The organism is Candidatus Alcyoniella australis (genome assembly GCA_030765605.1).
Classification (GTDB): Bacteria; Lernaellota; Lernaellaia; order JAVCCG01; family Alcyoniellaceae; genus Alcyoniella; species Alcyoniella australis.
In genome coordinates this window covers 1-56,828 of the sequence record JAVCCG010000019.1, presented here as the reverse complement: position 1 = coordinate 56,828, position 56,828 = coordinate 1, and the positions used below count along the sequence as shown (strand labels likewise).

At 64.2% G+C, this 56,828-nt stretch carries 52 protein-coding genes and 1 tRNA gene (1 of these 53 running past the window's edge); 19 read left to right on the top strand and 34 right to left on the bottom strand.

Annotated elements, in window-relative coordinates; genetic code table 11:
* On the bottom strand, positions 1-87 hold the 5' end (the start) of the coding sequence (locus P9M14_02285; protein ID MDP8254555.1) for a hypothetical protein. It extends 1,470 nt beyond the left edge of the window; only the first 87 of its 1,557 coding nucleotides appear in the window; it begins with the start codon at positions 85-87; its stop codon lies off the left edge, out of view.
* A complete protein-coding gene (locus P9M14_02280; protein MDP8254554.1) occupies positions 84-1,583 on the bottom strand; it encodes a HEAT repeat domain-containing protein in 1,500 nt (499 codons plus the stop codon). The genes P9M14_02285 and P9M14_02280 overlap by 4 nt, the downstream gene beginning before the upstream one ends.
* Before the next feature lie 312 nt (positions 1,584-1,895).
* On the opposite strand from P9M14_02280, the gene P9M14_02275 reads away from it, so the two are divergent.
* The 9 genes from P9M14_02275 (at position 1,896) to P9M14_02235 (ending at position 14,118) form a co-directional block, all read left to right on the top strand.
* The gene (locus P9M14_02275) at positions 1,896-3,944 is read left to right on the top strand and encodes a glycosyltransferase family 39 protein (GenBank protein ID MDP8254553.1); all 2,049 of its coding nucleotides are present in this window, start codon (positions 1,896-1,898) and stop codon (positions 3,942-3,944) included.
* A gap of 33 nt (positions 3,945-3,977) precedes the next feature.
* Entirely contained in the window at positions 3,978-5,579 is a 1,602-nt protein-coding gene (locus tag P9M14_02270; GenBank protein MDP8254552.1) for a glycosyltransferase family 39 protein, read from the top strand.
* On the top strand, positions 5,557-7,044 hold the full coding sequence (locus P9M14_02265; protein ID MDP8254551.1) for a glycosyltransferase family 39 protein: 1,488 nt from the start codon (positions 5,557-5,559) through the stop codon (positions 7,042-7,044). Before P9M14_02270 ends, P9M14_02265 begins: the two co-directional genes overlap by 23 nt.
* Entirely contained in the window at positions 7,041-8,039 is a 999-nt protein-coding gene (locus P9M14_02260; protein MDP8254550.1) for an SGNH/GDSL hydrolase family protein, read from the top strand. Before P9M14_02265 ends, P9M14_02260 begins: the two co-directional genes overlap by 4 nt.
* Complete coding sequence (locus P9M14_02255; protein MDP8254549.1) at positions 8,036-9,061, top strand: GDSL-type esterase/lipase family protein; 1,026 nt, start codon at positions 8,036-8,038, stop codon at positions 9,059-9,061. The genes P9M14_02260 and P9M14_02255 overlap by 4 nt, the downstream gene beginning before the upstream one ends.
* Entirely contained in the window at positions 9,058-11,133 is a 2,076-nt protein-coding gene (locus P9M14_02250; GenBank protein ID MDP8254548.1) for a glycosyltransferase family 39 protein, read from the top strand. Before P9M14_02255 ends, P9M14_02250 begins: the two co-directional genes overlap by 4 nt.
* Positions 11,134-11,163: 30 nt before the next feature.
* Positions 11,164-11,739 (top strand): flavodoxin family protein, encoded by a 576-nt coding sequence (locus P9M14_02245; protein MDP8254547.1) that lies wholly within the window; start codon positions 11,164-11,166, stop codon positions 11,737-11,739.
* Between the two features lie 30 nt (positions 11,740-11,769).
* Positions 11,770-13,134: a hypothetical protein gene (locus P9M14_02240; GenBank protein ID MDP8254546.1), complete on the top strand. Its 1,365-nt coding sequence runs from the start codon at positions 11,770-11,772 to the stop codon at positions 13,132-13,134.
* Positions 13,135-13,197: 63 nt separating this feature from the next.
* Entirely contained in the window at positions 13,198-14,118 is a 921-nt protein-coding gene (locus P9M14_02235; protein MDP8254545.1) for a PIG-L family deacetylase, read from the top strand.
* Here the strand turns inward: P9M14_02235 and P9M14_02230 are convergent.
* The 14 genes from P9M14_02230 to P9M14_02165 all read right to left on the bottom strand — a co-directional run bounded on the left by P9M14_02230 (position 14,115) and on the right by P9M14_02165 (position 26,946).
* A complete protein-coding gene (locus P9M14_02230) occupies positions 14,115-15,095 on the bottom strand; it encodes a Gfo/Idh/MocA family oxidoreductase (GenBank protein ID MDP8254544.1) in 981 nt (326 codons plus the stop codon). The genes P9M14_02235 and P9M14_02230 overlap by 4 nt on opposite strands.
* Before the next feature lie 300 nt (positions 15,096-15,395).
* Positions 15,396-15,492 (bottom strand) — tRNA-Sec (locus P9M14_02225).
* 147 nt (positions 15,493-15,639) lie between these two features.
* A complete protein-coding gene (locus P9M14_02220) occupies positions 15,640-16,350 on the bottom strand; it encodes a tetratricopeptide repeat protein (GenBank protein MDP8254543.1) in 711 nt (236 codons plus the stop codon).
* Positions 16,347-16,790 carry a hypothetical protein gene (locus tag P9M14_02215; GenBank protein MDP8254542.1) on the bottom strand — a complete coding sequence of 148 codons (444 nt, stop codon included), beginning with the start codon at positions 16,788-16,790 and terminating at the stop codon, positions 16,347-16,349. The genes P9M14_02220 and P9M14_02215 overlap by 4 nt, the downstream gene beginning before the upstream one ends.
* Positions 16,791-16,796: 6 nt before the next feature.
* Entirely contained in the window at positions 16,797-17,600 is an 804-nt protein-coding gene (gene bamD / locus P9M14_02210) for an outer membrane protein assembly factor BamD (protein ID MDP8254541.1), read from the bottom strand.
* 7 nt (positions 17,601-17,607) lie between these two features.
* The gene (locus tag P9M14_02205; GenBank protein ID MDP8254540.1) at positions 17,608-18,393 is read right to left on the bottom strand and encodes a tetratricopeptide repeat protein; all 786 of its coding nucleotides are present in this window, start codon (positions 18,391-18,393) and stop codon (positions 17,608-17,610) included.
* Positions 18,393-20,198 (bottom strand): BatD family protein, encoded by a 1,806-nt coding sequence (locus tag P9M14_02200; protein ID MDP8254539.1) that lies wholly within the window; start codon positions 20,196-20,198, stop codon positions 18,393-18,395. Before P9M14_02200 ends, P9M14_02205 begins: the two co-directional genes overlap by 1 nt.
* On the bottom strand, positions 20,198-21,073 hold the full coding sequence (locus P9M14_02195) for a tetratricopeptide repeat protein (protein MDP8254538.1): 876 nt from the start codon (positions 21,071-21,073) through the stop codon (positions 20,198-20,200). Before P9M14_02195 ends, P9M14_02200 begins: the two co-directional genes overlap by 1 nt.
* A complete protein-coding gene (locus P9M14_02190; protein ID MDP8254537.1) occupies positions 21,070-22,077 on the bottom strand; it encodes a VWA domain-containing protein in 1,008 nt (335 codons plus the stop codon). The genes P9M14_02195 and P9M14_02190 overlap by 4 nt, the downstream gene beginning before the upstream one ends.
* A gap of 28 nt (positions 22,078-22,105) precedes the next feature.
* Positions 22,106-23,107: a VWA domain-containing protein gene (locus P9M14_02185; GenBank protein ID MDP8254536.1), complete on the bottom strand. Its 1,002-nt coding sequence runs from the start codon at positions 23,105-23,107 to the stop codon at positions 22,106-22,108.
* On the bottom strand, positions 23,104-24,105 hold the full coding sequence (locus P9M14_02180) for a hypothetical protein (protein MDP8254535.1): 1,002 nt from the start codon (positions 24,103-24,105) through the stop codon (positions 23,104-23,106). Before P9M14_02180 ends, P9M14_02185 begins: the two co-directional genes overlap by 4 nt.
* Before the next feature lie 5 nt (positions 24,106-24,110).
* Complete coding sequence (locus tag P9M14_02175; protein ID MDP8254534.1) at positions 24,111-24,998, bottom strand: DUF58 domain-containing protein; 888 nt, start codon at positions 24,996-24,998, stop codon at positions 24,111-24,113.
* A complete protein-coding gene (locus P9M14_02170) occupies positions 24,995-25,984 on the bottom strand; it encodes a MoxR family ATPase (GenBank protein ID MDP8254533.1) in 990 nt (329 codons plus the stop codon). Before P9M14_02170 ends, P9M14_02175 begins: the two co-directional genes overlap by 4 nt.
* 23 nt (positions 25,985-26,007) lie before the next feature.
* Positions 26,008-26,946, bottom strand: a complete 939-nt coding sequence (locus P9M14_02165) for a hypothetical protein (protein ID MDP8254532.1) — start codon at positions 26,944-26,946, stop codon at positions 26,008-26,010.
* A 97-nt stretch (positions 26,947-27,043) separates the two neighbouring features.
* Here P9M14_02165 and P9M14_02160 point away from each other — a divergent pair, with 97 nt between their 5' ends.
* From P9M14_02160 to P9M14_02150, 3 genes are all read left to right on the top strand, one after another.
* Positions 27,044-27,511 carry an NYN domain-containing protein gene (locus P9M14_02160; protein ID MDP8254531.1) on the top strand — a complete coding sequence of 156 codons (468 nt, stop codon included), beginning with the start codon at positions 27,044-27,046 and terminating at the stop codon, positions 27,509-27,511.
* Positions 27,512-27,785: 274 nt separating this feature from the next.
* Positions 27,786-29,924 carry a HEAT repeat domain-containing protein gene (locus tag P9M14_02155; GenBank protein MDP8254530.1) on the top strand — a complete coding sequence of 713 codons (2,139 nt, stop codon included), beginning with the start codon at positions 27,786-27,788 and terminating at the stop codon, positions 29,922-29,924.
* 2 nt (positions 29,925-29,926) lie between these two features.
* Positions 29,927-31,297, top strand: a complete 1,371-nt coding sequence (locus tag P9M14_02150) for an HD domain-containing protein (protein ID MDP8254529.1) — start codon at positions 29,927-29,929, stop codon at positions 31,295-31,297.
* A gap of 198 nt (positions 31,298-31,495) precedes the next feature.
* Here the strand turns inward: P9M14_02150 and P9M14_02145 are convergent, their stop codons facing one another.
* From P9M14_02145 to P9M14_02130, 4 genes are read right to left on the bottom strand one after another with little or no spacing between them, the layout of a single operon-like run.
* Entirely contained in the window at positions 31,496-32,647 is a 1,152-nt protein-coding gene (locus tag P9M14_02145) for an AI-2E family transporter (GenBank protein ID MDP8254528.1), read from the bottom strand.
* A 32-nt stretch (positions 32,648-32,679) separates the two neighbouring features.
* Entirely contained in the window at positions 32,680-33,471 is a 792-nt protein-coding gene (locus P9M14_02140; GenBank protein MDP8254527.1) for an HAD hydrolase family protein, read from the bottom strand.
* A 38-nt stretch (positions 33,472-33,509) separates the two neighbouring features.
* Entirely contained in the window at positions 33,510-34,766 is a 1,257-nt protein-coding gene (locus P9M14_02135; GenBank protein MDP8254526.1) for a hypothetical protein, read from the bottom strand.
* Between the two features lie 57 nt (positions 34,767-34,823).
* Entirely contained in the window at positions 34,824-36,830 is a 2,007-nt protein-coding gene (locus P9M14_02130; protein MDP8254525.1) for a hypothetical protein, read from the bottom strand.
* 50 nt (positions 36,831-36,880) lie between these two features.
* Between P9M14_02130 and P9M14_02125 the strand changes: the two genes are divergently transcribed.
* Positions 36,881-37,282, top strand: a complete 402-nt coding sequence (locus P9M14_02125; protein MDP8254524.1) for an NUDIX hydrolase — start codon at positions 36,881-36,883, stop codon at positions 37,280-37,282.
* Positions 37,266-37,811: a hypothetical protein gene (locus P9M14_02120; protein ID MDP8254523.1), complete on the top strand. Its 546-nt coding sequence runs from the start codon at positions 37,266-37,268 to the stop codon at positions 37,809-37,811. Before P9M14_02125 ends, P9M14_02120 begins: the two co-directional genes overlap by 17 nt.
* A 210-nt stretch (positions 37,812-38,021) precedes the next feature.
* On the opposite strand, the gene P9M14_02115 is transcribed toward P9M14_02120, so the two are convergent.
* From P9M14_02115 to P9M14_02105, 3 genes are all read right to left on the bottom strand, one after another.
* Entirely contained in the window at positions 38,022-39,365 is a 1,344-nt protein-coding gene (locus P9M14_02115; protein ID MDP8254522.1) for a hypothetical protein, read from the bottom strand.
* Between the two features lie 12 nt (positions 39,366-39,377).
* Positions 39,378-40,004, bottom strand: coding sequence for a hypothetical protein (locus P9M14_02110; GenBank protein ID MDP8254521.1), 627 nt, complete (start codon positions 40,002-40,004; stop codon positions 39,378-39,380).
* A 93-nt stretch (positions 40,005-40,097) separates the two neighbouring features.
* Positions 40,098-40,505, bottom strand: coding sequence for a hypothetical protein (locus tag P9M14_02105; protein MDP8254520.1), 408 nt, complete (start codon positions 40,503-40,505; stop codon positions 40,098-40,100).
* Between the two features lie 61 nt (positions 40,506-40,566).
* On the opposite strand from P9M14_02105, the gene P9M14_02100 reads away from it, so the two are divergent.
* Complete coding sequence (locus P9M14_02100; GenBank protein ID MDP8254519.1) at positions 40,567-42,090, top strand: TIGR03663 family protein; 1,524 nt, start codon at positions 40,567-40,569, stop codon at positions 42,088-42,090.
* A gap of 5 nt (positions 42,091-42,095) precedes the next feature.
* On the opposite strand, the gene P9M14_02095 is transcribed toward P9M14_02100, so the two are convergent.
* Positions 42,096-43,265, bottom strand: a complete 1,170-nt coding sequence (locus tag P9M14_02095) for a glycosyltransferase family 4 protein (protein ID MDP8254518.1) — start codon at positions 43,263-43,265, stop codon at positions 42,096-42,098.
* A complete protein-coding gene (locus tag P9M14_02090; protein ID MDP8254517.1) occupies positions 43,262-44,644 on the bottom strand; it encodes a sigma-54 dependent transcriptional regulator in 1,383 nt (460 codons plus the stop codon). The genes P9M14_02095 and P9M14_02090 overlap by 4 nt, the downstream gene beginning before the upstream one ends.
* Positions 44,645-44,871: 227 nt before the next feature.
* Here P9M14_02090 and P9M14_02085 point away from each other — a divergent pair, with 227 nt between their 5' ends.
* Together P9M14_02085 and P9M14_02080 are read left to right on the top strand one after the other, a co-directional pair.
* Positions 44,872-45,705: a hypothetical protein gene (locus P9M14_02085; protein ID MDP8254516.1), complete on the top strand. Its 834-nt coding sequence runs from the start codon at positions 44,872-44,874 to the stop codon at positions 45,703-45,705.
* 184 nt (positions 45,706-45,889) lie between these two features.
* The gene (locus P9M14_02080; protein MDP8254515.1) at positions 45,890-46,282 is read left to right on the top strand and encodes an alpha-amylase family glycosyl hydrolase; all 393 of its coding nucleotides are present in this window, start codon (positions 45,890-45,892) and stop codon (positions 46,280-46,282) included.
* A 62-nt stretch (positions 46,283-46,344) separates the two neighbouring features.
* Here P9M14_02080 and P9M14_02075 read toward each other — a convergent pair whose 3' ends face one another.
* From P9M14_02075 to rsmD, 6 genes are all read right to left on the bottom strand, one after another.
* Positions 46,345-47,499, bottom strand: a complete 1,155-nt coding sequence (locus P9M14_02075) for a phospholipase D-like domain-containing protein (GenBank protein ID MDP8254514.1) — start codon at positions 47,497-47,499, stop codon at positions 46,345-46,347.
* A gap of 216 nt (positions 47,500-47,715) precedes the next feature.
* Positions 47,716-49,614: a hypothetical protein gene (locus P9M14_02070; protein MDP8254513.1), complete on the bottom strand. Its 1,899-nt coding sequence runs from the start codon at positions 49,612-49,614 to the stop codon at positions 47,716-47,718.
* A 113-nt stretch (positions 49,615-49,727) separates the two neighbouring features.
* Complete coding sequence (locus tag P9M14_02065; GenBank protein ID MDP8254512.1) at positions 49,728-51,077, bottom strand: C1 family peptidase; 1,350 nt, start codon at positions 51,075-51,077, stop codon at positions 49,728-49,730.
* 16 nt (positions 51,078-51,093) lie between these two features.
* A complete protein-coding gene (locus tag P9M14_02060; protein ID MDP8254511.1) occupies positions 51,094-52,275 on the bottom strand; it encodes a pyridoxal phosphate-dependent aminotransferase in 1,182 nt (393 codons plus the stop codon).
* Between the two features lie 94 nt (positions 52,276-52,369).
* Positions 52,370-52,870, bottom strand: coding sequence for a pantetheine-phosphate adenylyltransferase (coaD, locus tag P9M14_02055; GenBank protein MDP8254510.1), 501 nt, complete (start codon positions 52,868-52,870; stop codon positions 52,370-52,372).
* Positions 52,870-53,427: a 16S rRNA (guanine(966)-N(2))-methyltransferase RsmD gene (gene rsmD, locus P9M14_02050; protein ID MDP8254509.1), complete on the bottom strand. Its 558-nt coding sequence runs from the start codon at positions 53,425-53,427 to the stop codon at positions 52,870-52,872. Before rsmD ends, coaD begins: the two co-directional genes overlap by 1 nt.
* A gap of 136 nt (positions 53,428-53,563) precedes the next feature.
* On the opposite strand from rsmD, the gene P9M14_02045 reads away from it, so the two are divergent.
* On the top strand, positions 53,564-53,836 hold the full coding sequence (locus P9M14_02045) for a hypothetical protein (GenBank protein ID MDP8254508.1): 273 nt from the start codon (positions 53,564-53,566) through the stop codon (positions 53,834-53,836).
* Here P9M14_02045 and P9M14_02040 read toward each other — a convergent pair.
* Genes P9M14_02040 through P9M14_02030 form a run of 3 tightly spaced genes read right to left on the bottom strand, consistent with a single transcriptional unit; the run spans position 53,831 to position 55,782 of the window.
* Complete coding sequence (locus tag P9M14_02040; protein MDP8254507.1) at positions 53,831-54,493, bottom strand: hypothetical protein; 663 nt, start codon at positions 54,491-54,493, stop codon at positions 53,831-53,833. The genes P9M14_02045 and P9M14_02040 overlap by 6 nt on opposite strands.
* Positions 54,477-54,974, bottom strand: coding sequence for a Mut7-C RNAse domain-containing protein (locus P9M14_02035; GenBank protein MDP8254506.1), 498 nt, complete (start codon positions 54,972-54,974; stop codon positions 54,477-54,479). The genes P9M14_02040 and P9M14_02035 overlap by 17 nt, the downstream gene beginning before the upstream one ends.
* Before the next feature lie 16 nt (positions 54,975-54,990).
* A complete protein-coding gene (locus P9M14_02030; GenBank protein ID MDP8254505.1) occupies positions 54,991-55,782 on the bottom strand; it encodes a PIG-L deacetylase family protein in 792 nt (263 codons plus the stop codon).
* Positions 55,783-55,851: 69 nt separating this feature from the next.
* Here P9M14_02030 and P9M14_02025 point away from each other — a divergent pair.
* The coding region (locus tag P9M14_02025; protein ID MDP8254504.1) for a hypothetical protein at positions 55,852-56,828 on the top strand (977 nt) is incomplete at its 3' end.

The following is a 56,828-nucleotide window of genomic DNA, read 5'->3' as shown; positions in this document are numbered from 1 at the left end:
GAGAGTCGGAACGGCCAGCCGCGTGGCGAACAGCAGTAGGGCACAGGCCGCGGCAATGGCCGCGGCGCCGTGTTGTGTGCGGCTCACGGGATGACCTGGATCGATGAGCTGTCGTCGCTACGCAGCTCGGGGCCGATGTTCGGGGCCAGCACGCAATCGATCACCCTGATCCCGTTGCTCCCCTGGTCGGCCCCCACGCCCCGGATGCGATTGTCGACGATCGTGCTGCCGTAGAGCGTGCCGCGGTCCGAATCGTAGAGGAACAGCACACCGTCCACTCCGTTGCCCGACGAGCGGCTGTTGCTGATCAGCGTGTCCGGACTCGAGCGCACGCTGATCCCCTGAAATCCGCAGTCGCTGACCTGCGAATCGATCACCGTGCCCATTGGCGCATAGTAGAAAAAGATGCCGTGGCGTCCGGCCTGCTTCACGGTGCACTCGCGGCATACCCCGTTGGGCGAGCGGTCGAAGTCGATCCCGCTGTCCGCGGCCATGCGCACGGTGAAGCCGCTGACCTCGACGTACGGTGCGCGGTCCACGCGGATGCCGTCCTCGATCGTGCTGACCCACACGCCGTCGCCGACCTCGCCGCGAATCATCAGCGAGCTGCCCGTGTACCAGGCGGCGCTCTCATCCTCGGAGGACTCGTCGGTCAGCCGGATCTCGCTTTGCGCGTCCAGCCCCTGGGCCAGTATCCGCAACGGACGCTTTGCCAGCGGCAGCTCGTAGCGCGCACCTCGATCGGACTCGACGCGATGCAACTGGGGCAGCGGATAAAATTGCGCGGCTTGGATCAGCGGCGCGGGCTTACCCGGCCAGGCGCTCAGCCGCGTGGGGCAGCCCCGGTCGCCGCGGCCTGTTGGACCGATCAGCACGCTTTCATTAAATGGTGTCTGCTTTTCGCCCGCAGTGGCATAGATCGTCATCCCCTGTTGCGGCTCGAGCAGCGCGGTTGCCGCGGCCAGGGTGCGCAGGGGCGCGGCCTTGGTTCCCAGGTTGGAGTCCTTGCCCGTTGTGGCGTCGACGTAGATCGAACGGCCGCGCTCGAGGCAAGCCGCGTTGGGCCGGTCTCTGAGAAAATCAAGATCTGCTTGGCGTCCGGCCAGGGCCGGTACGTGGATCTGCGGGCCGAAGCGGGCCAGGGCCTCGAGGGCCGCCGCCCGTACTTGCGGTTCGGGATCGTCCAGGCCCGAGGCGATCAGCGGCGCGGTCTCCGGATCGTTGATCAATCCCAGGGAACGCAATGCAGCGGCGCGCACCCCCGGGTCAACGTCGGCCACCGCGTGCCTCAGCGCCTCGATCGAGCTGTACTCGCCGTAGTTGCCCAGAGCCGCGGCGCACAGCTCGCGCACCCGCGGGTCGACAGCCGAGACCGTGCGGCTCTCCACAAGCGTCAGTAGCCGCGGATCGCGTTGCAGACCGGCCAACAGCGCGGCCGCCCGGCGTTCGAAGTCCAGCTCGTCCGAGGAATCGCTGAGCACCTCGATAATCTGTTCCACGGAAACGTCGGTCAGATCGGGGTGCGGTTGCTCGATCGGCGCCAGGGGCTGATCAATGGTCTGCGGGCCGCAACCGGGAAGCACCAGGAGGCACACCAAGCATATGCATAGTGCAAGCGCGACGGTCAGAGGGCGGATCGTAATCAAATCGATAAATTCTAGCCTGGATTCTTCATGAGGTTCTACTACGGCGCACAATATATTCGCAATCACTGCGTCATCCTCGCTGATCCGTCCTCGACGTACTGCAGGGAGTACGCCTGCAGAATATCAGCTCGGCTTTCTTGTTCTTGCGGCATCTTACACGCCTCGTGAACGAACCTCATAAACACCCCAGGCTAGCACGGTCGTGGTGAGCTTTGCAGGCCGGATCGCCGATGATAGAGTTTCGGGCGTATGACCGGAAAACAAAGGCATATCGCGCTGATCCTACTACTGACGGCCGGGGCGGCCGTGCGCCTGTGGTTTATGCTGCGCGTGCCGATGCTCGACAACGACAGCGCCGGGCTGCTGCTGGCCGCGAACAACCTGGTCCAATATCGGTTGCTCACGCCGATCAGCCCGCTGCCCACGCTGATCGTGGCCGGGCTGATCGCGCTGCTGGGCGTGGACGTACTCTGGGCGCGACTGCCCGAGCTGCTGGCGTCCATCGGCTCGCTGTGGCTGGTCTACGCGCTGACCGCAAAGGTCGGCACGCGGCGCGCTGCGCTGTACGCCGTGGCCCTGCTCGCGCCGTTGCCGCTGGCCGTGTTCTACGGCGGGATCGTCAAGGTCTACTCCCTGGGATCATTTCTGTTGCTGCTGGCGCTGTGGTTGTGCTTCCGCGCCCAGCGCGACCGCGGCCTGCTCTACGGAGCGCTGGCCGGGGTCGCTGTCGTGGCCGCGTTTCTGTGCAAGACGTTTCTGGCGTTTGCGATTTTGCCCATCGGCCTGGTGGCGCTGGGGCTGCTACTGCGCGGACGCCGCAACAAGGGCGAGGGCTGGAGCGCCGGTCCGCTGATCGCCGCGTTGGCAGCGTTCGGCGTGATGATGATTCCCATTGTGCTCTGGCGCATGCCCGCCGACGCTACGGGCGGAAGCGACCTGCTGCTCTCGGTGCTCAACGACTACCAGGTCGATTGGCTGACGCACTACTCGTGGCAGGCCTGGAGCGGACGTTGGATCGGGCTGGTCAACTACCACGCGCTGAGCTTGGCACTGCTGGTGCCCGCGGCGCTGGCCGGACTGTTCCTGGCGCGCTCGGGCTCGACCGCCGGGCGGGCGCTGTTGATTCTGATGCTGCTGGCGAACCTCGGTGTGCTGCTGGTCAACCCGGTTAACCACTTCCCGCGCACGGCCCTGCCCATGGCCGGCGTGCTGGCGCTGTTCGGCGGCATTGCCCTTGATCGTGCAGGTCGTGGTCCGGTCTGCGGATTGGCCGTCGCCTCGTTGATCGCGGCGGCGCTGTTCTTTCGCCAGCGCGTGGTGGGAACGCCGCTGATTGTGGACTTCGTCGGCCTGACCCAAGCCGGATCGATCGTCAAGGCGCTGGGGTTGTTCGTGCTGCTGACGCTGTTGGTCGCGATCCCTTGCGGCCTGCTGCTGCGGCGTACGCCCAAGGGTTTAGCTACCATTGCGGCGATCGTCGCGCTGGTTGCCAACGCCGCATGGTGCGTGCCGTTCACCTTTGATTCGGCGCAACGCCAGTTGCTCGAGTTCGGCCCGCGGCTGCACGCGGCGCAGCATAGTTATGACTCGCGCTCCATCGGCGGCACCGACCTGGCGTTGCTTCAGTCTCCGACATCAATCCCCACGCTGGTCGACCTGCCGCAAGAACGTCTGGCCGACCTGGCTGCAGGCGACGTGCGCGCGGCGCTCGATCCGTTGCAGCTACGGACCTTAGTGTTGACCGATCCTCTTGATCGCCACGAGCGCACGGTGTTCGAGCTGTTCGCCGCGGATCGCGGGTTCGAGGCGATCGAGCTTAACGCGCACCTGCGGCGAACTTCGCGCGATCTGGACCGCGTGTACGATAACGGCATAGCCGCCGCGTTCGTGCTGCGCAACGGCGAGTTCGATCCGCCGCGCACCGCAGACGCCATGCGTCCGCCCTTGGCCTGGGGTGCGAAATGGCCCTGGATTAAAATCATCGGCTACGAGCAGTATCTGCATGACGCGGACCCGAGCGGACCGACCCTGCGGGCTTGCGCGCCCAGCGCTACTGGCGGCACGTTGCGCCTGGTTTTTTGGCAGGACTGCCTCTACCCGTTTGAGGAGCGTCTTACCGTGCACAGCCCCGGCGCACGCGATGTACAGCTAGCGGCCGGGCAGTGTATCGAGCTCGATCCGCCCGCCGGCTTGAGTTCACACTGCCGCGTGGGAGCGATCGCCGAGTTCAGCGGCTCGCCGCGTCCGCTCGAGGTGTTCGTCAATCCGGTCCAAGGGCCGGGAGGCGAGCTTCCTTGAAGCCCTCGGGCACGCTGACTAAGATTGGGCCCAATGGCCACAATGCCTGAGCCCCCGCGCCGACTGTCGCAAAAGCGGCGAGAGCGGCTGATGCTGCTGGGGATCGTCGCCTTTGCCGCGCTGTTGCGCGCGATCTTCCTGGCCTGGATGCCCAACGTTTTCAGCCAGGAGGGCGAGAGCTACAGCCGGATCAATCTGATGCTGACCTGGCTTGGTCAGGGCAGTTCCTATCCCGACACCAACTTCGGCCCGCTGCATACCTGGTTCGTCTACGCGATCACGCTGCCGTTTGATAACGTGGTTTGGCCGGTGCGCGCGGTCCACGCGATCTGCGGCGTGCTGACTGTGATCCCTCTTTTCTACATGGTGCGCGCGCTGTACGGCACGCAGACCGCGGCCTGGTCCGCGCTCTACCTTGGCGCGTTTCACGTGCACCTGCGCGCCTCGGTGACCGGGCTGGCCGAGGCGCCGTTCGTGCTGTGCCTGTTCGGCGGGCTGTGCTTTGCAATCTTGGCGTTGGTCCAGCGCCGTGTACCGCTGCGCTGGATCGTGCTCTCGGCCCTGCTGCTCAACTTGGCGGGAGCGTTTCGTTTCGAGGCCTGGCTCTTTTTGCCGCCGCTGTGTCTGATGCTGCTGGCGCGCAGTGCGCCTAAGGCGATCTTATTCGGCGCGCTGAATTTAATCTTTCCGCTGATCCACATGGGCATGTGCTATCGCTTCGCATCCGAGCCCAAGACCGTGCTCGACGCACTGAGCTTCATGCGCACCAGCGGCACCAGTTTTTTGCAGTACATGGTCCACCTGCCGCTGTCGTACCGGCTGTGGGCCTGGCCGCAGGCGTTCTGGATTGCGCTGACTCCGCCGGTTGCAATCCTGGCCCTGGTCGGCCTGGTCTGGAGCCTGGCGCGCGCTGTTGCCGCGATTCGACGTCGCGGTCGCAACCTGCTGCTGGGCGTACTGCCCGTGCTGTTCCTGTTCAACATCGCGGTATTCGGTATGCGCGCGATCAAGGGGACCATCGACCCGGCGATTTACCGCTACACCCTGTCGATGGACCTGCTGCTGATTCCGCTGGCCGTGTACGGCGTGCGCGAGGGGATCGCCGTGCTGCGCGCGCCCCGGGCCTGGCGCGGCACGTTGCTGGCAGTCGTAATGCTTTGCTGCACGGGCTGGACCCTGGCGGTCGCGTTGCAGCAGACGCGGGACAACGCCTACCCCGACGACGTGGTGGCGATGGTCCAATGGATCCACGACAACGGCGGCGGCCAGACGATCATCACCGACCACGACTACCACCCCTACCTGATGGTCCAGAGCGGACTGCCGCAAGGCAGCTTCGTCAACCTGATCTGGACCGGCGAGCTGCGCAACGAGCTCGACCGTGAATTCTACGAGCGGATGTGGGTCGAGTCGCGGCCCACGCTGCTGATCCTCGACCACGACTGCAACCCGGACATCGGCGGCAACTGCGTGGTGTTCGATTTACCCCGGCAGGGGTCCGACGCGATCGAATTCGAGGGTCGCCGTTTCGAGCGCGCGTTCGCCCAAGGCGACTACTCGATCTTCCGCATCAGCTATCCCGACGCGGGCAAAGACTTTGAAGAGGACCACGGTGAACAGTCGGCGGATCGCTGAGCCGTTTTACGCCCTGGGGCTGATCGTCGGCGCGCTGCTGCTGCGCCTGGCGATCATCGCGGTGAGCGACAACGCGGTCTCCAGCGAGCAGGAGGCCTACTCGCGGCTGAACCTGATGTTGCAGTGGCAACGCAACCCCGGGATCTATCCGCAGCTAGAGTTCGCGCCGCTGCACACCTACTGGCTGGCCGCCTGCTATTACGGCCTGGGGCGCAGCGTCTGGGCCGTGCGCCTGGCCACGGCCGCGCTCTCGGGCGTAGGGCTGTGGGCGCTGTGGGACGTCATGCGTCGGCTTTGCCGTGGCCGTACCGCGCTGCTGGCCCTGGCTCTGGCTGCCATCGCCTACATCCCGGCCGCGGTCTCCACGGTCAGCCTGGCCGAGGGGCCCGCGTTGGCGCTATTCTGCCTGGCGTTGAGTTGTTTTGTGCGCGCCAGTGCGGCGCGCCGAACTCCTGACTGGGGCTGGCTGGTTGCCTGCGCGTTGCTGCTCAATCTGGCCGGGGGCTTCCGTTTCGAGGCCTGGGCTTTTGTGCCGCTGCTGGCCCTGGCCCTGTGGCGTACGCCGCGCGCCGCGTTGGCCTTGGCCGCCATGGGTGCGGTCTTTCCGCTGATTCACATCGGCGTGTGCTGGTACAAGCTGGGCGATCCGCTGCACTCGCTGCTCCTGCCCTCGCAGGTGGCGCAGATCCAGGAGTTGGGCAAGCCCGCGGCCCAGCGGCTGCTGGGTTGGCCGCTGGCCCTGCGCGCCGCACTGGGCTGGGGCGTGCTGTTGCCGGCGCTGATCGGTGTTGTGGTCTGCCTGCGCGAACGTAGGATGCGGCTGCTGCCCTGGCTGGTGCTGCCGCTGCTGGCGTTGCTCGAGCTGCGCGCCTATGGCGGCAGCATGGCGCCGGACCTGCTGCGCTACTCGACGATGGTCGGCGTGCTGATCTGTTGTATTGCGGCCTGCGCCTTTGACCCGCTGCTGTCGGGCCGCAAGGCGCTACGCCTGATCGGGACGATTGTCGCGGCAGTTGTGCTCTTGGCAGCGGGGATACACACGGTGTGCGGACTGAACGAACAGCGGATCGAGACCGGATTGGGCAGCGGACCGCGTCAGGCGGCGCGGCTGTTGCGCACCCAGGCCGGGGAGCACGACATGCTGCTGACCAGCCAATCGTTCCACGGATATTTGGCCGTGGAGTCGGGCCTGCGCATCGAGCAGATCCGCTTTCCCGAGTGCACCAGTGTGCCGCACAGTGCGCCGTGGGCCCAGCAGCGCGACTGTCTGGCCGACGATCTGGCGCGCAAGCTCGTGGGGCTCGATGTGACCTACCTGGCCCTGGACTCGTCGGACGAGGTGGTGCGCGCGCTAATCGCGGCCAACGGCAATGCTATAATCCCCGCTGACAGCCTGTTGGTTTTGCACAACCTGGTGGAGCAGGGCGCCTTCGCCCTCTACCGCGTGGACAGAAGAGGCGAGTGATTAAACTCAAGCTCCCACCGTTGGTGATTCGGCCGCTGCAAGTGCTCACGGCGATCGTCTGCCTGGTCATTCTCGGCGAGCTGTCGCTGTACCTGATCGGCTACGAGGGCAACCCCGCGGCCTGGGACGTGCGGCTGCAGATCGCGGACCACAAGGTGGGCGTGCCCGACGACCTGCTGTTTTGGCGGCCGCCGATCGACCCCAGCTTTCCCGATGACAAGATCAAGGTGCTGTGCGTCGGTGACCAGGTTGGGCTGGGACCGCAAAGCGGCGGCTGGCCCGAGGTGCTGCAACAGCGGCTGCTCGATTTGCCGCTGGAGCGACAGGCCGCGATCTTCAACGGCTGCGTCGACGGCTACAGCTCGACCCAGGGCCTGCGCTACGTGGAGCGCCACCTTGGGCTGGAGCCGGACGTGATCGTCTCGTGCTTCGGCGTCAACGACTACCAGACCGCCAAGCTCGGACTGCCCGACGACCAGTTTCAGCATCCGAGCAGCAGCACGATGAGCTTCCGTTCGCGGGCTCTGCGCTCGCGCGGCTATCGCTTTTACCGCGAGGTGCTCTACGACCTGCGGCGGATCTTCAAAATCGGCCAGCGCGAGAACGTGCTGCGCGTGAGCATCGACCGTTTCGAGGGCAACATGGACCGGCTGGTGCAGCATGGCGAAGTCGACGGGATCGACGTGTTGCTGATGACCAGCCCGGCGCCGAACCTCGATCAGCAGTGGCTCGCCGAGCACCGGCGTTACAACGAGCGGCTGCGCAAGGTCGGCCGCGACACCGGTGCGCCGGTGATCGATCTTGAGCAGACCTTCGAGAGCAACCTTAAGCTGTTCATCGAATCCGAACGCCACCCCGAACGCCTCTCGCCCGAGGGGGCCCAGGTGATGGCCCTGGCCGTGCGCGACGCGTTGCTAAACAGCGGCGTGGTGCGCCTGAGCATCGACGGGTTCAAGCCCAGCGGCATCGAGGGTGCGGAAAACGCCGAACGATGAGAGCGGCCAAGCAGCGCAACAACGCCACCGGCCCGGCGCGATCGATCGTCTTTTGCCTGTTGGCTTTGCTGCTGTTCCTGGCCCTGGCCGAGGGCGCGTCGCGCCTGGCGTTCGATCCGCGGGACCTCGAACAGTGCCAGGGCGGATTCAACAATCCGCACCGCGATCAGCCCAGTTCCTTTGAGCGCGACGACTACCTGTTCTGGCGGCTCAAGGCGCCCAACCCCGGTTGGCACGTCAACGCCCAGGGGTTTCGCGGCGATTCGCTGAAGCGCGACAAGCCCGCGGACACGCTGCGCGTCCTGTGCCTGGGCGACTCGTGCACCTTCGGTCTGGGGCCCGACGGCGGCGTGCCCTGGGATCGCACCTACCCGCAATTGCTGGCGACGCTGTTGGCCGAAAAAATGTCCGGCGTGCGCGTGGAGACGATCAATGCCGGTGTGCCCGGCTACAGCTCGTTCCAGGGACTGCGCTACCTCGAGTCCGAGCTACTGGCCTACAAACCCGACGTGGTGACCGCCTACTTCGGCATCAACGACAGCTACGAGGCGCGCTGCTTCCCCGACCGCGATCAGCGTGTGCTCGATCGCGTGCCCCAGGCGGTGGGCGGAGTGCAGCGGCTGTTGCGGCATTCGCGGTTCTACCTACTGCTGGGCAGCCTGGTGCGCGGGCTGCGCGTTCGGGATAGCGAGCTGCGTCCCGGCGCCGAGTACCTCGAGCGCGTGGAGCCCGATCAGTACCGGGGCAACATCGCGGCCATGCGCGAGCTGGGCCGCCGCCACGGATTTCAGTTGTTGCCGATCCAGGCGCTGTACCTCGACGGGGACGGCGCGATCCACGGCCTTCAGGAGTGGTCCGCGCCCGGCGCGCTGAGCTGGGCCGACCAGGCGCGCGAGCTGGCCGACCGGGGCGAGGCCGTGATCTATCCCGCGCCGGACAACGTGCATCCCACCGTTGCGGGACACGCGCTGCTGGCGCGGCTGCTGGCCGAGTGTCTTGCGCCGCAGCACGATCGGCCATGAGCCGCTTTAAGCGTTGGGCTCCGCGGATCGCGCTGCTGGCGCTGCTGGTCTACCTCGGCGCGTGGAACGTCGCCTTTTTCACCATCGACACCCGACCGCCGAACAACAACGAGCTGAACCACATCCTGCACAGCGTGGATATGTGGCTGTGGTCCGACACGCGGCCGGGGCTCTACAACGCCTACATCCAATCGTTTCTGTTCTACCCGCCGATCACGATCGTGGCCAGCGCGTTGTACTACGCGGTGGGACCCTCCTACGACGCGGCGATGTACGTGCAGACGCTGTTCTTCCTGCTGTGGCTGATCGGGATCTACATGTTCTGCGGCCGGGCATTCTCGCCCTGGAGCGGGGTGCTGGCCGCCCTGGTGCTCGGCACGTTCCCCAGCGTGCTCGACGTCTCGCGCCAGTTTCTGCTCGAGATGCCGATGGCCGCGTTCTCGGTCTGGGGCGCCTGGGCGCTGCTGCGCAGCCGCGGGTTCGAGCTGCGGCGCTGGTCGCTGCTCGCCGGGCTGATGATCGGCCTCTCGATGCTCTCCAAACAGACGTTTTTCGTCTATGCGTTGGGACCGGCGCTGGCCGTACTGATCCGGGCGATCCACGGCAGGTTGCGCAATCCGCCCCGTGCCCAACGCTCGCGCGTTAAGCCCTGGAGCGTCTGGCGTTGGCTGGTGCTGCTCGTGATGTGCTGGGCGATTCCGTTGCAGCTCTACATTGGGCCCGGCGGCGTCCATCGCGAAGCGCTGGCCTTTGCCTTTCACGGCATTGATCTGCACGGCATCGATCCCGCGCCGCTGCTGGTGGCGGCCAGCGGACTGCTGGCCACGTTGCTGGTGGTGATGCTGCGCCTGCGCTCAAGCCCGGTGCGCAACGTGGCGCTCAGCGCGCTAAGCCTTACATTGACGGCCTCGGTCTGGTACTTCCCCCACGGGCTGGCGAGTCTGTTGCGCTACATCGGACAGATGCAGGCCAACGTCGAGGCGACCGAGAGCGTCAACCTGGCGGTGCTGGCCGACTTCTACGGCATCTACCTCGACCAGTACTATCTGGGCTACGTCAAGCTCTGGCTGCTGCTGGCGCTGCTGGGCACGCTGGCGATCGGATTCGGCCTAAGCCGGGTCAGGCGCTTGGATCTGCGGCTCGAGACGCCGTCCGAGGCGCAGTGGACTTGGACGATGATCGTGCTCTGGCTGCTGATTCCGGTGGCGGTGTTCCTGGTGCTGCCGATTCAAAACGAGATGAACCTGGTGCCGGCGATGGGCCCGGCCGCGGTGCTGATCGCCGGGCTGTTCTATCAGGTGCGGCTGCAATCCAGCGCCGGGGGGCGGCCTGTAGGAGCGTCGCGCAAGCTGATCGCAGGCAACCGGGTGGTTCTGCGGACATTGCTGTGTGTGCTGATCGTCGAGTCGCTGCTGTTCCCCACGTTCTTCAAGCGCGACGATAATAGTTTTCGACCGCTGCCCATCGAGTGCGGTCGCGAGCGCGACCACCTGTCGCTGATCCGCGGGCTCTCGCCCGGATCGTGGAAGGGCGAGCAGCCGCTGATCATCCGACTGCGCAGCTTTTTGGTGCGCCGCGGCTTCTACCTCAAGTTCGGCGACTTTCGCTATTTCATCCCCTTTGAGGAGGATTGGCAGCTCGAGCGGATCACCCGCGTGCTCGAACGCCACGGGCTGGCCGAACATCCGGTGCTCTCGCCCGAGCAGGGCTTCTACTTCAGCTTCAACGGGCTGATCTTTTACCTCAGCTGCGCCGGGCACCACGCCAACGTGGTCGCCTGGTTCAACTCGGAGCAGCCCGCCCAGGGCCGTACCCTCGACGATGCGGTGCATGAGCTCTCGCAGTTCGACGCGGTGATTGTGCGCGAGGGGCTGCCGGACAACGAGCACGAGGTAACCGGCAAGGGCGGCGCAGGAAGCGACCGCGACCTGACCCTACGCGCGCTACGCTCGGGACGGCCCGAGGATAGCGGCGGTTTGCAATTCGTCCAGCGCCTCAGCCTGCCCGAGGGCACGTCGGTGCTGGTCTACTTGCGCCTGCCGCAGAACAACGATAACAACCCGGATAGTTAATCTGACGATATTGAGAAAAAGGAGCGAACGATGAAAGTGATCGCATTTAACTCCAGCCCGCACAAGGACGGCAACACGGCCCAGGCGCTCAAGGTGGTCTGCGAGCAGCTCGAGCAGCACGGCGTGACCACCGAGCTGGTGCACCTGTATCCCATGGGCCTGCGCGGCTGTTGCGCGTGCATGAAGTGCAAGGAGGCGCAGGACCGTTGCTGCCACGGCCCGCAGGACGGAATCAACGGCTTGATCGAGAAGATGCTTGAGGCCGACGGCATGCTGCTGGGCTCGCCGGTCTACTTCTCGGGGATGAACCCCGAGCTCAAGGCGCTGATCGACCGCGCAGGGATGGTGACCCGGGCCAACGGCCACCTGCTCAAACGCAAGCTCGGCGCGGCCGTGGTCGCGTTGCGGCGTCAGGGCGCGCTGCCGACCTTCGATGGGATCAACCACTTCTTCCTGGTCAGCCAGATGATCGTCCCCGGTTCGAGCTACTGGAACATGGTGCTCGGCGGCGCCCCCGGCGAGATGCGCAACGACGAGGAAGGCCTCGATACGCTACGGACCCTGGGCGAGAACATGGCCTGGCTGCTGAAACGGCTTCAGGACTAGCGACCGGCGATCCGTCTCGGCGAAGATCCAATGGCGCAAAGCAAGGGCAAGCTCCGCGCGTTTATTAAGGCGGCGGTTTTCGCGTTGCTGCCCGCGCTGGCGCTGCTGCTGGGGCTGAGCCTGCTGATCGATCTGCTCGACCGCGAGCAGGTGATCGAGATCAACGGGCCGGCGGACAGCGTGTTGTACCTCAACGGCCCGGTCTACGAGATCGAGGGGGACGAGGACGCGCCCGACGCGCAGTACGTCAGCCGCTATCGGGCGATGGTGCGCGGCGGGTTCGACGCGCGCAAGCAGCCCGGCACCTTCCGGATCTTTGTGCTCGGCGGTTCGTTCGCCATGGGCACGCCCTACGTTTACCAGGGGCTGCCGGGCATGGATCGCGGCGGGATCGACTCGTGGATGCGCGAGGAGCTGCGCGCGCGCTATCCGGATCTGCGCTTCGAGGTGATCAACGCCGCGGCCGGCGGCCAGAGCTCCCATCGGGTGCGGGCGATCTGCCGCGAAGTGCTGCAATACCAGCCGGACCTGCTGTTGGCGGCCACGGGCAACAACGAGGGCTATCTGCCGCCCACGCGCCTGCATCGCCACCTGCACCGCTGGGCGCTGTACCGCGCGCTGCTGCGGTTGATCGCGCCGCCGCCGGACGATGCTCGGAATCTGCCGCTGTACATCGAGCAGCGCGCCGAGGTCGAGCAGCTGCGTTGGGCGTTCGATCGCAACCTTGAGGAAATGCGGCAACGCTGCCGCGCGGCGGGCGTGCCCCTGGCGCTGTGCTCCATGCCGGTCAACCTGCGCTACGATCCGCGCGGTGATTCGCCGCGGCCAATGCCCAGCGAATGTTACGACCAGGCGCGGCTGTTGGTGGAGCAGGGCAACTGCCGGGCTGCGGCAGAGGCGCTTGTGGGCTGCGAGGGTTACGGCGAAGCGGTGTTTCGGGCCAAGTTGTTGGAGGAGTTGGGCGATAGCCAACAGGCGCGGCAGGCCTTTCTCGATGCCGTGGAGATTTTGCCAATGGGCCGCTGTCGCCCAAGTCTGAATCGGATCATCCGCGCCCAAGCGGCCGCGCCCGGCGTGCTGTTGGTCGATCTGGAGCGCGCGGCGTGGGAAGCTGCGCCCCAGGGCATCCCGGGATACGAGACGTTTTTCGACTACTGTCACATGCGCTGGCCGGGCTACGCACAGATGGGCCGCGTCGCAACCCAGGCGATAATCGACGCCGGGCTGCTGCCGGGCGAGCCCCTGGAGCGTCCAAATACCCAAACGCTGCGAGGCGTAATCGGCCTCGACGGCAAATACATCAAACGCATGTTTTCGCTTAATCTGCTCGACGTACAAATGCCGCTTGGGGGCCCGGAGGGTGATGCGTGGATACCGCATTGTCTCGACCGCTGATTGCTGTAAAATAGCGCCTGCCCGTTACCTGCCTTTGATTTCGGCTGTTTTGGGGGGATCACAATGAGTCTACCGTACACTGAGCTTCCCGATTTTCTCGAGGCCCTGGACCAGATGGAACGTCCGCTGACCGTGGTGGCGCACCAGGACGACGAGCTGACCTTCTCCGGCGTGTTGACCCGCGCCGCGGACCGGATGCACATCGTCTGGGTCACCAACGGCGACGGCCTGTACTTCATCGAGAACGTCAGCCCCGAGGCCTACGGCAAGATCCGCATGGCCGAGGCGCTCAACAGCGCAACCGCCGTGGGCATTCCCGGCTCACACACCCAGTGCCTGGAGTACTCCGAGGTCGACCTCTACCAGCGCTTCATGTTCATCACCGAGAACCAGCGCGCGGTGGACTGGATCAAGCCCTATTATCAGCGGATCATCGACGATCTGCGCCAATACATCTTCGAGTACAAGCCCGAGGCGGTCTTCACCTGCGGCTACCAGGGGGGCAATCCCGAGCACGACATCATCCACTACTTCACGCGGCTGGTGGTCGACGAGTACGAGCGCGACAGCGGCAAGCAGGTGCCGTTCATCCACGTGCCGATGTACGAGTACACCGTGCTCGTGGCCCTGCGCTTCAACCCGTTCTACCGCGGACTGCGCTGGCGCTATCAGCTCGACGAACGCGAGCGGGCCAACAAGCGTAAACAGCTCGACGCCTATCCCTCGCAGATCGAGCTGTTCGAGAAGTTCCAGAAAGTGGCGACCTTCGCCGGCTGGCTGGGACTGTTCACCCGCGGTCGGCCGTACTCCCTTGAGGAGTATCTCTCGATCGAGGAGTGGGGGCCGGTGCCCAAGGACTGGGACTATCTACGCAACCCACATCTGCTCGATCGCGCCAACTATATCGGCGATCACTTCGGCCGGGTGCCGGTGAGCTTCGAGAAGTCGGTCAAGCCGATCATCGCCGCGTTCCCGCGACTCTAGACCTTAATCGTTCGCTGTTCGCGTGCCGACCGCAGCAGCGCGTCGATCACGTGCATGTTGGCCACGGAATCGTCGATCGGCCAGCGCGGTTGTTCTTGGCCTTGGCAGACCTCGACGAAATGTTCGACTTGCAGCTTGTATGAGTCCGCGGGCTCGATGATGATCCGTTCCGGCGCAAACCCCTCGCGACGCAGGACGATCGTCGCCGGCTCGTCTCCGGGGATCCAGGGCGATTCGAGTTCGATCGAGCCGCGGGTGCCCGCGATCTGCGCGCCGTGGCGCTCATAGTTGTCGATGCTGGTCTCGAACTGCGCCAACAGCCCGTGGGGGAACTCCAGCTGTCCGAGCATCAGCAGGTCGACCTCGTTGCGGCGCTCGAAGGCGCTGACGCGTAGAGGCTCGCAGCCCGCGATCATCCGCGAGAAGTTGACGCAGTAGCAGCCCACGTCCATCAGCGCGCCGCCCGCCAACTTGCTCGAGGCCGGGTTGGCCGTCGGGTCGTCGAGCATGAAGGTGAAGCGGCTGTACAGCGAGCTTAGCCGCCCCACGGCGTTATCCGCGATCAGCTCGCGCACGCGTTGCCATTGGGGATGCAGGCGATACATGAAGCCCTCGGCCACGTGCCGGTCGCAACGCGCGGCTGTCTGCGCGATCCGCTCGGCCTGGGCCGCGTCGATGGCCAGGGGCTTTTCGCACAGCACGTGGTGCCCGCTCTCTAGCGCCTGGATCGTCCACTGCGCGTGTAGGCTGTTGGGCAGCGGAACGTAGACCAGGTCGACCTCGCCCGAGGCGAGCAGCTCCTGATACGAGCCGAAGGCCAATGCTATCGAGTGCCTCTGGGCCCAATGCTCGGCCCGCGAGAGATCGCGGCTGGCGATGGCCCGCAGCTCGCTGCTTGTGCCGGCCTTGATCGCGCGGATTGTGGACTCGGCGATCTCCGCGGTTCCCAGAATTCCCCAACGCGGCGGTTCGTGCATCAATCACTCCGTGTGGTTCGTCAAAGCGAATAAACCATCATAGCTAAAATACGAGCGCCCGGAGAGCCCGGACGCTCGCATCGAGCGGGCTGTAGGTCACGGTGACGACCAGGATGATCAGCAGATACGAGACAACCTGCGTGAAGAACACCGAGCGGCCGGCTTTGCGCGTTGAACTCTGCATTAGCCAAGAGTTAAGCAACTTTAGTACCAAGTTGTCAGCGCGATAGCGGAGCAGATCGATCTGAGGTTCGGCGGAAATGACTCCGTATCGGCCGCCGCGGCACGGATCGGCGGGATTGGCGGAAGTGCATGGGAATCGAACCCACCCGAGACGTTTTTAGCGCCCCACACCGGGTTTGAAGCCCGGGGGCAACACCAGTCACCGTCCACTTCCACCCGGCAACCTTGTAGCATGATCCGCTCGTATTGTTCAAGAAAACTGACTCTTAGGCCGGATCGAGGCGAAAGATCAATCCCGTTTGCCGCGACGATGAAGAAGGTGGTTCTGCGCGAGCTTTGCGCTGGACAATTTGGATGCGGGTCAGCTGATCCCTTGTCCCGAGCTCAGGGTGTCCAGGTAGAGCTTGGCCGGCTCGTGATCGGGGTTGAGCTGCAGCACCTGTTCAAGCAGGTCGATGGCGCGCTTGTCGGCCCCGGCGCGGTGGCAGGTCAGGGCGAGCTGTACGCGCGCCGAGCTGTATCCGGGATTGAAGCGTAGGGATTCCTCGAGCTGGCGCATGGCCTCGCCGATGCGGCCGAGCTTACGGAACGCCACGGCCAGCTTGACTTTGATGTCGACAAACCTGGGCCGCAGCGTCAGAGCCTTCTCGTACTCGCGGCTGCCCTCCCAGTAGAGGTTGGCCTGGCAGTACAGGTCGCCGGTTTGGGCGTGCATGTTGGCCAGCCGGTTTTTGGTCAGGGAGTCGATGGCGTCGCCGTCCTCTTGGGCCAGGCTCTTGATCGTGCTGATTTGCTCTTGGGCCTTCTCGAACTCGCCCAGGTCGTTGTAGGCCACGACCAAGTTCATCCGGGCTTCGAGGTAGTTGGGGTTGATCTCCAACGCCCGCTCGAACATCTGCGACGCCTCGAAGAATCGGGTGCGTTCGTGGTAGATCGTGCCCAGCAGGCAGTAGAGGTCGGCGAATTGGGAATGGTCTTTGACTATTTCGACGCACAGCTTCTCGGCCGAGTCGTGATCGCCGCGCTCGAAGGCCTCCTTGGCGCGCTTGATCTCCTGGCGTACCTGGCTCATATGCCCTCCGCGATCTTCCATTGTTTGGACCACAGCATGCCCAAGCGACACATCACGATCCGCTCCGAGTCGCTGATCTTCACCGGCTCCCCGCCCGATTTGGGGGTCAGGCGGAAAGTGAACTGTTGTTCGACCACCGCCTGGTCGTCATGCAGCATGATCTGTCGATTCCAGGCCTGGAACTCGATTTTGGACCAGAAGGCGAAGCGCTCGTTGATGTTGCGCTCGAGGTCGGCCTTGGTCTTGCCCTGATAATTATAGTCGTCGCTGATGGTCGAAAGGTAGAGCGCCGTATCGCGATCATTCAGCGCGCGTTCGCGCAGATCGAGGGTCTGCTCGATCAATATCGAGTCCGGCGTACAGCCAATCAGCAGCAGCGTTGCGAGCAAGGCTGTTGACCCGGCCGCGAGGCCGATCAGTTGTGTGCGGCGAAAGTTCATCTTCGATCAGTTCAGGTCGTTGAGCACCGAACGGGCGCGCGAGGCGTACTTGTCGTCGGGGAACTCGGCGATCAGGGTATCGAGCAGCAAGCGGGCCGCGTCCGGGCTGTCCAGCGCCAGGTAGCAGCGGCCGGCCATGTACAGCGACTCGGCGTAGAACTCGGTGTCCTTGTACTGCTCGATGATCTCGCGGTAGCGGCCCAGGGCGGCGAAGTACTCTTTGTTGCGATAGTAGAAACGGCCGACGTACTCCTCGCGCCGGGCTAGGTCGTGGCGGCACTCGGCCGCCTTGTCCAGCGCGTCGGCGTGGTTTTCGCTGTCTGGATATTCCTTGATCACCCGTTGGAAGTATTTGAGCGCCTCGTGGGTATAGAACTGGTCGCGGTCGATGGCGAACTTCTGTTTGTAGTTGGCCAGCCCGAGCATGTACAGCGCGTGCGGCACCTCTTTGTTGGTCGGGTGGCGCGTGATGAAATCGTTGTACGCCTCCACCGACTCGGGGTACATCCGGCGATGGTAGTACGAGTCGGAGATGCGCAGCTCGGCCGGAGTGACGTACATCGAGAACGGGTAGAGCTCGATCAGCCCCTGGAACGCTCCGAGCGCCCGCGAATGGCGGCCCTTATCGAAGTCCTGCATTCCGGTTTCGTAGATTTCCCGGGCGCTCATCAGGTCCAGGTTGCGCTCGGCGCACGAGCACAACGTCAGGGCGCTGAGCAGCACGAGCAGAAGGGTCGCTTGGCGGAGCAGTCGAATCATCGGTCGATTATAGGGACGCGCCGCGGGCGCGGTCAAACTTACGCTGTGCATTGTCGCCTCAGATAGTCTCGCCGGCCTTGGCAGGGATCCAGCCGACAAAATGGTTCTTGGTTTCCACCCGCACCCACGAGCCGCTGTATTCGGCGATTTTAACCGTTTGCCCCTCGCGCAGGGTGAATAAAATCTTGCCGCTGTCCGGGGCCTCGCGCGCCTTAACCGGGTCGTCCAGGACCACCATCTGCACCAACGTGTGCTCGTTGTAGGCCTGGGCGATCACCAGCGGCGAGAGCGCCAGCAGCGCCACGACCAGCGCCGCGCACAATGTCGCGCCGATTCGGCGCAGCGCGTTTCCCGGCGCGCCGATCAAGACGATCAACAAAGCCAGGTTAAGCAGCAACCACAGTGTCGCGGCAACGGCGAAGACTTCCACCGGCCGGGTGTAGCGTACAAAGCCGGTGACGAAGCGCTCCAGCGCCGGCGGCTGGAGCGGCTTGATTGCAAAGGGGATGCGCTCGCGGGCCGCGGCCAGGTTGTTGGCGATGTCCGCGGAGCGCGGCGCGAGCTCCAGGGCGCGCCGGTAATGCAGCACGGCCGGGCCGATGCGCCCGCTGTGCAGCAGGGCGTTGGCCAGGTTGTATTCCGCTGACGCGCGCGGTCCGCCCTGGGTCAGGGCCTTTTTATAGGCCAGGGCGGCCAGCTCGAACTCTCCCTGGTCGAAGTAGGCGTTGCCGGTGTTGTAATTCTGCGCCGCGTCGCCGTCGGTCTGGGCGCAAAGCGCAATGCTGGGAAGCGCGGCGAACAGCGCGACGAGCAGCAGCAGGCAGACGGTGCGGCAACGATGCATCAGTTTCTCCGCAGTCCCGAGCGGTCGAGTCGGGCGATCAGCTCCGCCGCCTGATCCAAGGCCGCGTTGCACTCGGAGCGATCCGGCGCGTGGCCGCCGAAACGCGCGCGGTCCGCACGGTCCCAGACGCTGATCAGCTGTTCGATCAATTGCGGATCTACGCCGCGCGGCTGAAGCAGCGCGCGCACCTGTTCGCGGGTCAGTGATTTGGAGTCCAGGCCCAGGCGGTCGTTGATCAATCCCAGCAGCGCGCGCATCAGCTCGCCGTAGAATTCGGCCGGATCCTGGGCCGCGATCCGCTGGGCCCGTTTGAGCCGCCGTCGTGCCTCAAAGCCTGCTTTGCGGCGGCGCAGGCCCAGCTCGTCTCCGGCCATCCGGCGTCTGCGGCGCAGCCACAGCCCCACCATCAGGTTGAGCAGCGGCAGCGCCAGCAGGACGGCCAGCAGCCACGGGCGGGTGAGCAGGTCGCCAGGCAGCGCCTTGGCGAAATCCGCGTTCGGGCGGTTGGGACGCAGCGCCAGGCCGTTGGAGATCCGCGAGCCGGGTGCGACCTGGGATACTTCCTCGCTCGCTGTGATCTGCAGCGCGAACGGTCCGGCTGTGGCCACACGGTATTCGCCGCTCTGCGGATCGTAGTACGGCAGTTCGATCGGGCCGATCTGGTAGTTGCCCGGACGCTCGCCGATCAGCAGCACCTCGTAGGTCTTTTCCATCCGCGCCTTATCGCCCAGGCGCTGGACCTGCTCGCGGCCCTGGGCCGAGTAGATGCGGAAGTCCGGCGGCAGCTCGAACTGCGGCACGTCCAGGGTGCGGTAATTGCCCTCGCCGCCAAGCTTGAGCGTGAGGGTCACCGGCGCGTGCGCGGCCACGCTGTTCTTGGCCAGGGAACCATCGAGCACGAGGGGCCCGATGGCGCCGCCATACTGCGGCGGACGGTCAGCGGCGGGCGGCTCGCTCACCTCGATGGTCAGCGGGGTGGAGGCCAGCCGCATGGTGCGGCCCATGGGGCCGAAGAAAAAGCCTCGTCCGCGGGAGCCCTCGCCAGGCACCTGCACCAACAGCACCATGCTGTCGATGGTCAAGCTGCCGGTTTGCAGCGGATAGAGCGCTTCACGCGAGACCACGGCCTTGCGATAGCTGCGCCCCTCGATTGTGACGCGTTCCCAGTTCAGGTAGCTGGGCGAGGAGATCTCCTCGGAGAGGAAACCTGCAAGGGCCGGGTATTTCTCTGGGTCGATGTCGAGCACGTTGCGCTGTGTGTACAGCTCAAAGGTCAGCACCAGCTGTTGGCCGACCACGGCCTCGGGCGGGTCGACGCGGGCGTGCAGGAACAACGGCTGGTCGGCATTGGCCGGTGTCGCCGCGTCAACGTCGGCCGCGTCCTGCGGCGCGACAGCGCTTTGGGCCGGGGTATCGAGCACCTTGATGCGCAGGGCGTTGGAGCTGTAGGTCTTGCCGCGGATTTCGATTTGAAGCGGCCCGACGCTGAACTCGCCGGTCTGCCGCGGCGTGAGCAGGAACACGTAGTTCAGGGTGCTGCTCGCGCGGCCGTTGATGATCTCAAGCGACGTGCTGGACTGGCGGCCGACGATCTCGAAGCCGCTCAACGAGGCGAACGAGGGGGAGCCCGAGACCCGTAGGGTCGGCGCCGTGAGCTTGGCATCGAGGCGTAGCGTCTCGCCGAGCACCACCTGCGAGCGGTCGGCCTCGATCTCGAACTCGACCTGCGCCGCGGCGCTTGCGGCAAACAGCGCCAGGCACAGGGCAACGATCAGCGCGGCAAAGAGCGGACCGGCCTTGGGCATCACCAATCCTCGTCGGTCTGTACTTGTCGGCCCGTGACCCAGCGTCGCAGCATTTCGCGCCGCACGTCGACCTCTTGCTGGCCCAGGGATTTAAGCAACTGGTCGGCCTGCTCCTGGCTCAGGAAGATCGTCGGCTCCTCGGATTGAGCCTTGCCAGCCTGTTGCTGCTGCATCTGCTGTTGCTTGTCGCCGTCCTTGGGCTGATCCGTTTGCGCGCCCTGTTGTTGCTGCTCCTGCTGGCCCTGCTCGTCCTGCTGCTGTTGCTCGTCCTGTTGACCGTCCTGCTGCTCTCCCTGCTGGTCCTGCTGCTGCTCGCCGTCCTGTTGCTGATCGCCCTGGCCCTGCTGCGGGTTGGGGCACTGCTTGTTATCCTGTTGGTCCTGCTGCTCTTGCTGCTGTTGCTGATCCTGCTGTTGCTGCTGCTGGTCGAACAGTTTTTTACGCGCCAGCTCCAGGTTGTACTTGGCGTCCTGGTCCTCGGGGTCGATGGTCAGGGACGACTCGTAGGATTGGATCGCGGACTGGTAGTCGCCGAGCTGAAAGTAGGAGTTGCCGATGTTGTACAGCGCCTGTTGCTCGACCTTGCTATCGCGCGAGTAGCTGCCGCGTACGTAGGATTCGATCGCTTCTTGAAACTTGCCCTGGTTGTAAAGCGCGTTGCCCAGGTTGTATTGCAGCTCGGCGTTGTCTGGATCGTCGGCCGCGGCCGCGGAGAGCTTCTGCTCGGCCTCGGCGAAATCGCCGTGCCGCAAATCGCGCAGCCCTTGGGCCGCCTTGTCAACAAAGGGATTGCCAAAGCCCGTTAACAGCAACAGCGCAGCCCAAGCCAGCAGCAGTCCCAGGGCAATGCGCGGCAAGGGGGATCGTTGTCTCATAGCAGCCTGTCCCTGCGTTCGCTGAGCACGAATTGCAGTATTAGCAGCGCCAGCGCCGGCACCAGAAACCAGGGGAAGCGATCCTTGTACGCGACGCGTACTGTGCTGTCCAGCTCGCGCTGCTCCATCTTTTGGATGTCGTTGTAGAGCGTGTCGATCTCGTGTTCGCCGTAGGTCGCACGGCGGTATAGGCCGCCGGTGGCCTCGGCCATGCGGGTCAGACCCGCCTCGTCGAGCCTGCTTTGCACCAGTTGGCCCGAGCGATCCTTTTTAAATCCCTGCGGACGGCCCTGGTCGTCGAACTCGGGGATCGGCTCGCCGCGGGCGCCGCCCACGCCCAGGGTGTAGATCCGCACGTTGGCCTGGCGCGCGCGCTCGATGGCTTGGTCCAGGTCGCCCTCGAGACTCTCGCCGTCGGAGATCAGCACCAGCACGCGATGCTGCTTGTCCGCGGGGTCGAAAATTTCGAGCGCCTTGTCAATGGCCGCGGCCACGTTGGTGCCCGGGTAGGGGACCAGGTCGGTATCGAGCACCTCGAGGTACATCAGCGCCGCGCTGCGGTCCAGGGTCAGCGGGCACAGCGCGTGGGCCGTGCCGGCGAAGGCGATGATCGCCACCCGGTCGCCCTGGAGGCGCTGGATTAAATGCGACAGCTCGCTACGCGCCTTGTCCAGGCGGCTGGGCTCGATGTCGCGGGCGCGCATCGAGGCCGAGCAGTCCATTGCCACTACGATGTCCACGCCGCGCCGCGAGACCTCCTCGACCACACGGCCGAACTGGAACTGCGCCAGAGTCAGCACCAGCAACAGCAGCGCGATCCAGAGCATGGCCGCGCGTACGCGCTTCTTGGCAGCGCTGGCGTTGGGGCGCAGTCGTTGCAGCATCTCGGGACTGGCGAACGAATCGCGGATCGCGCGGCTGCGGCGCGCCATGTACAGCTCCAGCGCCCACAGCGCGGGCAGCGCCAGCAGCAGCCAAACCATCGGCCAGTCGGCGAAGCGCATGGCTAGCTGTGCTCCGGGCGCGGGCCGCTCACGAGAGCCTCCTGAAGCGCGTGGCCGCCAGCAGCGCCTCGGCCAGCAGCAGCAGCAACCCCAGCAGCACGAAGGGCTTGTACAGCTCGCTGTATTCGGTGAAGTCGCGGGTCTCGATCTCGGTCTTCTCCAGTTGATCGATGCGCTTGTAAATCGTCTCCAGGCCCTGGGGGTCGGCGGCGCGGAAATATTCGCCGCCGGTCATCTGCGCGATGCGCCGCAGGGTCTCCTCGTCCAGGTCCACCTGCACCTTCTGGTACTGGCGGCCCAGCACCGGGTCGTAGACCGGCATCATCGCCGAGCCGCGGCTGCCCACGCCGATGGTGTAGACCTTGATCTTGTATTGCTGGGCAAGCTTGGCCGCGGTCAACGGCTGGATCCGTCCGGCGTTGTTCTGGCCGTCGGTGAGCAGCACGATCACTTTGCTCTGCGCCTCGGACCCGCGCATGCGCTCGACTCCCAGCGCCAGGGCCTCGCCCACGGCCGTGGAATCGCCGACCATGCCGAAGTCCACGCTCTGAAGCAGGTTTTGCAGCACCGCGTAGTCCTGGGTCAACGGGCATTGGGTGAACGCTTTTTCCGCGAACACCACCAGCCCGATGCGGTCGGCGCGTCGGCCGTTGATGAACTCGCCGATCTTGGCCTTGGCCACCTCCAGCCGGTTGTGCGGCGCGAAGTCCTGGGCGCGCATCGAGCCCGAGGTGTCGACGATCAACATGATGTCGATCCCCTCGCTGCTGATCTCGGTGGTCACCAGGGTCTGCTGCGGACGGGCCAGGCCGATGAACAGCAGGGCCACGGCCGCGATGCGCAGCGCGGGCAGCGTTTGCCGCAGCCGCAGAAAGGCCGAGGGGCGAATGCGCTTGAGGTTCGACACGTCGCTGAACACGATGGTGCTCGTGCGTGAGCGCGACCAGAATAGTTGGTAGGCGATCATCAGCGCCGCAACGACCGCGCCCAGCGGCAGTACCCAGGGATGGACAAAGGTGTAGCCGATCATGGCTTAGCCTCCTGGTCCGGGCTCTCTTCCAAGTCGTCCTCGGCGGGGTCGCTATCGGGACTCGGCGCAGTGTCGCGGACGATCTCGCGCACCAGTTCGCAATCCTCGCGCAGCGTGGCCGCGCTGTCGTCGGACTTGGCGAACTTGATCAGATCCCAGCTTACGATGCGCGGCGCAACGTCATCCAGGACGCTTTGGGGCAGCACCTCGGGGAGCGCTTGCAGCAGCTCGGCCGCGGTCATCTCCAACGCGCCGAAGCCAAAGCGCCCCTGGATGTACTCGCGCAATACCTCGGAGAGCTCGAACACAAAGGTCTTGCGCTGCTGCGGCGTCTCCAGGTCACGCCCGGCCAGCGCGTCCAGCCGTTCCAGCGCTCGCAGCTCGGGATCTATCGGCTTCTCGGGCTGGTCGTCGACCGCCGAGCGATGTCGGCGTGCCAGCCACCAGGTCAGGACCGCGATCGCCAGCAGCGCCAGCAGCAGCGGCAGGGCCCAGCGCAGATACGCGGCCCAGTCCACGGGCAAATCCACCGGCGGCTTGATTTCGCGCGGTGCGGAGTCCAGAGCCGGGTTGAGGCTCTGCACGGTCACGCCGATGCGCTCGGTGCGCAGCACGCCGTTGGAGCCGTCGTCCCGGGTGTAGGCCACGCGGAACGGCGGAATCTCGAAGCTCCCCACCTGATAGATCGTCAGCTTGTAGCTTAGCTCCAGCTCGTTGCGGCCGCTAAGCTTGCGGATCTCGCCCGCCGAGTAGTCGCGCACGATGAACGGCGATAGGTCGATCGCCGCGTCGGGCGGATCGATGTGCGCCGCGTCGTTCCAGGAGATGTGCAAGGTGTAGTCGATCAGGTCGCCGATCTGGATCGTGCTGCGGTCGACCCGCGCCTCGATGCTCAGGTCGAGCTCGTCGCTTGTGGGCGGCGCGGCGTCCTGGGCCGCGGCCGTTGCACACAGCAGCAGCGCGAGCAGCACGGCCAGGGCGAGGGGACGGGGGGACATCGCGGCTACCTGTTCCTTCGTGTGCGTTTGCGGAAGAAGCCCTGCACCGGTTCGAGCAGCCGCGGGGCGTCGGTCATGATCGGGATCGAGTCGACGTTGGAGCGCCGCAGCTTGTTCTCCAGGGCGCGCCGGGCGTCGAGGTTGAGTTTGAAGAACGCCTGGCGCGAGCCCTCGTCAAAGGTGTCGATGGTCACCACCTCACCGGTCTCCGCGTCCTCCAGGTCGATCAGCCCCACGCGCGGCAACGCGATCTCGCGCGGGTCGGCCACGCTCACGGCGATCAGGTCGTGCTTGCGGTTGGCGATTTCCAGCGCGCGCTCGTAGCCCGTGCCGATAAAGTCCGAGACCAGGAACAGCACCGAGCGGCGTTTGAGCATGCGGGTGACGAAACCCAGCACCATCTGCAGGTCCGTGGCGCGGTGCGCCTCGTCCGGCTCGAATGCCAGCAGCTCGCGGATTACGCGCAGCACGTGGGTGCGGCCGGTCTTGGGCGCGACGAACTTCTCGATGCGGTCGGTGAAGATGATCAGGCCCACGCGGTCGTTGTTCTTAATCGCGGTGAACGCCAGCAGCGCGCACAGCCGCACGGCCAACTCGCCCTTGAACTTGCCCTGGGTGCCGAAGCGCTCGGAGCCCGAGGCGTCGACCATCAGCATCACGGTCAGCTCGCGCTCCTCCACGAAGCGCTTGACGTAGGGCCGTCCCATGCGCGCGGTGACGTTCCAGTCGATGGTGCGCACGTCGTCGCCGGGCATGTATTCGCGCACCTCGGTGAACTCCATGCCGCGCCCCTTGAACACCGATTGGTAGGCGCCGGCAAAGCTCTCGTCGAGCATTCGCCGCGTGAGGATTTCGACCCGGCGGATTTCCTTGATCAACTCCTGGGGGATCATGGAACCTCGACGTGGTCGAAGATCATCTCGATGATCCGCTCGGAGTCGATCTGCTCGGCCTCGGCCTCGTAGCTGACGATGATCCGGTGACGCAGGATGTCGTGGGCCACGGCCTTGACGTCCTCGGGAGTGACGTAGCCGCGGTGGCGGAGGAAGGCGTGGGCGCGCGCGGCCTGCGTCAGGTAGATCGAGGCCCGCGGGCTGGCGCCGTATTCGATCAGTTGCGCGGCGTCGGCGATGCCGTAGCCCTCGGGATCGCGCGAGGCGAAGACGATGTCGAGGATGTAGCCCGTAACTTTCTCATCGACGTAGACCTGGTTGACCACCTCGCGCGCCGCCATCAGCCGCTGGGGCGTGATCACCTGTTCGAGCTCGAACTGATGGGGTCGGGCCATGCGCTCGACGATCTGCCGCTCCTCTTCCTTGGTCGGGTAGCCGACCTTGATCTTGAGCATGAAGCGGTCGACCTGCGCCTCGGGCAGCGGGTAGGTCCCCTGCTGCTCGATGGGGTTCTGCGTGGCGAAGACCAGGAACGGCTCGGGCAGCTTGTAGCTGGTGCCGCCGATGGTCACCTGATGCTCCTGCATCGCCTCGAGCAGCGCGCTCTGCACCTTGGCCGGCGCGCGGTTGATCTCGTCGGCCAGCACCAGGTTGGCGAATATCGGGCCCTGCTTGGCGTTGAACGTCGCGCTGTTGGCGTCGTAGATCATCGTGCCGGTCAGGTCCGCGGGAAGCAGGTCGGGCGTGAACTGCAGGCGGGCGAAGCTCGCCTGGATCACACGCGAGAAGGTTTGCACGGTCAGGGTTTTGGCCAGGCCCGGCACACCCTCGAGCAGCACGTGGCCGCCCTGCAAAATGCCGATCAGTATCCGTTCGAGCATGTAGCGCTGGCCGACGATGACCTTGGAGACCTCGCCGAGGATCTGGTCCACGAATCGGCTTTGTTCCTCGACCTGCTGGTTGATCTGGGCGATATCGGGTTTCATATCTCTCTCCGCATGAATGTCATTTACGTTTTGTTCCTGCCCGCGAGCCAGGCGTCGGGGTCGGGTGCGGGCTGCGGGCCCGGGAGTTGATCTTTGCAAAACAGCGGTCGCGCCAGCTGGGCCGCGCGCTGGGCCTGCTGCATTGTGAAGCCGCTGCCAAAACGCGCCTGGTCGCAATCGGCCAGCAGCCCCTTGATCAGCTCGGCCCGGCCCGGCTCGAGCCCCGCAGCTTGCAGCTCGATTACCAGTTCGACGCTGCTGCCGCGCGTCGTGGCTACATTGTACTCGACCCGCGCCCAATGCCTGATCAGCTCGGACAGCGCCTGGGCGAACGGCCCGGGCTCGCCGCGGCGGATCATCAGCGCCGCGTGTTCAAAGCGCTGGGCCAGGTCGCGGTCGATCTCGTCCGCCTGTTCGGACGGAGGTGTTTGATCTGCGCGCGAAAGCAGCAACCTACGCAGTCCCAGCAGCAGCCCGGCGACCAACAGCAGCCCAACGGCGAACGCTCCGAGCCGCACGCCGAAGCGCGAGAGCAGGCCCTCGGGCAGCGGATCGACCACGGTCAGGCTCAGCTCGGTGGTGCTCAGGCTGCCGTGCTGCTCGTCCGCGGCCGAGAGGTAGTGCACGGTCAGCGGCTTGACCGTTGCCGTTCCCAAAGCCACGGGCCGCAGTTCAAAGGTCGTCTCCAACAGTTGGAACTGCCGCTGGCCGCGCATGCCGCGCGTGGCGCGCGAGCTGGAGCCGACCAGCGCCAGGTTTTCCAGTTCCGGGAGGTCGGGAGGGTCGATCAGATAGTCGTTGCCCGACCCGCTCCAACTGACGCTCAGGGTATAGTTGACGGTGCGGTTGAGCGGCGTTTGCTCGCGATCAAGCGATCCGTGCAACTCGATCCCGTCCTCGTCGGCCAGGGCGCCGGAGAGTGCAAAGCAGATAAATAAAAACGGCAGCAGGAGCTTTTTCAATTTATATCGTATAGTTATCGGGTTATACTCGCAAAATAGTCTCATGGTCGCGCGGAAATATAAGACCTGAATCGGCAAAAATCAAGGAGTCGACCGATTGTATTGGCTTGTGGACGGCTACAACGTGCTTCATGCCCGCACCGGACTGGGCGGACCGGACGAGGCCGGACGCCAACGGCTGGTGACGCTGCTCGATCAGTATCTGCGCCAACATCGAGCGGACCGCGCCACGGTCTTTTTCGACTCCGCAGAACGCCATCATTTTCCTCATCCTCCCGTGGCGGTCAAGGTCCGTTACAGCGCCTCGGCTGACGATGCGATTCTTGATGTTTTACATAAACATCCGCACCCCGCGCAGTTGACCGTGGTCAGCGCTGACATTAAGGACATCGGCCGTCCGGCGCAGCAGCTGGGTGCCCGGCTGCTCTCGCCCGCGGCTCTGGCCGCCAAGCTGCTCTCGGGCACACGGCCGCGGGCCCGTAAACCGCAAAAAGAACAGCCACTTTCTGCGGACCAGGTCGAGGACTGGATCGAATGGTTCCAGGACGACGACCGTAAAAAATAGGCGCTATCGCACACAATTCCCCCCTAACTTACACGCGATTCTCTAAGACACCGGCAATCGGCGCCAGGTTCCCAAAGATAACGATATTCAATGACATTAATATTTGATTGACACATGTAAGTCTCTGAAGTAGGGATTGGTCCATTCCCCTTTTTCCCGGACTATTTATCAAGGATCCGTCGGATATGCCGGAGGTGAAATGACCAATGCATTGAGGGAAGACCGTGCGCCCGGAGTACTGTCCTACCTTGCTACCGCCGTCCGCTCGCACAGTATGTATCCTGCGGGACACCCGGCCCTGGAACAGATGCTCACGGCGTTGGGCATGCGCTTCAAGGAGTACTTCAAATCCTCGCCAACGCTGATGGTGGGCATCGGCAAGGAGAGTCTGTTTCTCGGCGATGTCGAGCTGACGGACGAGGATTGGGCGGTCAACCTGGCCACGGCACTGCACCAGCAGAGCATCAGCCAGATCACCTTTCATCGCGGCCTGGGTCTGGACGAGCTGTCCGCGATGATGGAGGTCCTGCGGATGGACCCGCTGACCGTACGCGAGTCCGGCGGCTACCGCGAGTTGTTCGCCGAGCGCCGAATCCGTTCGATCGAAGTCAACGAGGTCGAGTACAAGCTGCACGAGGAGGACATCGAACGGCAGCTCGAGCAGCTCTCCGACAGCGATGTCTGGCGTCGGCTTTCGGAAAGCTGGCGGCGCGGCTTCACCGAATTGGGCGCGGAGGACCGCGATTTCGTCCAACGGCTGCTGCAGGACGCCCCACGGCTGGCCACGATTGTCGATACGGCCCTGGCCGGACACGCTGAGGGGACCGACACGGCCGAGGCAGCCCAGGTTTTCTTCCGCGTAGTCGATTCGCTGGCCCCCTTCGAGGGCGAGATCGGCGCTGAGGACCGCATGGCCTTCGAGGGGCAGGTGCTGCGCGTGATCAACTCCCTGAGCCCCGAGGGGCGTTATGCCCTGCTCGAGGACAGCGCCCTGCGTATTGAGCACGATCAGGCCCAACTGACCTCCATCGACCACCTTCTGAACAAGCTCGACGACCGAAACCTGGCGCGCGGCCTGGTCGAAGGGCTCGATCCCAACCGTTCGCATCTGGACGATTTCATCCGCACCTACGAGCACTTTGTCGACGATCAACGCGAGCAGCCGCTGCTGGACGAGATCGAGTCGATCGTCACCGATCGCGACGTCAAGTACGATGCCAACTTCGCCGCGCTGGTAGCCCGGGCCTCGCAGCTGCCAGCGGACCAGCCCCGGCTGTTCCGGCTGCGCCGCACCCTGATCAGCGCCCACGAGCAGTACATCAGCCGCAACATGCCGATCTACGACTACGTCGAGGCGATGATGAGCCGCTCGACCCAGCTGCTCGAGCGTCTGAGCGACAGCGCCGTAGAGGAGGCGGCGGCGCTGAACCTGCTCAGCATCCTGCGCATGCAACGCGACAGCGAGCACTACGAGTTCTACTCTCAGGGCCTGGACTACATGATCGCCGATCTGATCGAGACCGGGCGTTACGCCTTGGCCGAGCAGGCCGTACGGCTGTTGCGCAGCCACGCGAGCAAGCGCAATACCTGCGAAGTTTCGCGCAACATTGCGCGCCAGCTCTTGACCAACGTACGCACCCCCGAAATCGTCGCCCAGCTGCTGCAGGCGCTGAAACAATGGGGCAAGGAGCAGGCCGAGACCATCGGACAGCTGCTGGTGCGCATGGGTCCGATCGCGGTCGAGCCGGTGATCGAGGCCCTGGACGCCGAACAGAATCGCGCGGTGCGGATGGCGATGATCAGCGTGCTGACCCAAAACGGAAAACACGTGATGCCGCTGATCGATCAGCGGATGCGGGACGCCGACTGGTTCGTCCAGCGCAACATGGTCAACCTGCTGGCCCAGATCGCCCCGGACGACCTGTTACAGCGGATCGAGCCGGTGGTCGACAACCCTGAGCCGCGGGTGCGCAAGGTCGTGGCCCGCGCGCTGACCGCCACCGACGAGGAGGGGGCGATCGATCTGCTCGAGGCGATGCTGGCCGACCCCGACCAGGGCGTGCGCCACCAGGCGATCCTCAGCCTGGGGCACTTCCGCGGCTCGGAGAAGGCCTGCAAGGTGCTGCTGGGCAAAATCGAGCAGCGGCACCCGTTCAGCGGCGACGCTCGCGCGGAACAGCTGGCGCTCGATACTCTGGGCAAGATCAGGCATCCGTTATGTATCGAGGCGCTGGCGCGCTACATCCACGGCAGCGCGCTGTGGGGCGGACCGGACGAGGAACTGCGGGTCTCGGCGGCCAAGGCGCTGGGCGTTTTCGAGAATCCGCAATGCCGCAAGCTGCTGGAAGAGGGGTGCAACAGTCGCAAGAAAGCGTTGCGCGACGCCTGCCGGCAGCTGCTACAGGTGAACTAGCGATGGATATCGAAAACAAACGCTGGCGGCTGGCCCTGACCGAGGATGTGCTCAAGTCGTTCTCCTCGGCGATGCGCAACCGCTCGCTCTACCCGCCGCAGCACCCGATCGTCGAGGCGAGCTGCACTCGGCTGGCCGACAAGTTGGACCACGCCTCGAGCCGCGGCCACGAGTCGTGGACCATCGTGCTGCTCGGCGGCGAGTTCGTCTTCGAGAAGGTGCCGCTGCCCAAGATCTCGGCTCTGGTCCGACCGCTGTACCACGCGCTGGAGTCCAAGCGCGTCGAGTCGCTGACACTGCAAAACGGTATCAGCGCCCAGGAACTCTCGGTGTTTCTGACGATGCTGCTTAGCGACGATCCGATCTGGCAGCGCGAGGGCGACTTCGCCGGGCAGCTCGCGGCCAAGGGGATCAGCAATTTGGCGCTTAAGCGCGTCGAACTGACCAGCGATATCACGGCCGGGCCGACCAACACCGACGAGGCGCGCGATATCTACTCCTCGTTGCGCACGGCGCTGCTGCGGTTCTTCATCTCGATGTTCGACCAGAGTAAGACCCCGTCGATGGGGCTGATCAACGTGCTGGTCGAGCGCATCGCCGGCGCGATGCACGCCGACCGCTTTGCGATGATCTCGCGGCTGCACACCAAGCACGATCCGCGCGACCTGATCTCCCACAGCATCAATACCGCGATTGTCTCCTACGTTACTGCCGAGGCGATGGGGCTCGAGCTGGACCTGCTGCAGAAGATCGCCGTCGCCGGCCTGTTGCACGACATCGGATTGATCGACATTCCACCGCAGATCGAGAACGGCGTGCTCTACAGCTCCGAGGATCCGCGGGTTCAGATCGAACACCCGATGCGCGCCGTGGGAATTCTACGCGCGATTCCCAGCGTGCCGCAGATCGCCGAGGTCGTCGCCCTCGAGCACCACATGCGGGTCGACGGCAAGGGTTTCCCGCGGGTTAAGCAAGACCAGCCGCAGAGCCCGGCCAGCAGTATAGTGGCCCTGGCCAGTACCTACGACCGATTGATGCACGGTGATCAATACATCTCGCCCGAGGAGATTCCGCAGAAGTTGATCTCTACGGCCGGATCGATGTTCGAACCCAGCGTGCTGGCGCACCTGATCGTCGGCCTGGGTGTCTACCCGCCGGGCAGCTACGTCAAGCTCTCCAACGGCGAGACCGCCCTGGTGCTTTTACCCAGCCGCACCGACGTGATGCGCCCGACGGTCAAACTGCTGTTCGGCCGCGACGGCGACGAGTACCTTGAGGAGCGGGTGATCGATCTGACCGAGCGCGCATCGGTCACCGGCAAGTTCCAGGCCTCGATCGTGCACTCGGTTCCGCCAAACGAGCTGGCGCTTTAAAGCTCGTTGGGTTAACTCGGGTTAACAGTCCCGGCCGCCGATCTGTGCGATAATCGCCGTGCAAATTGGAGGACCTGTGAAATACGCCAGACCAGTGATCGGAACCGTGATCGGCGGTGCAGCCGGGTTGATCTACTACGCGGCCATCGGCTGCAACGGCGGCTGAGCACTGTTTAATAACCCGGCGGTCGCCGGGATTTACGGTTCGCTGATCGGCCTGCTGCTGGGCTGGGGACTCGGGTCCGGCAAATCCGACTCCGAAAGCGAATCGGACGATAAAGGCTGAGGCAGCCCTGATATATCCTCGAACTCGTGTCTGATCGTTAGAGTAAGTGGGATCGCCAGGATCAGGCCGGGAATTCCCAATACCAGCTCGAACACCACCAGCGATGTGAGCGTGACGAACATCGGCAGTTTGACGATCTCGCCGATGATTTTCGAGTTGAGGAAGTACTCGAGTTTGTGAATCCCCACCAACAGGCACAGGCAGACCGCCGCCCCCCACAGTCCCACCGACGCCAGCGCCACCAGGGTCAGCAGCGTGTTCGAGACGATGTTGCCCACCACCGGGAACAGTCCGAGGAAGAACACCGTCAGGATCAGCGCTGTGGGGTAGGGCAGCCCGAGGATTACGATCACCACCGCCGAGATCAGCGTGTTGATCAGTGAGATCGCCAGCTGCCCGCCCATCACCCGTTTGAAGTAATAGTAAAACCTGCCTGCCCGCTCAAGGGTGAAATAGAACAGATAGCCCATCAGGCTCTGCGGCTTGCGGCCGAAGACCTCGCGCACTTTTTCGGTGTTGTGGTACAGAAACAGGTTCACGAACAGCGCGAAGATAAAGAAGATCACAAATTTGTAGAAGTGCCCGAACCCGCTGCTGAACAGCCCGAGAGTCCCCTTGAACAGGTCGATCACCTGATTCTGCACCTCGCCGGCCTCGATGTATTGGTCCAGGCCGTAGCGCATGTCAATGGTGTTCACGGTCTCGATCACCGCGCCCTGGATGCTCTTGATCAGCACCGGCAGGGTGCGGGCCAACGAGGGGATCGTCTGCCAGGAGAACAGCGCCAGCCCGACCACGATCAACACATAGAGGATCGAGAAGAAGACGAACTTGGGCACCCGCTGCAGCCGCAGCATCCGCCGCAGATCGTTGGTGATCACGTCGGAGAGCAGGTAGAGAAACAGGAAAGTCAGGGCGAAGATTTTAAGTTCGGTTACCAGCAGCAGCAGCACGATGGCAGCCAGAAACAAGTAGCCGCAGATAAACGGATGCTGCTCCAGCAGCCGGTTGCGCGGCGGCTTAAGCTCGTTATGTGGCGTGTCGTGCGTTTGGGGTTCGGACATTACAGGCTAGGGTAGCACAATCGCGTGCCTGGTTAATTTTCCCGCAATCTGAGAATCCGCTCGCAGATCTGGCCGAAGCCTTGTCCCTGGGGCAAATCGGCGATGTAGGCCGGCAAATGGGGCATCTGTTCGGCGAAGTCCTCGATGTTGGCCACGCCGGCGCTGATCGGGAACAGCGCGCTGTCGAACATCGAGGAGTCGTTGGGCGAATCGCCCACGGTGATCACCTGCTCGGGCTCGTAGCCGCCCAGCCGCTGGTCGAGCACTGCCGAAAGGGAGCGCGCCTTGTCAGCGGAGCCGCTGTTGATGTGGACCATGATCGAGCTGGTGACCACAGCCAGGCCGTTCTCGGCGCTGACCCGTTCGATCAGTTCCAGATCGCCGGGCTGCAATCCCTTGCGCATGAACACTTGCTCGGTGATGCGGGCGAAGGTGCCCGGATCGGGCCGCAGGTGCGGCAGCCGTTCGCGTAGCGTTGCGAAGACCTCGGCCAGCCGCGGACCGACCCGGTCCATCAACTCGGGCGCGAGCAGCAGGTCGCAGCGCCCCTCGCAGCAGATCACGCCGCCGTTCTCGGCTATCACCGCCTCAAAGGCGTCGAAATATTGGGTCAGGGCGATGCCGAAGCCCGCGGGTCGGCCGGTGACCGCGAAGGTGCGGATCCCGGCCTGGTTGAGCCGCGAGAGCCATTGCATGTTTTCCAGCGGAATTTTTCCCTGAAAGGTGACCGTGTCGTCCAGGTCCGTGGCCAGGGCGCGCAGGCCGCAGGCCGTGGCCGCGTCGAGCTGCGCGATCGGCTTAAGTTGATAGCGCCGGGTGCTCATCAAGCGCCTCGCGGACGAACCCTCATAAATAATCCAGGCTAGAACATCTCAAGCAGTTGCTTGACCAAATCCCAGATGTCGATAATCGAGAAGACCAGGCTGCGCAGGCCGTCGGGCGCCGGATCCTGGAACCAGATGCCCACGTCGATGGTGATCAGGCCGTAGGGCAGCAGCGGCTCGTCGAATAGTCCGAAGTAGATCAGCAGCTGGTTGGCCGCGGCAATGTCCAGTGGATTGGGCAGCGCCGGATCGATGTCGAACGGCGTGCCGTCGAACAGCGTCTCGTTGAGGTTCAGCAGCAGCGGCCGCAACGCCTCGACCAACGCCGGTTCGATCTCGAGGGTCTTGGGGATCAGCACCAGCCCGCGGGTCTCGTCCCAGAACACGTTGCCGTCGGCTCCGCCCTCGCCGCGGGCCTCGGCCTGCGTGTAGTCGATCAAGGCCATCAGCCGCAGCACGCCGGAGCCCAGCTCGCGTCCCGAGGCCTGCATGCGCTCCACGCCGTCGCCGTCGAGGTAGAGCAGGTTGGGATGTTTGGGATCGTTGAGGAAGTCGTAGAGCCACTCGAGAATCACGTCGATGGTGGCGATGGTGTTCTCGTCGAGCAGCGCGTCCGGATCTCCGCCGTCATCGTCGTCGCCCGCTTCGGGAAGCACGGGCAGGGACAGATCGTTGATGTCGATGTCCAGCTCGTGGGCCAGCACCAGGTCGAAGGCGCCGAGCAGGATCGAGTTCAGCGCTCCGAGAAAGTGCAGCTCGCCGCCATCGAGCTCGCCGGACCAACTCAGCAGCGGCTCTTCCGAGCCCAGATAGAGCACGTAGGAATCGATGCTGAACGTCGGGTCGGGAAGCTGCTGCAGCTCGATGTACATCTGGTCGGCCTGACGCAGCCCGGCCAGCGCCACCTTGTCGATGAACATTTGCAGCTCGCGGCTGAAATCCGAGCCGTCTTCCAACGGGTCGAAGCCATCGAGCAACGGGTCCATCCCCTGGTCCATGCCGAAGTTGCCCAGCAGGTCGATTAGCTCGTCGATGATCGAGGTCAACTGCATCAGGTTGCTCAGCACCAGCCCGAATTTGGCATCGGCGTTGTCCGGCGCGCGCACCAACGCGGCCTCAAAGGCCTGGGTCGCGTCCAGGCCCTTACCCTCGGTCAGGTATTTCTTGCCGTGCGCAATGATCTCCTCGACGGTCATCTCGTCGGTGGAGTCATCACCGCAGGAAGCGAGACAGATGACCATCGCGCCGATTAGGATTGTCAATAACAGTAATGCGATGTTGCGTCGCACGGGCATACTCCTCCGTGGGAATAGGTCGAACTGACAGAGTCTAGCTTTCAGCCCGACCGACTGTCAACGCGTGGGCGCCGCCTCGAGTCGATAGCTTAGGCGTCGCGCCGCGCCATCAAAGTCGCCCAGCTCGAACAGCCGTGCGACAAAGGGCGCGGCCAGGTCCGGCCGTCCGGACCACAGGCAGCAGATCGCCGCGCTCTGCAGCAGCTCGGGGTTGTCCGGCTCCTGCTCGATGGCCAGACGATAGAGCGGCAACGCCCGCGGCGCAGCCCGATCGGGCATCACGCGGTCGAAGCGGCAGCGCACGTTGGCCCCCCAGACCAGCTCCTCGGGCGTAGCGTCGTCCTGATCCAATTTTTTGATATAGGCGTGGGCCCGGGCCGTGGCGTTGGGCAGGCTGTGTTCAAGGTTGACCAGGTTGCGCCCCACTCCGCAGAAGCGATCGAGGGACAGCGAGTCGCGGCCCGCTTCCCACGGCTCAAGCCGCCATTGCTCGGCCAGGGCCTGGAAATCCGACGGCTCACTCATCGGTCCCAGCAGCCCCGTATCGACCACCGCCTGGGCAAAGAACGCGGCCATACGGTGCGCGCCGCTATGAGTGAAGTGGCAGTAGTCGAACAGCGCGTCGGTCCCCAGGCGGCCCGCGGGATTGCAGCGCCGCAGGGCGACGTCGGGCTGCAACAGGGTCGCGCCGCGCTCGGCCGCCACCTGCTGGACCACCGGATTTAAACGGCGGCCGGTGACGATCACGTCGTCGGGCAGCGAGAGGATCTGCTCGACCTCGCGCTCAAGCTGCGAGTCCTCGCCCGTGAACTCCGAGAGCCGCGCCAGGAAGTACAGCCGGTCCTCGGGGCTGATCAACCAGCTTGCCTTGAGGACCTCGGGGTTGACCTCGTGCAGCCGGTCGCGCCGTCCGCACAGTTGCAGGGCCACGATGTAGCGCGCGCCGAGCACCGGGTGTTCGCGCCAGCGCTCGTCGCGCTCGAGCCCTTGCGCCACGGTCTCGGCTCGGGCTGCGGCCTGTTCGACCTGACCCAGGTCGCGTTCGATCAGCGCGCGCACCAGCGGTTCTCCGCCGTCGGGCTTGATCTGCGTTGCGGCCTGTTCGAGCATCGTCAGCGCGCGCCCGGATCGGCCGAGCTTCCACAGCTCGAACGCCCAATCCAGATGCCACACGCCCGAGGCGTCGTCGGTCGAGGTGGTCGGTCCCAGCCACGAGTCGCAGAAGAAGCAGCGGTCCGGGCGGTTGGCCCGCTCCTCGGAGTTGACCAGGGTCGAGAGCATCAGCGGCGTCTGCGCCTCGTCGGCCAGTTCGCAGATGCGTTCGAGGTTGCGGCGATAGCGCTGGGCAACGAAGCGCCAGTCCTCCTCGGACCAGCGATGCTCGTGGGTCGCGCTTTGCTTATCCAGGTTGATCTCGCGGGTCCAGGCCTTGGCCGCCAGCCGCGCGGTCAGGCGGTAGATCGCGCTGTGATCGCGCAGCCAGCGTCGCAGCCGTAACGCGGCCAGGCTGGTGTTGCGCACGTTGAAGTGCGCGGTCATATCCAGCGCCTCGTTGTTGCCCGAGTAGACGATCAGCAGGTCGGGGTCATAGGCCAGCGTCTCGGCCACGCGCGGCAGCACCTCGTTGCTCGAGTGCCCGACCACGCCCAGGTTGATCATTTGAATGTCGCGCTCGGGATAGGCCGCGGCCAGCAGCCGCTCGACGATTCGCGGCCAGGAGCCGCCGGGCTCGAACTCGCCGGCATAGGCCGCGCTGCCGCCGAAGAGCATGATGCGGAAGGTGCGTTCGGATTTGCGCACGGGCACGGCCAGAGGCTGGATGTTGACCAGCTCGCCGGGGAGCAGCCAACGCGAGCCGTCGGGCGCGGCGTACTCACTCAGTGTCGGCTGTTGCAGCTTTTGATAGTTAAGGTCGCTCGGCCAGCTCAGCGCCGGTGCGCCCAGATTTAAATGTCTGGCGATCAGCTCGCCGGGACCCAACAACAGGATCAGGCCGATGGCCGCAGCCACCAGCGCCATCAGCGCTTGGCGCGAGCGACTCGAGTTATGGCCTGGTGCGTTCATCTTGCATCCTGGAGTGTGCGCGGGTAACTTTTGCTTCGAGGAGTCGATAAGTGAGCAAAGAGTATCGCAACCCGCTACCCACCGTCGATATCATTATCCAGATCAACGGCGGGATTGTGCTGATCCAGCGGCTCAACGAGCCCCACGGCTGGGCTTTGCCCGGCGGATTCATCGACTACGGCGAGAGCGCGGAGCAGGCCGCCGTGCGCGAGGCCAAAGAGGAGACCGGCCTAGAGGTCAAGCTGCTGCGCCAGTTCCATACCTACTCCGACCCGCAGCGCGACCCGCGGCATCACAGCCTGAGCGTGGTATTCGTGGCCCAAGCCCAGGGCAAACCCGTGGGTGCCGACGACGCGGCGCAAGCCGAAATCTTCAAACGCGAAGACCTGCCCGGCCCAATCTGCTTTGACCACGCGCGGATTTTGGAGGACTACTTTGAATCGCGCTTTTAGGATTTCAATATTAATCGCGCTGGTGCTGCTGTTGGCCGCGCCCCAGGTTTCGTTGGCGCGCAAGAAGCTGGTCGATGCCGAAGGAAACCCGCTGGCGCTGAAAATGATCGGCCGTTCCTACGAGGACCTGACCGAGGTTTTCGGCAAACCCGACCGCACGTTGTTCGACGCGGAAGATCGCATCTGTTCGTTCTTTGCCAAGGGATTTATCGCATTCGTGCACCGCGAGTACGACGAGGTCGATCGCGTGGTGCTCACTACCTTTGCCGACGGCCAACGCTTCGAGGGCCGTTTCCAGGGCGTGCGGCTTGGCGACCACTATTTGTCGTGCCAGGGGCGCTGGGGATTTCCCGAATCCAAGGACGAACAGCCCGACCAGTGGTACGACGTGTATCGCTGGAAGGTCGAGGGCTACCCGGTGGAGGTGCAGATCTGGAACCGCACTGCCGACGATCCCAACTTCGGCTACGTTAAAAATCTTACGGTCAAACGCATCGAGGTGCGCCGCAAACGCGAACGCTGGGAATAGGGGCACCTTTGAGGTGCCACAAAACTCGCGCAGAACGCTGGTTGTAATGCCACGACCCACCCCGCGTCGGAAGATGGTTGGGAGGAAGTAAAGATCGAGTAATCGATCTTTGTGTGTGGGGCTCGCCGGGGCGGCTTGGGGCCGCCACAAGACTCGCGTAGTTCGCTGGTCGTAGCGCCACGCCCCACCCCGCGCCCGGCTTTGAGCCGGCTACCCGCAGCAGCCGGCTTCGTCTTCAGTGGAGCGGTCGCGGGAGTCGTCGTCGTCGCCCGAGGGGTCGTCGTCGTCGCCAACGGGCGGATCGTCGGTGGAGACGTTGACCGTGAAGCTCTGATCGTCGCGCCCGGCCGGGCTCAGGGCGCGGATGGTGATCGTGAAGTCGCCGGGACTGTCCGGCGTCCACTCCACGCGGCCGTTAGACTCGTCGATCTCCAGATCGTTCGGCCCAGCGACCTTCTCCCAGAACAGCGGCTGATTCCCCTCGGCCTGGGCCGTGTCGTCCTCGTCGTAATGGTAGGGCGTATCCAGCCATGCCTGGGTCGCGGCGGTGGAGACGATGCGCGGGGCGATGGACGCCAGGTAGGGGTTGTACACGTAGTAGCGCGAGAACTCGCCCTGGATGGTCAGATGCGTATAGACCGTGTCGGCCGGGTCGAGGAACCAGTCGCCGACCTCCAGTGCGTCGTTCTCGTCGTCGAGCCCCCAGGGCGACTTGCCCGCGTCGTCCTCGAACGTGTCGCCGTCAAAGCACATGCCCAGGTAATCGCCGACAGTGAAACGATGGCCGATGTAGCGCACGGGGCAGTCGAGCATCGTGCCGGTGCCGAACGGGCCCAGGGCCTCGGGCCACAGGTCGTCGAGGATCGAGACCAGGTCGTACCCCACGTCGCGGTCGTTGTAGGTGCTGGGCTGCTCGGCCGCGCCGCGGTAGAAGTAGACCACGCCGTCGTCGCCCGGGAAGTCGTCGCCCGAGTCGCCCACATACGAGCCGAACACCACCCACACGTCGTCGAGCACCACGTGGTGGCTCTGGGAGCAGGCGTAGATTCGCGGGTGCGTGTCAAAGGTCTTGACCCCGCCGGCTAGGTCCTCATCGCCGTCGTCAACGTAGGGGTGCGAGGACCAACTGAAGATGTTGAGCTCGGCCGAGGTCTCCACCAGCAGCAGCTCGCCGGGCTCGTCCTCGACCTTGGTCACCACCACCAGCGCGCCCTCCATGTCGTTCTCGTGGGACACGACGTCGGAATCCGGCCACCAGAACCAGTCCTGGGGCCAGTAGATGAAGTAGTGGATGAAATAGTGCGTCTCGGTTTCGATTACCGAGTAGTAGGTCACGGCCAATAGGTCGCCGCTCTCGAGGCTCTCCCAGTTGTTGTCCGTGCGGCGGTCGCCGTCAAAGTCGTAGGCCGTGATGTAGTCGGACTTGGTGCGGCCATCGTCGGTGTCAACGTACCAGATCGGCGAATAGGTCTCGGCCAGACTGCGGTAGTCGATTGCAAAGGCACCCGTAGCCAGCGCGAGTGTCAGAATCAGGCCGATTGCCGCGGCGCGCATTGCGCCCATCGCTTAGAAGTGCGTTTGCAGCTGGATGCCCGCCGCCAGCCCCTGCTTGATGCCGAAGTTGACGTTGAGCGAGAAGTGCTCGTGCAGGTAAAAGGCGAACACGTTCTCCAGTGCGAACACCGGCAGCACCGAGGGCAGGGCCGTGGTCTCGCCCTTGGCCTCGCGTTGGTCCTCGACGATGTCGTAGGTCGTCACCTTACCGTAGGGGAACCCCATGCCCACGCCGATGCCGATGCGGTACTCGACGTAATCGCCGATGGGCTGCTTGAAGTAGGCGGTGCAGTCGAACGAGGCGATTCCCACGCCGCGGGCCTCGATGTAATCGCGGTCCACAGCCGGGTCGCCGCCCTTCTCCATCCAGGTGCCGTCCTGCCAGAACGTGGAGTAGTTCTCGATGTTCATGTTCAGCTCGATCCGCTCCCAGCTGTACCCCCAGAACACGCCGTAGCCCACGGCGCTGATCGATTTATGGGTTTCGTAGTAGCTGCCCAGAACGAAGTCGGGGATGTAGACGACGTGGGATCGGACGCCCACGGTCCAAGGATATTCGCGAAAAGGGCTGGCCTGGGCAGTGGTCACCATCGCCATAATCAACAACGCGGCGATCAGGATCATTGAACGAGCTCTCATCAAAAGTTGCCTCCTATTTCACCCCAGTCGTAACAAGGCCCCCTCAAAAAAGATATTGTAGGTTAAATTGTAACGAAAATATACCGACCGCGGTCAGAGACTCTCGATGTCCTCGCGACCGAGCTCGAACACCGCGTATCCTGACGATTCCAGCGGCGCGAACCTGCCCGGACCGAGTAGCTCGTCGAGCAACTCGGCGGTCTGCTGCTCCGAAACCATCCAGAAGGTATCGCCCTGGTCGCGGCGTACGCCCACGATCAGGTACGGCTCGCCGTGGGCTAGGGCGGCCGGCCGCGCCCAACGGCACTGGGCGTGCTCGGCGCGGATCGTCTGCGCGCCGGGAAGCAGCTCGATACGGCACGAATCGGCGCGTTGCACAACGCGCAGCTGTTGGTCTTGAGTAGCGAGACTCCCCTGGTACAGTGAGTACTCCGATTCGCCCGCGGAACAGGCCGCCAGCAGTGCCAGACACAGGACGATCATCAGTGTGGGACCGCGCATGGGAACTGCTCTAGCAGAGCAACGCTTTATCAACAAGCCCACAGGTGTTAATAATTCGCCGATGCGTAAAATCGGCCCGATCATTGCGGCGCTGGCCGTGCTGTCGCTCGCCGCCTGGCTGAGGTTCCACGGCCTGGACCTGCGGCCGGTGCACCACGACGAGTCGGTCAACTTCGAGTTCGTGCGCTGGATCATCCAAGGCCTGGGCTGGAGCTACGACCCGGCGGCCTATCACGGGCCGCTGCTGTATTACGCGGCCCTGCCGATCTGGTCGTATCTAACGCCCTCCGGCGTCGACAAGTTCGCCCTGCGGCTGGTCCCGGCGCTGTTCGGCATGCTGACCGTGTTACTCGCGCTCTCCGGCAGGCGCACTCTGGGCGCGGCCACGGCCCTGCTGGCCGGGCTGCTGCTCGCCGTATCGCCCGACCAGACGTTTTTTTCGCGGATGCTGATCCACGAGGTGCTGCTGGCCGCCGCCAGCGTGGGACTGATCGTCGCAGCGGCGGGCGCGGTGCTGCGCAACGATCTCTGGTCAATGCGGCTGGTCCCGGTCTGGGCCGCACTGGCGCTGAGCGCCAAGGAGACCGCGGCGTTTTTGATTATCGCCGTGGGACTGGCAGCGGGGCTCGAACTGCTGCTGCAGCGCCGCGATCCGCAGCGCGAGGTCTCGGCCCTCGAGCTCAAGGCCCGGCTGGCGGCCTTGGCCCAGGGCTGCCTGGTGGCAGCGCTGATCTGGGGCGCGCTGTTCTCGTCGTTTGGCGACAATCCGCGCGGCCTGCTCGATTTTTTCGCGGCCTTCGCCTTGTGGGGCGGCACAGCCGGAGCGGACCACGTCAAGGACTTCTGGTACTTCTTCGGGATGCTGCAACGTCACGCCTGGCCGCTGTGGCTGCTCTCACTCCCCGCGGTCGTCGAGGGAATTCGCGGCGCGCGGCTGCAACGCTTCCTGAGCGTGGTCGCCCTGAGCGTGCTGCTGATCTACTCAGGCATTCCCTACAAGACGCCGTGGTGCCTGGTGCAGATCACCTGCTGCCTGAGCCTGCTAGCCGCGTCGGGGATCGTGGTCGCCTGGCGGATGCTGTGCTCAATGCGCCTGGCGCGCGCGGCGCTGGTTGTTTTCACGGCAGTGGGCGCGGGCTACATGCTGTGCTACTGCCTGGCGCTGAACTTCGTGATGTATACCGACAACGACGAGCCGTTGGTTTACGTGCAGTCCCAGGAGGATCTCGAGGGAGCCTTTGCCCTACTCTACCGCGCGGTCCAGACCTCGGAGCAGGGCTGGTCGCTGCCGGTGCTGGTGCTCGAGGACAAGCATCCGATACCGTTCTATCTGCGGCGCTTCACCACGGTGGACTACCACACCGAGCCTCCCGAGCAGGCTGATTCGCCGATCTGGATCTGCGCTTGGGAGAGTTACGACGAGCTGGCCTCGGGCCAATGGGGTTGGTACCACGAGCTGCTGTTTCAGGCCTGGCCCGGCCAGTTCAACGCCATCGGCGTGCGCCAAGACCTGTGGGACCGCGCCTGGGGCCGCGAGTCCATCGACTTGGAGGTTGTGATCGAGGTTAAGCCTGATAGCCCCTGAGAAAGTTACTGTCGCGGCAGCCGGATCAGTCGGGCGAACCCCGCGCCGCGTGCGCGCCAGCTCAAGCTATCGAGGCTCGCGGCGATCTTGCTGCGCATGGTCGAATATAGCTCCTGGTCGTCGATTAAACGCAGTAGCGCCCCGGCCAGGGCGCGCGGATCGTCCGGCGGCACCAGCAGCCCGCGCTCATCGCCTACCAGCTCGGCCACGGTGGGCAGGTCCGATCCGACCACGGGCAGTCCGGCGCTGAAGTATTCCAGCACCTTCATCGGCGAGGTCAGGTGGCGGTTGTAGAAGCAATCGCGAAGCGGGGCCACGCCGATCCGCGCCCGGGCCAGCTGCGTCGCCACCTGCGAGTGCGGCAGGTTGCCGGTGAACTCCACCCGTTGGGCGACGCCGAGCTTCGCTGCTTGGGATCGCCAATGCTCGAGCAGCGCCGGTCCGCCGATCACCAGCAGTCGCAACTGCGGCGCGTGGATCAGGGCCTCGAGCATGGTCCCCAGACCCTTATGCGGATGGAGCTGACCCAGGTAGACCGCCAGCGGATCGCTTGCGGGCTGGGGCAGCTGGGGCGGAATCTCCAGCCCCGAGGGGAGCACATTGATCGGGCCGCAGCCCGGATAGGCCTGTTCGAACGGCTCGCGCATTGCCTGTTGCAACAGCACCAGGCCCGCGACTCGCGGCACCACGCGCGCCTCGACCGCGGCCAACCGCGCCTCGCGTCGCAGCTTGCGCGGTGTGACCAGTTCCTCGGCCCCGCGCCACTTGGCATCCAGATCCGCGTACCAGTTGTGCGCCTCGTAGATCAGCGGCGCGGCCACGCCTTGGCGCAACAGCCGGTCGGCCAGGGTTAGGGTGCGAACCACCAGCGCTTGCGGGGCGAAGCTCTGGCTTAGGCGCGCAACTTGGTCGGCAAAGCGCCGCTGCCGACCGATCGACAGTGGCCCCAGCCGCGTGCTCAGCGCCGCTGTCAGCTCGATGCGCAGTCCCGGCGGCAAGGTCTCGACGCCGTAGCGCTGTAGGGCCTGTTTTGGGTCGATTCCGGCCGTAGGCATGATCAGCAGCGTATTGAGGCCGGCCTGAGCCATGCCGATCGCCGTGCGCAGGGCGAACACGCTGCCTGCCATGGCCGAGGGCAGGGGATCGGTATGCACGTAGACGATGCGTGCGCTCAACGGTACTCCTGCGGGTCCAGCCCGTGTTTGCGCAGCTTGTAGTGCATCACGCGCGGGCTGATCCGCAGCAGGCGCGCGGCCTGCGTCTGTACGCCGCGGGACCTGATCAGCGCGGCCACGATGTAGCGTCGCTCGAGCTGTTCCAGGTCGATCCCGTCGGCCGGGATCTCGATCGCGCCGGGCTCGGGCAATCCTTGATCGTCCCGCGCCCCGAGCGTCTGAGCCGCGGCCTGCGCCCCCTCGCCCGGATCGAGCAGCAGGTCCGCGGGCTGCACGGTCGGCCCGCCGCTGACGAGCACCGCGCGTTCGATTACGTTTTTCAGCTCGCGCACGTTGCCCGGCCAGTGGTAGCACTGCAACATCCGTTCGGCCTGCGCGCTGAGGCGAACGACGTCTTGGCCCGGGCCGTGGGTGTAGCGCGCGGCAAAACTGCGCGCCAGCGGCAGGATGTCCTCGCTCCGCTCGCGCAACGGCGGTACGTGGATCGGGAACACGTTGAGCCGGTAGAAAAGGTCCTCGCGGAACTCGCTTTGGGCGATCCGCGTCCGCAGGTTCTTGTTGGTGGCGGCGATGATCCGCACGTTGACCCGCACCTTCTGTAATCCGCCCAGGCGCTCGAATTCCTGAAGCTGGATCACCCGCAGCAACTTGGCCTGGGTCGCCAGGCTCATGTCGCCGACCTCGTCGAGGAACAGCGTGCCGCCGTTGGCCTGCTCAAAGCGGCCGATGCGGCGGCGGTAGGCGCCGGTGAACGCGCCCTTTTCGTGGCCGAACAGCTCGGACTCGAGCAGGTTCTCGTGCAGCGCGGCACAGTTGACCGCCACGAACGCCCCGGATTTGCGCGGGCTGTCCCAGTGAATCGCCGCGGCCACCAGCTCCTTGCCCGTGCCCGACTCACCGGTAATCAGCACCGAGCTGCTCGAACCGGCCACTCGTTTGACCAGCATCAGCACTTGGCGCAGGGCCGGACTGTTGCCCACTATCCCCTCGGGTCGCCCGGCGGTGAGATCGCCGCGCAGCCCCTCGGCGGACGCATCGCGCAGCGGGCTGAGCAGCCGATCCACGGCCGCGGTCAGTTGGCGCGTGGAGATCGGTCGGCTGATCCAGATCCAATCCTCGGACTCGGCCAGGCCGTCGGATACCAGATTCTCGGGACGCGAGGAGATCGCCAGCAGCGGAACGCTCTCCCGCCGTTGTTGCAGATGGTCCAGCAGCCGGTCGACCTTGGAGCCGAAATGATCGAGGTCTACAACCAGCAGGGCGAACGGTTCGCGATCCAGCGCCTGGATCGCACCGTCCATGTTCGGCTGCTTCACGCATCGCCGCTCGGAGCTGTCCAGCGCCTGGCGAACCAGGGCGCTGTCAGACTCGCTGCCCATTAACAACAAGATGCTCCACATTGCGCTTGAGTACTCCAATTCCCCATTATTTATCAGCAGATAGAATAACATTCATCAGACAGGCTGTCTATTTGTGCAAGCCTGATAATTACGATATCGTAATTTTATCATCAACGCACGCCATCAATGTAAAAGTACTATCGATCCGGTCGTGCTCTGTGGTATTCAAGGTTGGTAGAGCCGGATAGCTTGAGGGAGGGCTGATTTTGAGGGACTTGGAGTACGATCCCGAGGAAAGGGCGATGCAGAACATAGTCACCCTGCGCCGCAAGGAGCTGGCCGAGGTGCGCAAGCAGGCCCGCTCGTTCTTCCGACGCCACCCGCTGTTGCTGCTGATCATGTTGGCGCTGAGCTATGTGGCTGCCGTGGTCTGTTTCTCGACCTCGGGCATGCCCCTGGCCAAGGCGCTGCTGGCCGCGCTGGTTTTCGTGGCGATCTGGACCGCGCTGTTCTTGATTATCCCCAACCTGTTGCTGCTGCTGCTGATTGCCGTGGCGGTGGGCGCGACCATCGCCATTGCCGTGGCGTTGACCCCGAGCCTGACCCTGGTTTGGTCGGTGGTCGCCGCAGTGGGGATCATGGCCGTGATCGTGCTGGTCTGCATCAGCCTGGCGCGCACGGCCAAGCTGATCCCGGGTCTGGTGCTGGGGATATTGGTCTTTTTCTACCTCAAGGACGCCGCCGCGATCTGGCAGGCCGCGGCCGCGGGCTTTGGCACGTTCGTGATCGTCTCGCTGCTTTCGATCTACCTGTTGAAGATCATCTTCCCCGCGGTGATGACTTTTTTCCTGGCGATCTTCTCCGCCGGGTTGGCGGACAAGATCGTGCTCTACGTGCTGGGCGATTACGCGTTGCAGAACATGGTGCCGCAAATCCCGCGGCTCAGCGGCAGCCTGGGGCACAAGCTCAACGTGGTCGGCGGGATGCTCGCCGACTACGGCCGCGAGCTGATGCCCGAGGGCCCACTGCTGTACTGGGCCACGGCTGTCGGGTTGTTCCTGGCCCTGATGAGCATCGTCAGCCGCGCACGCAATAAGTAGCCCGTCCGATGCGTCCGGCGCTGATCGTTTTGTTGGCCGCCATCATGCTGCTGATGTCCGCAGGCTTAGGGTGCGACGACGCGGATGAGGACGAAGATCAGCACGACATTAATGACGACGACGCAATCGACGACGACGACGAATCTCCGGCCATGAGCGTCCGTGGTATGAGCGCGTGGTGTTTATGGAGATCTTCGTGCGCTCCTACGTTGACTCGGACGGCGACGGCATCGGCGACCTGGCCGGGCTGACGAGTAAACTGTCGCACATTGCAGATTTGGGGATCGGCGCGATTTGGCTGATGCCGATCTACCCCACGCCGTTCGTGGACTCGGGCTACGACGTGGCCCAGTATTGCTCGATCAACCCCGACTACGGCACGCTCGCGGACTTCGACGCGTTGCTGGCACGCGCCCACGAGCTGGGAATACGCGTGTTTCTCGACGGCGTGTTCAACCACACCTCGGATCAGCTACTTCCGGCCGGGCATGCCCGACCTGAACTACGACAACCCCGAGGTGCAGCAGGCGGTGCTCGACCTGTATTCGCAGGACCAGTACCCGGTGCTGCTGCCTGAGAACCGTATGGACTATCAACTGGCCCTGAAGCCGTTCGGCTTTGTCCTGCTGGGGCTGCGAATTAGGGCAATTTGTAAATCGTGCTGTTGGAGATGATTCGTTTGATCTCCTTGCGGAAGAAGGTCGCCAGTTTTTTACATTCCGCATGATCGACCGGGCCGCCCTTGGTGGCAGGCAAGTCAAACGGATTGCCCAGGACGAAGATGTTTTCGTCGTTATAGCTGTTTGCCGGGCCGGTGTAGTTCATGCTCCCTCCGATGACGATGTCGTCGTCGATGACCATCAACTTATGGTGCAGTTTGCCGAACCCGCTGACCTTGTTGGGGAAATAAACTTTAATGCCCTCCTGGTGCAGCCATTTGGTTGCGGCCCACCACTGTTTTCCCTGTCCCGGATCAAGGGCGCCGGCAATCTGTTTTTTAGCCGCCCGGAGCATGACCATTGCATCGTCAATGCCCGATGAACCTGAAAATGTGAAGATCGCGAAGTCGAGCCGTTTTTTGCATTTGAGCATCTGTTTGATGATTTCCAGCTCAGGGGAGTGATCCGGGGAAAAGAGAATTCGTACGGGAACGCCTCCAAGATTGTATGTCTTAAATTCGCTCTCGTGCCGGACGCTGAGCTGCCCGAAAGTTCCGTCCAGAATTTCAAAGAACTCGTTGTGATAGTCCTTGCAGATTCGGTAATCGTGAAAAATCACGATGTGATTCAGGTTCTTATGGGTGCCGGTAACGGTGAAATTGGTGGAGCCGGTGAGCACCGCGCTGGTTGCCTTTTTCGAACCCCGATAATCTCTGACGATGAATTTTTGGTGGAATATCTCTGGATTGAAGTCCGCCTTGACATCGATATTGTTTCGCAACAAGGCGGCCAGGATATCGCGGTTGGTCTTGATGTCCGAGGGCCTGCGATATTCGGTCCATTGGGCTCTTTGCTTGGCCTGGGCAGGGCTCTCATCGCCCTTGGGAGTTGCCGAGGGGAGCTTGTCGGATTCCAGATAGTCCTGTTCCAAGAACAGCCGAATATTAACGCCTCGCCACCTGGCATCGATTATCGCCTGCGCAATGACTTGCGAGTCGATCTCCTGCACTGCCATATCCAGGGTGTGTTTCGCCCCCTCAATGAAACGTACGATTACGTCTTCAAGATCGTCTGGCGCGCCCAATTGCTGTGGACCTGCGAACGCCTCAATTTTTCCCTGTGCGAAAACAGTCATGGTTTGCTCCCTATGCTTTAGCCGTAATGGATATTGAATAATCTCAGTGATGGCCGAACAACGCCCGGATTATGGACGAGGGCAACTCTCAGCAGATGCTTATATATAACCCGAGCCAGATGAGAATATAAAAGAAACACCAACTCTGGTTCAGTGCAAGGTTTTTCTTTTCCCGTTAGCGGGGTTGAGCCACATCCGCCGACGCGACCCCATGGGTCAAGGCGTGGGAAGCAACTGATCCAACGAGTGGTAGGGAATCAGCGGCTCGCCTGCCCAGCGTCCGCAAAGTTCGGCGCTCTGCTGCGCTCCGTCGAGCTTGGGATCGTCGCGGTGCAGCCGCTGGTACTCGATCATAAGCTCGCGGCTGGGATCTTGGGCAGCGCGCGCATTGAGCTCCCACAGTCGTTGCAGGTCCGTGGCCCGGCCGGACTGGACCTGCTCGCGCACTTTTTGCTCGCGTTGCTCAATCGAGGGCAGGCGGTGCACCAGGGCCGCTAGATCGGCGTTGACCCCGATCCAGTATCCCAGATAGGCGTAGTCGCGGCCGATCAGCCAGGGATGCTGCGCTGACTGCTCGGCCGTGCTCCAATAGTCCGGCGGGCTTGCGCTCGGAGCGAGCCAGCCCCCTTGTTCGATGCTTTGGGCGAACGCGGCCGCGGCCAGCCATGCTCCTCGGTAGTTAAAGTGGCAGTAGTCCAGCAGCAGGTCGTAGCCCACGTGGTCGGTACCGCAGTGGCCGGTGAGCTCCGGCTCGATTATCAGCAAGGCCGCGCCCGTTGATTGCGCCACGCGCTGGACCACCGCGTTGGTGCGCGGTGTGGCCGTGAGGAAGTACGAGTCAGCGCCCAAGGTGCGTTCGGATTCGCGTCTCCAGGTCTGATCGTCGCCCGCGAGTAGGCCGATGCGATAGAGAAAGTAGACCCTGCTCCAGGCCGGGAAATCCGGCGTGAGCGCAAAATCGCGTAGTCCGGGGTAGACCGCGGCGATGCGCTGGGAGTCGCCCAGCAAGTGCAGCGCGGCCAGATAGCGCGCCCAGAGAATCGGCGATTGCGCGTAGCCTTCGTCTGCGGCCAGCTCGTCGGCCACGGTTTGCGCCAGGCGCTTTGCTTCGGCCTGATCGTCCAGTGCCGCGGCGAGCATCGCGCGCAGGAGCGTTGCATCCTGCCCCTCGATGTCCTGTAGCAGCGGCGCGGCCTCGTGCGGTCGGTTGTGCACCAGCAGGGCGAAGGCCTGGTCCCGGCTCCAGTCCGCGTCGATCAATGGTTGCTCGCCGGTCCACGAGTCGCAGAAGAAACAGCGGTCCTCGCGCATGCAGACCTCGGCGTTGCCTTGCACTGTTGAGAGCAGCACGTCCACATTGCGCTTTGCGGCCGAGTCGCAGATCCCGCGCAGGTTGCGTTCGTAGCGCGTCAGGGCGAAACGCCAATCATCGGCGTCGGGCACGTAGGACCCGTGGTCTGTTCCCTCGTCGATTGTGGCGCGGCGCTCGGGTAGGGTGCCCGCGGCCATCCTGGAAAGTGCGCGATAGAACGCGCTGTGATCGCGCATCCAAAAGCGCAGCCGGGTGCGGCGGCCCGACCAGCCGTAGGCCCGCAACATGCCCTGGAAGTCGAGCAGTTCGTTGTTGCCCGAGTAGATCAACAGCAGGTCCGGATCGAGCTGTTCCAAGGTCAGCTCGGCCACGTTCCAAATCTGATACGAGCTGTAACCCACGGACGAGAGGTTGACCACCTCGACCCGCTGGTCCGCGTGGCGCACGTTGAGCAGTCGCTGCAGCAGGTTGGGGAACGCTCCGCCGTGGGAAAAGCCCAGGCCGTGGGCCGCCGAGCCGCCGAGGACCACGATGCGGTAGACGTCGCCGGGCTTGGGAGTCTCTACGGCCCAGGGCCGGAACGAGCCGTAGCAGGTCAGCCAATCGCCGCCGGGCAGCCGCTCGTGTTTTAACAGCGGATCGGGGATCTGTTGGTATTCAAGGGGGCTGGGCCAAAACGCGGGGGGGTCGCCCATCGGCAGCAGGCGGCACAAACCCTCGAGCATCGCCAGCGCCGCGACCAGCCCGAGCAGAATCGCAACGATCAGAAAGCCGGGTCGCCTACGTCCGCGCTGGTTGGCCATATTGCAGGCTGCTTAGCGCACGTCAGCCGCAGCAGCCGGCTTGGAGCCGACGCAAGACTCGCGCAACTCTATGGTTACACGGGCGGGCGATTTTCTCCGCGGCTTGAGTCATATTACCCGCAGCACCCCGCGTCGGAGTCGTCATCATCGTCCGCGCTGTTGTCGTCGTCTCCGTCGTCGTCGTCCCCGTCGTCCCCCGCGACCGCGAAGCTGCCGTCGATCGAGGCCGAGTAGCCGCACAAATCAAAGACCGTGACGCTGAATGTGTGCTCGCCCGGGGAGAAGTTCTCGCCGATCAGCACTTCAAGGTATTCCTCTGAGTCAGAGTAGTCGCGGCCGACATTGCCGATCGGTTCTTCAAAGCGTTGCGGCTCTTCGCCGTCCAGGGCCACGGTGTAGTAGCCGCCGGCCAGATCGGCCTCCGCATCGTAGTAGTCCAGATAAACGGCGAGTTCCTCATCGTCCTCAATGGTCGGCGGCTGTGTGCTGCTTCCGCGCTCGTTGTAGTACAGCGCGCTGATCAACGGTTCGCTGCGCGCGGCGCAGGCTGCGGTCGGGTCGAACTGCACATAGAACGCCCCGATGTCGATGTCCGCCTCGCCGTAGGCGATCCAGAAGTAGCCGTCCTCGCCCCAGTTGGTGCCCCAGGAATTTTTGCAGCGCCAGGCGCCCAGCGCGTCGTCCCAGCCGACCATCACCACCGCGTGGCCGCCGGAGAGCCCGCCGGTGACGTGACGGTAGACGCCGCTACGGTAGTGCTGGAAGTCCTCGAAGATCAGCAGGCCGGACCACAGCGGGCCGCCGAGCAGCGCGGCCTTGATCGCATCGCGGTTGCCCGCGCCGACATAGGCGTAGTCGTTGATCGACCAGATGCGCGAGGCCCAATCATCGCAACGATTCTCGCATGGGTAGTCAGAGCCGTTGCCGATGTAGAAATAGCAGGCCTCGTCCGGGATGCCGTTATTCTTCAGCCCGCCGAGCATCTCCCAGGGCATCGAGCCCCAATCGCACTTGCCGCCGTTACAGAAGAACAGTTCCATCTCGGACAGGTCCGGGTCGAGCAATGGATCGTTGCGGCCGATCTTGATCTGCGATTCGATCACTCCGGCCGCGGCAAAGGCCGAGCACGAGCCGCAGCCCGCCTGGCTCTTGACGCTCGAGGCCCAGTTCACGCCGTCCTGATCGTCCCAGGTGAAACGCGACGGCAGTTCCTTGGGCACGATCGGCGGACGCGCCGGGGGATGGTCCGGCGAGCCGAACCAGTCGGCCGGGCCGATCAGCTCGTTGAACGCCTCGGGACCCTGGGCCGAGACCGAGGTCTCGGCGGCGATCCAGTCGGCGTCGGAGCGCTCGATGGCCTCGCGTACCTGTTCCAGGGTCGGATGGGTCGGCTCGTCAGCGGCCGAGGCCGCAACGGCCCATACCGTAATCAACAACAACAGCATCAGGGTGCGGATTTTCATTGTGGGCTGCCTTATGTCATTTGGCAGCGGACAGCTCGGCCGCCGCCTGTTCGATGCGGTCCAGTCCCTGGGACAGGGTCTCGTCGTCGGTAGCATAGCTCAGTCGGAAATATCCCTCCGTGCCGAAGGCCACGCCGGGCACCACGGCCACTCCCTTACTGGTCAGCAGCCAGTCGCAGAAGCTCACGCTGTCGGCGATCTGAACGCCGTCGATTGTCGCGCCGAGCAGCGCCTTGACGCTGGGGAAGACGTAGAACGCGCCCTGGGGCCGGAAGCACTCGATGCCCGCGATGCGCGAGAGACGATCGAGCACGTACTCGCGGCGTCGGGCGAACGCCTGGCGCATCTGCTCGACGCAGTCCTGCGATCCGCCCAGCGCCGCAGCCGCCGCGGTCTGGGCGAAGCTGGTGGGATTGGAGGTCGACTGGCTTTGCAGTTTGCCCATCGCCTTGGCCAGCTCGGGCGGAGCCGCGGTGTAGCCGATGCGCCAGCCGGTCATCGAGTAGGTTTTGCTCACTCCCGAGACCAAAATCGTGTTCTGCATCGCCTCGGCCGAGAGCGTGGCCGGGCCGCGGTGGCTGAAGCCGTCGTAGACCAGCTTTTCGTAGATTTCGTCGGAGAGCACCCACAGGTCGTGCTTGAGCGCCAGCTCCATCAGCGCCCCGAACTGCTCGACGCTGTAGGCCGCGCCCGTGGGATTGTTCGGGCTGTTGAGGATCAGCATCCGGGTGCGGTCGGTGATCGCCTCGCGCAGCGCGTCGGGCGTGAGCAGGAAACCGTCTTCCTCGGAGGTCTGGACGACCTTGGGCACGCCGCGCGCCAGCTCGACCATCGCCGGGTAGCTCACCCAGTACGGCGCGGGGATCAGCACCTCGTCGCCGGGGTCGATCACCGCCTGGATCGCGCAGTAGCACGAGAACTTGGCGCCGGGCGAGACCACAACGTTCTGTGTGCCGTAGCGCAGGCCGTAGTCCTGCTCGAGCCGATCGACCACCGCGCGCTTGAGCTGCTGGGTGCCCGAGGCCGGAGTGTATTTGGTCTGTCCCTGGTTCAGCGCCTCGATTGCCGCGGCCTTGATGAAATCCGGGGTGTCGAAGTCCGGCTCTCCCGCGCCGAATCCCAGTACGTCCTCGCCGCTGGCGCGCATCGCCTTGGCCTTGGCAGTAATCGCCATGGTCGGAGAGTCTTTCAGTTCCATTACAGCTTGTGATAAGCCGAGTTTCATCTTCGTACCTCGGTAGTGTGGTTCTGGGCCGCGCGCGGTCGTTTAAAATCGAATATCTATGCTTGGACTATTTCCTGTTGCTCAGATTATCCCGGGCGATTCGTTCGTAGAGTTTATCGGCAACGCACTTGGGCACCATGCTCGAGATGTCTCCACCGAACATCGCAATTTCCTTGACCATGTTCGAGCTTAAATAGACGTAGGGCTCGCTGGCCATCAGGAAGAAGGTCTCGAAACCCGGCAGCAGCGAGCGGTTGGTCAGCGCCATCTGGAACTCGGCCTCGAAGTCGGAGACGGCCCGCAGTCCACGGATGGCGACCTTGGCCCCAACCTTGGCCGCGTAGTCGATCAAGAGGGTGTCGAAGGTGTCGACCCGTACGTTGGATTGTTTCTTCATCGCCTCTTGGATCATATCGACCCGCTCGGCAACGGTGAACAGCGATTGCTTGCGCACGTTGATCGCCACGGCGACCACCAACTCGTCGAATATCTTACTCGTCCGGTGAATCAGGTCGATATGGCCGTTTGTGATCGGATCGAAGCTGCCCGGGTAGACTGCCAACGACATCAGCCATCTCCTGGTTTGCTGTAAACGTAAATTGATGTTTTGCCGTAACGCTTTATATTTAAAAGAGATAACCCCTTGGGATCACCGTTTATAGCACAGGAGGCGTCGCGCTCCAAGAAAAGCGTTGCTCCCGGCGCGATCGCCTTGCAACCGGCGATCGCCTCGAGCAGCGGGAGCTGGTCGACTAGGCTGTAGGGCGGGTCGGCCAGCACCAGCGAGTAGCCCGGATCAGCGTCAAGGGAATTCAGCGTTTGTAGAACATCGTTGATCAGCACTTCGGAGTGCTGCGTTAGGCCGCACAGCTCTAGGTTGCGCTCGATCAGCCGGGCGTTGCGCGGATCGAGCTCCACGAACAGCGCGCGCCGTGCGCCGCGCGAGAGCGCCTCGATCCCCAGGGCGCCGCTGCCAGCGTAGAGGTCGAGCACGTCGGCCCCCTGCGCCAGGCCGTAGGCGATGTCGAAGATCGCCTCGCGCACCCGATCCGCAGTGGGTCTGATTTTCAGCCCTTTGACCGGGACCAGCCGCCTGCCGCGGCAATTTCCGCCGATAACGCGCATCGTTCCCGTTTCTCCTCCATCAAGCACCCTGCAACTATCGCGGATCAGCGTCAAGCCTCTGCCCTTGCCCGGATTTTACGGCCTGTGCTACAACTGGCGCGTTCGAGTATGAGCAACCTGGGCCAGAGGAGATTAGATGGGTTTTCCCACCGGCAGTCCCAAAGTCTACGCCCAGGAAATCGCCAAGGGCTATGTCAGGCTCAGCCCGATCAACCTGCGGCGCTACGCTCCAGCCGAGCTCAAGGTTCTGAACAACCATCTGACCATCGTCGACCGTGAGGCCCGGCAGATGCAGATCAACGATAAGGATTTCGACGCCCTGCGTAACAAGAACCAGATGCTGCAGCGGCTGAAGTCCGCCAGGCTGGTCCTGCACACCTTCTGCAAGAAGCGCCGTGTCCCACTATAGCTTTTGCTCCTGCGCGTAGTCGCAGATTTTCGCCAGCGGACAGCTCGCGCAACGCGGCCGCGGCCGACACTGCTCGCGGCCCAATTCGATTAATTGCAAATGCAGGCTGTGCAGCCGTTGCGGCTCGATCCAGCGTTCGACCTCGCGATGGGTTTCGATCCGCGCCCGATCGCCGCTGATCACCCCCAGCCGGGTCAGCACGCGGTGCACGTGGGTGTCCATCGGGAACACCGGCCGGCCGTCCTCGAACGAGGCCACGACCAGCGCGGTCTTGGGGCCCACGCCGGGGATGCGCAGCAGCTCTTCGAGCAGCAGTTCGGTGGGCAACTCGCGCAGGAACTCCAGGTCGCAGCGGCCGTAGGTCTTGTGCAGTTGTTGCAGCAGCGCGTGGATCCGCCGGGCCTTGGTCCCGGCCAGTCCGCCGACGCGGATCTGATCCTCGATCGCCGTGGGCCCGGCGCGACGCGCCGCCTCCCAGGTGCGGAAACGCCCGCGCAGTTGAGAGTACGCGCGTTGCGAATTGAGGTCGGTGGTGTTCTGGCTGAGGATCGTCTCCACCAGCGCGCCGAGCATCTGACCCTGCGGCCGCTTGCTCAGCGGCCCGTAGAGCTTATCCAGCGCTTGCGCCGCGCGCCTGATTTTAGCCTTGGGCGTCATTTTCAGCCTCGCTCAGCAGCTCTCGCAGCCGTCGGCGCATGCGCTGGCCGTGGCTGCCCGGCCAGTAGACCCGGCGGCAGCCCGGGCAGCGCGTGAACTGGTCCTGGGTCTGTAAAACATAGGGCGGTACGCAGGGCGCGGCCGTCTCGCGGCCGATGCACTCCAACGCCAGGTTGCAGCGCAGGCAGCGGCTGAACCAACGTTGCGGGTCGGGCCGTAATCCCAAGCAGCGCACCAGGCTGACGAGCTGTCGCTCGGGCTCGTTGTGTTCGATCAGCAAATGCGGACCCAGGCCGCGCCGTTGCACCAGCCGCGTGTCGCGCGTCAGCAGCATTCGATTCTCGGCGTACGCCAGCTCGATCAGCTCGCAATCGTCGATCGGGTGGCGCCAGGCCGCGTCGTAGCCCAGGGTGCGCAGCAGGCGCGCCAGGGCGCCCAAGTGCCCGTCGAGGGCAAAGCGTTCAAGCGGGTCCGGCCGCATCGGTCGCGGATCAAGGTTAGTCGATCAGGCCGTCGAACAGCTCGTCGCAACGCTCAATGCGGAACTCCTCGGCCGCGTCCACGCCGATCCGCTCGCCGACCTTACCGGCCCAGGCGCGGATGAAGGTTTCCAGCGCCGGTCGGTAATTGTCGCGGTCCAGCAGCGGCAGCACCTGCGCAAAGCGGCCGGTGGCAAGCAGCGACATCTTCAGGTCGTCGATCATCGCCTTCATCTGCGAGTCGTGGGCGCACAGCGCCTCGATCTTCTTGTCGATAAAATCGCCGATGTCGACCACCGTGTTGGAGCGGGTCGGCGACTTGGCGAAGAAGTAGCGCTCGGGCACCACGTGCGGCTCGAGCCCCTGTTCGCGGTGCTCGGGATGAAACAGCGGCATGTTGGAGAACGCCAGGGCCTCGCTGGCGGCCCAGGCGACCTTCCGGTGGTCCGGGTGCGGCTCGAACGGCTCGTAGGGATCGAAGCTGAATACCACGTCCGGCCGCAGCTCGCGGATCGCGCGGAAGTAGATCTCGCGCAGCTCGTTGACCGGCGTATCGCCCAGGAACCCGTCGGGGTATTCCAGGAAGCGCACTTCGGCCTTGCCCATCACCTTGGCAGCGTTTTGGGCCTCGACGTTGCGGCTTTGGGAAACCAGCGTCCCCGAGTCCAGGTCGAAGCTGCCGCGCGCGTTGTCCGTGGCGATGATCTCCACCACGCGAGCCCCCTGGGCAATCAGCTTGGCGATGGTTCCGCCGGCGAAGAACTCGCAGTCGTCGGCGTGGGCTGTAAGAAGTAATATCGTCTTGCTCATGCAAACCTCCTTCGTCGCGCTCCCTGTGGGAGCTTGCGCGCCATCAGGCTAAGGGCTACAAGAAAGCGGATGTCCGATAAGCATAATCTCAAGGCGCTGGACTGGCTGCTGTTGTTTCTGCTGGCCCCGGCAGTCTACCTAATCCACCTCTCGCTGCTGTGGGCCGTGGCAATTCTATCAAACCCGCGGCTGATAGTGGCGGCGTTGATCGCGCCGGGAATATTTTTAATTCTCGCCGTGTGGATCAGACTGCGTGCGCCGCGCGCCGTTTGGCTGATCTACGTCTGGTCCGCGCTGTACTATCTGCTGTGTGCGCTGTTCGCCCTGGCCGTGCTGGCGTTGACGCACACGATCAGCCCGGCGCTGTCCGCGGCCTACGTGATCTACGCGGTCTGGGCCGGCTGGTACGTACGCCGCCGCAATCCCGGCCCCTTGGCCTGGGCCGCGATTTTGCTCGTGCCGCTGGCGCAGTTTCTGTGGTTCGACCTGCGCTGGGCGCTGCTGCTGATCCCCTTGATCGCCGCGGTATTGTGGATCGCTAGTCGCGGCGTGCTGCGTCGATTGTCCGCACCGGCCGTGAGCTTTTGCCTGCTGGGCCTGTGCCTGGTCAGCGAGGGCGGCGTGTTCTATTTGCGGCCGAGTTTCTTCGAGACCTTCGCGGCCCACGACCGCGCGGTGACGGCCCTGGCCAAGGGCCTGGACCAACAGATCCCCTACACCAACCTGCGCTTTGCCGTTCAGTCGTGTTCCGTTGATCAATACCTGGTCGGCGGCCGCGGCGAGCAGCAAGCGCTGTGGTTGGTGGGCAACGGGGAAGCGCGGCCGATCGCCGCCCTGGCCGGGGGCGAGGCCTCGGACAATGCCGAGCCGCTGTGCGAACGCGGGGAGGTTTTTGTCGGTGATTTTGGCCGCGGCAAGCTGCTGGGCCTGGACTGCTATAGTGGCGAGGTGCTCGGCGAGCTGGAGGTGCACGATGTGGGCCGTCCGTTGCGCCGCGGGCTCGCGCCGCAGTCCCAGTCCGAGGACCGTCCGGCGATGCTGACCTT

Excerpts from the sequence above, each read along its gene's own strand:
- P9M14_02275 (MDP8254553.1), top strand. The coding sequence starts at position 1,896 with ATGACCGGAAAACAAAGGCATATCGCGCTGATCCTACTACTGACGGCC.
- P9M14_02270 (MDP8254552.1), top strand. The coding sequence starts at position 3,978 with ATGGCCACAATGCCTGAGCCCCCGCGCCGACTGTCGCAAAAGCGGCGA.
- P9M14_02255 (MDP8254549.1), top strand. The coding sequence starts at position 8,036 with ATGAGAGCGGCCAAGCAGCGCAACAACGCCACCGGCCCGGCGCGATCG.
- P9M14_02250 (MDP8254548.1), top strand. The coding sequence starts at position 9,058 with ATGAGCCGCTTTAAGCGTTGGGCTCCGCGGATCGCGCTGCTGGCGCTG.
- P9M14_02245 (MDP8254547.1), top strand. The coding sequence starts at position 11,164 with ATGAAAGTGATCGCATTTAACTCCAGCCCGCACAAGGACGGCAACACG.
- P9M14_02240 (MDP8254546.1), top strand. The coding sequence starts at position 11,770 with ATGGCGCAAAGCAAGGGCAAGCTCCGCGCGTTTATTAAGGCGGCGGTT.
- P9M14_02235 (MDP8254545.1), top strand. The coding sequence starts at position 13,198 with ATGAGTCTACCGTACACTGAGCTTCCCGATTTTCTCGAGGCCCTGGAC.
- P9M14_02230 (MDP8254544.1), bottom strand. The coding sequence starts at position 15,095 with ATGCACGAACCGCCGCGTTGGGGAATTCTGGGAACCGCGGAGATCGCC.
- P9M14_02220 (MDP8254543.1), bottom strand. The coding sequence starts at position 16,350 with ATGAGCCAGGTACGCCAGGAGATCAAGCGCGCCAAGGAGGCCTTCGAG.
- P9M14_02215 (MDP8254542.1), bottom strand. The coding sequence starts at position 16,790 with ATGAACTTTCGCCGCACACAACTGATCGGCCTCGCGGCCGGGTCAACA.
- bamD (MDP8254541.1), bottom strand. The coding sequence starts at position 17,600 with ATGCACAGCGTAAGTTTGACCGCGCCCGCGGCGCGTCCCTATAATCGA.
- P9M14_02205 (MDP8254540.1), bottom strand. The coding sequence starts at position 18,393 with ATGCATCGTTGCCGCACCGTCTGCCTGCTGCTGCTCGTCGCGCTGTTC.
- P9M14_02200 (MDP8254539.1), bottom strand. The coding sequence starts at position 20,198 with ATGCCCAAGGCCGGTCCGCTCTTTGCCGCGCTGATCGTTGCCCTGTGC.
- P9M14_02195 (MDP8254538.1), bottom strand. The coding sequence starts at position 21,073 with ATGAGACAACGATCCCCCTTGCCGCGCATTGCCCTGGGACTGCTGCTG.
- P9M14_02190 (MDP8254537.1), bottom strand. The coding sequence starts at position 22,077 with ATGCGCTTCGCCGACTGGCCGATGGTTTGGCTGCTGCTGGCGCTGCCC.
- P9M14_02185 (MDP8254536.1), bottom strand. The coding sequence starts at position 23,107 with ATGATCGGCTACACCTTTGTCCATCCCTGGGTACTGCCGCTGGGCGCG.
- P9M14_02180 (MDP8254535.1), bottom strand. The coding sequence starts at position 24,105 with ATGTCCCCCCGTCCCCTCGCCCTGGCCGTGCTGCTCGCGCTGCTGCTG.
- P9M14_02175 (MDP8254534.1), bottom strand. The coding sequence starts at position 24,998 with ATGATCCCCCAGGAGTTGATCAAGGAAATCCGCCGGGTCGAAATCCTC.
- P9M14_02170 (MDP8254533.1), bottom strand. The coding sequence starts at position 25,984 with ATGAAACCCGATATCGCCCAGATCAACCAGCAGGTCGAGGAACAAAGC.
- P9M14_02155 (MDP8254530.1), top strand. The coding sequence starts at position 27,786 with ATGTATCCTGCGGGACACCCGGCCCTGGAACAGATGCTCACGGCGTTG.
- P9M14_02150 (MDP8254529.1), top strand. The coding sequence starts at position 29,927 with ATGGATATCGAAAACAAACGCTGGCGGCTGGCCCTGACCGAGGATGTG.
- P9M14_02145 (MDP8254528.1), bottom strand. The coding sequence starts at position 32,647 with ATGTCCGAACCCCAAACGCACGACACGCCACATAACGAGCTTAAGCCG.
- P9M14_02140 (MDP8254527.1), bottom strand. The coding sequence starts at position 33,471 with ATGAGCACCCGGCGCTATCAACTTAAGCCGATCGCGCAGCTCGACGCG.
- P9M14_02135 (MDP8254526.1), bottom strand. The coding sequence starts at position 34,766 with ATGCCCGTGCGACGCAACATCGCATTACTGTTATTGACAATCCTAATC.
- P9M14_02130 (MDP8254525.1), bottom strand. The coding sequence starts at position 36,830 with ATGAACGCACCAGGCCATAACTCGAGTCGCTCGCGCCAAGCGCTGATG.
- P9M14_02115 (MDP8254522.1), bottom strand. The coding sequence starts at position 39,365 with ATGCGCGCCGCGGCAATCGGCCTGATTCTGACACTCGCGCTGGCTACG.
- P9M14_02110 (MDP8254521.1), bottom strand. The coding sequence starts at position 40,004 with ATGAGAGCTCGTTCAATGATCCTGATCGCCGCGTTGTTGATTATGGCG.
- P9M14_02105 (MDP8254520.1), bottom strand. The coding sequence starts at position 40,505 with ATGCGCGGTCCCACACTGATGATCGTCCTGTGTCTGGCACTGCTGGCG.
- P9M14_02100 (MDP8254519.1), top strand. The coding sequence starts at position 40,567 with ATGCGTAAAATCGGCCCGATCATTGCGGCGCTGGCCGTGCTGTCGCTC.
- P9M14_02090 (MDP8254517.1), bottom strand. The coding sequence starts at position 44,644 with ATGGGCAGCGAGTCTGACAGCGCCCTGGTTCGCCAGGCGCTGGACAGC.
- P9M14_02080 (MDP8254515.1), top strand. The coding sequence starts at position 45,890 with ATGGAGATCTTCGTGCGCTCCTACGTTGACTCGGACGGCGACGGCATC.
- P9M14_02075 (MDP8254514.1), bottom strand. The coding sequence starts at position 47,499 with ATGACTGTTTTCGCACAGGGAAAAATTGAGGCGTTCGCAGGTCCACAG.
- P9M14_02070 (MDP8254513.1), bottom strand. The coding sequence starts at position 49,614 with ATGGCCAACCAGCGCGGACGTAGGCGACCCGGCTTTCTGATCGTTGCG.
- P9M14_02065 (MDP8254512.1), bottom strand. The coding sequence starts at position 51,077 with ATGAAAATCCGCACCCTGATGCTGTTGTTGTTGATTACGGTATGGGCC.
- P9M14_02060 (MDP8254511.1), bottom strand. The coding sequence starts at position 52,275 with ATGGAACTGAAAGACTCTCCGACCATGGCGATTACTGCCAAGGCCAAG.
- coaD (MDP8254510.1), bottom strand. The coding sequence starts at position 52,870 with ATGTCGTTGGCAGTCTACCCGGGCAGCTTCGATCCGATCACAAACGGC.
- rsmD (MDP8254509.1), bottom strand. The coding sequence starts at position 53,427 with ATGCGCGTTATCGGCGGAAATTGCCGCGGCAGGCGGCTGGTCCCGGTC.
- P9M14_02045 (MDP8254508.1), top strand. The coding sequence starts at position 53,564 with ATGGGTTTTCCCACCGGCAGTCCCAAAGTCTACGCCCAGGAAATCGCC.
- P9M14_02040 (MDP8254507.1), bottom strand. The coding sequence starts at position 54,493 with ATGACGCCCAAGGCTAAAATCAGGCGCGCGGCGCAAGCGCTGGATAAG.
- P9M14_02035 (MDP8254506.1), bottom strand. The coding sequence starts at position 54,974 with ATGCGGCCGGACCCGCTTGAACGCTTTGCCCTCGACGGGCACTTGGGC.
- P9M14_02030 (MDP8254505.1), bottom strand. The coding sequence starts at position 55,782 with ATGAGCAAGACGATATTACTTCTTACAGCCCACGCCGACGACTGCGAG.